The following is a 57671-nucleotide window of genomic DNA, read 5'->3' on the forward strand; positions in this document are numbered from 1 at the left end:
GTCGCGTCGCTCAATACCAAACGGTCCATCACACCCAAGGCGGCCTCCCCAAAAGCAGCCTTGAATCTGATTTGCGCCTAAAAGGGAATCCTTAGAGTCCACACCACCTAGGGCCTGCTTCCGCGATGGTCCAATCGCGTCATTCCAGGCATGCCACTTCCAGACGAGCTCAGTTAGACAACCTCGGAGGCGGTGGGGAGTTGGTATTCGGCCATCTCTGAAGCGAACGTAATCATTCGATCGCTCGTCAGCGCCAGCTGGCAGGGAATGGCGGAATAGCGAGCCCTGGGCCGCGCGTCACCGGCCTCGATGCGACCGAGCATCTCAGGACCCAGGACGGTCCAAACAGTGCAGATCACGTCCACTGTGGAATCGTTATGAGCGGTGAACCGGCTTATACTGGGAGTATCCGGACTGGACATCCATGAAATCAGTCCAACCGCGAAGGAGGGTCCGATGAAAGCGCTTTTGCTGCTAACGGCGAGCGGTCCTCTGCTCATTCTCACGTCGCACGAGTCCGTACACGATCAGGAGCTTCTCGAGAAGCTCAAGCACAAGGGAATTGGCAAGTTCGTCGCATTTGAGGTTCCCGTGCCACTCGCCAGGGAGCGCTACGGCGGGCATTTCCAAGCCGTTGAGAGCGATCTTCACGAGACTGATGATTTGAGAGTGCTCGACTTCAACGGTCAGCGGGCGTTTCAGCTCTTTCGTTTCGATGAACTCGGAGTACCGATTCTTCAAGAACAGCGGTGATCCCGCCCAAACTGCGGAGCGGGTTCATGAGCAAACGCGCTAGCCGAGGTGGATGGTCTAGTGTGCTCGTTGATGATCGGCGCTACGAAGTTCGAATCGGGACGAGGATTATAGTAGCCTGGGCGGCCGTCATATCCTTAACGGATCCCTCGGACGCTTAAACCACTCTGGAAGCGTTCAACCCAGAAAGCAGTCGAACGGCCAAGCGTTGAAAAAGGGACGGATATTGGGTCGGTAGATCCTACTGATCGATGCAACAGCACCACTGCTTCCTCTCAATTATTGTTCAACGAAGGCCTTCCATCTGTTCAACTGGAGGGGCCTCAGGGCGGTCAGTTCATCGTCCGGCTCGGCAATGCGTTTTGCGGCAGCGATCATTGCTGCCGCTGCACGATTGTAGTTGTCTGCAGTCATTTGAAACGGGAACACGAACTGACCGTCTTTCACTTTGTAGATGCCAAATTCCCTCAGCAGGAGCGTTACACACTTGTCATAGGTCTTGTAATATTCGGCGTATGCGGTCGACAATTCGGCCGCTACGGCAATTGTTTCGGTGTGCTGCGCATCGATCATGCTCATGAATTTGCGAATTGCGTCGTTTCCAACAAGGAGTGAGCGGGCCTCGTCTTCCAGTTTGTCGCGCTCGAATTTTGCGAGAGCGATATAGCGGGACTCAAAGGTGGCGATACGACCCTCGGCGGCCTTCAGATCGCGAAGAATTGCGTCTAGATCACTGCGGCTGGAAGTCGGATCGATTGCTTTCGGGAGTTCCTTTTGCTCGGCGCCGGTTAACAGCCTTCGAGCGGCAGCATTCATCTCGATCGCATCCAGGTTTGCGAGTGCGATCATTTTCAGAATCACGTTCGAGGGATGTCGCTTTAGAGCTTGATCCAGTTGTTCAGGATTGCTCACGTCGCGCACGGCAACATAGGCGTCACTTTTTGAGATAGCTTCCTGATATCTCGACAAATCGCCCACAAAGTACAGCCCGCTGAAGCCAAGAATCGTGAACGCAAACAGCAACAATAGGCCGAGTGCCAGCCGTCTCGGCGTCTTCGCGCTTTGATGTACCGGCGATCCCACTCCTCAGACTCCCGTCCGGGCAACGTTCGTTCATTTCATCGGTCGACTCCGAGGAGGTCAAGGTGACCAATGAAGTGAACCCCAGTCAACATCATCGACTTCACCGGGAAAATACGGTCACCGCAGTGAGCTCGTGACGCAGCGCTCTATTGAGGTATTCGATAGCCGTCTTGTCGCCCTTCATGCTCAGCTCCTTTCGCGGGTGTCGAACCACCTGGTGGTGCGGGCGGCTGGAACTTAATGCCTGATTAGGACGATGGAGAGTTTAGCGCGTCTGTGCTTGCGGTTCGAGCAGTGTGGGGCACCTACCGTTCGCCGTCGGTGGAGTCCCGCCACGGTTCGCTACCTTGCAGGACCTAATGTGAAGCTGAACACCGATAGCAAGAGCGCGCTTGCGCAACTCTCTTCCGTGGGCTGGCTATGACGCCATCGACGGCTCGACTCGAGCTGTGTCACCACCGTCTGCTTGGCGTAGAAAACTGCCTGGAGCGCAAACGGCGTCACTCGCGCACCCAATATCGACCAATCTCCGACGTAGCGCCAGGCGCGGCGGCGGGAGCCAGTTTGGTCCTGATTTGATCGGTAAGCACCCTTATTTGATCAACCGCCCGCTTTCGTAAACAAGTAGTCTCGCTCCGCTAGCATCCCCCACGTTCCCAACGTGGTGGTCCCGTCTGATGTGCTGCTCAGGCCTAATAGCCCCGGCTGGCGCACGTCAGGCGGGTTCTGCTGTTAATGGTCAGGCTCCACAGATGGCGGCCCCGACTGCCGGACGCCGGCGATCGCCCCGTGCCCCTGGCTTGGGTTATGTGCGGGCCTTGCGTCCGCTGAAGTCTTCGGCTTGCCAGCTCTTTCTCGCTTCAATACGGGGCGCGTCGTCGCAGCCTTTGCCGGGCAATTACCTGACCGAGGCGAACTCTCGTAGACTCGGTCATGTGTGTCTCTCTCTCTCTCTCTCTCTCTCTCTATGCGTTGACGCGGCGCACGCAAGATCCTCGCGATGACGCCTGCGGGAGTTCAGGGGCAAGAGCTTGCTTCGGCGCCGGCAAAGCTGAGGGGTATCCGGTGGTGCGCAACGCGGTTGCAGCCTGCCGCGATCGCCCGACCTACGTCGATCAGGTTGTGTCTCCGCGCCAATGCGTCCGGCCGATTGGAGTGCATGGTCCCGTCTCTGATCGACCTCATGGCTTCCGCAGGGTTTTCTTTTTCCACGCTACGCTACGATCGTCGCGAGCGCCTTGTTGCACGAAGGGAGTGGTGGCTCTTCTATCCATCCCCATCTGAGGGCGCGGTCTAATCCGTCCTCGATAGATGGGTGTGGCAGTGACATTCCAGTCCTTTCAGTCGGAGGCGGTTTCGCGCGGCGCACGCATGCTCCGCAGCGCGCTGGGGCCCGCGATCGCGCGCTATCTCGACGACACTGCGGTCATCGAGGTGATGTTGAACCCGGATGGTCGGCTATGGATCGACCGGCTGGCGAGCGGACTGTCGGAAACCGGCGAGCAGCTCTCGGCCGCCGATGGCGAGCGCATCATTCGCCTGGTGGCGCACCATGTCGGCAGCGAGGTCCACGCCGCATCGCCGCGCATTTCTGCAGAATTGCCTGAAACTGGAGAACGGTTTGAAGGTCTGTTGCCGCCTGTCGTGGCTGCGCCCGCCTTCGCAATTCGCAAACCTGCAGTCGCCGTATTTACACTCGATGACTATGCGGCCTCGCGCATCATGACCTCAGACCAGGCCGAAGCACTGCGGCGGGCGGTGGCCGCGCGGAGGAACATCCTGGTCGCGGGCGGCACCTCAACGGGCAAAACGACGCTCACCAATGCGCTTCTTGCGGAAGTCGCCAAGACCAGCGATCGCGTGGTGCTGATCGAGGATACTCGGGAACTGCAGTGCAAGGCGCCGAATTTGGTTGCGCTGCGCACCAAGGACGGGGTGGTCTCGCTCTCGGATCTCGTGCGGTCGTCGCTCCGCTTGCGGCCGGATCGCATTCCGATAGGCGAGGTCCGCGGCGCCGAAGCGCTCGACCTACTCAAGGCCTGGGGCACTGGTCACCCCGGCGGCATTGGCACCATTCACGCCGGTACCGCGCTCGGCGCGCTGCGGCGACTGGAGCAGCTGATCCAGGAAGCTGTCATCACGGTACCGCGCGCCCTGATTGCCGAGACCATCAACATCATTGCCGTGCTTTCCGGCCGCGGCGCCGACCGTCGCCTCGCCGAGCTCGCGCGCGTCGACGGGCTCGGAGCAACCGGCGACTACAGCCTCTCACCAGCAGGAGATCTCATATGAGCTTTCGAATCTCGCTTCCACCGCGTGCGCTCCCGGTGGCTGTAACGGCAACGGTCCTGTTCGCGACTGCGCCAGCCTGGGCAGTCGGCTCCAACATGCCCTGGGAGCAGCCGCTTAATCAGATCCTGCAATCGGTGGAGGGACCGGTCGCGAAGATCATCGCCGTGATCATCATCATCGTCACGGGGCTGACGCTTGCTTTTGGCGATACGTCCGGCGGTTTTCGCAGGATGATCCAGATCGTATTCGGGCTGTCGATCGCCTTTGCGGCATCGAGCTTCTTCCTCTCGTTCTTCTCCTTTGGCGGCGGGCTGGTGGTCTGATGGATCAACTCGTCGCAGGCTTTGTCGCGCCCGTGCATCGCTCGCTGACCGAACCGATCCTGATGGGCGGTGCACCGCGGTCGGTTGCGATCGTGAATGGAACGCTTGCCGTCGCAGTTGGGCTTGGCCTGCGGCTCTGGATTGCCGGCCTTCTCCTCTGGTTCATCGGCCACTTGGCAGCGGTCTGGGCCGCCAAACGCGATCCGGCCTTCGTTGAGGTCGTGCGCCGCCACCTTCGTGTTCCCGGACATCTTTGCGTTTGAGCTCGCTCCATGATGAATCTTTCCGAGTATCGCCGGTCCAGCACCCGTCTTGCCGATTTCCTGCCCTGGGCAGCTCTGGTCGGCGAGAGCGTCATCCTGAACAAGGACGGCTCGTTGCAGCGGACCGCCGGATTCCGCGGGCCGGATCTCGAAAGCGCCGTACCCGCCGAACTCGTGGCTATCGCCGGCCGCCTCAACAACGCCTTGCGCCGCCTGGGCTCGGGCTGGGCCGTCTTCGTCGAGGCGCAGCGCCATGCGGCCGGAGCCTATCCCTCATGCTCCTTTCCGGATGTGGCATCCGCGCTGGTTGATGCCGAGCGCCGGGCACAGTTCGAGGAGGAGGGCGTTCACTACGAATCCGGCTACTTCCTGACGTTCGTGTATCTGCCCCCGCCAGAGGATGCGGCGCGTGCCGAGCGATTTCTGTATGAGGGGCGCGATCCCGCCGAAACAGCTGACGCGCGCGAGGTGCTGCGGGCTTTTGTCGATCGCACCGACCGGGTGCTGCAACTCCTCGAAGGATTTATGCCGGACTGCGCCTGGCTCGATGATGCCGGGACGTTGACCTACCTCCATTCAACCATCTCGACCAATCGGCATCGGGTCCGCGTGCCCGAAATCCCGATGTATCTCGACGCGTTGCTCGCAGACCAGCCGCTGACCGCAGGTCTCGAGCTGACGCTGGGGGAAGCCAGCTTGCGCGTTCTGACCGTGGTTGGATTTCCGACAGCGACCACGCCCGGGATTCTCGACGACCTGAACCGCCTCGCGTTCCCGTATCGCTGGTCGACCCGGGCCATCATGCTCGACAGGCTGGAGGCCACAAGGCTCCTGACCAGAATCCGGCGTCAGTGGTTCGCCAAACGGAAATCGATTGCCGCAATCCTGAACGAGGTGATGACCAACGAGGCGTCATCGCTGCTCGACACCGATGCCCACAACAAGGCAATGGATGCCGACGCCGCGCTTCAGGATCTGGGGTCAGATCAGATCGGCCAGGCCTTTGTCACGGCGTCGGTGACGGTCTGGGACACCGATCCGCGCGCGGCCGACGAGAAACTTCGTTTGGTCGAAAAGATCATCCAGGGCCGCGATTTCACCTGCATGACCGAGACGGTCAATGCGGCCGAAGCGTGGCTCGGCAGCCTGCCTGGACATGTCTACGCCAACGTCCGGCAGCCGCCGGTCTCGACGCTCAACCTCGCGCACATGATTCCGCTATCGGCAGTATGGGCGGGAGAGGCGAGGGATCATCACCTCGATGCGCCACCGCTGCTCCATGGCAAGACCGAAGGCGCGACCCCGTTCCGGTTCTCGCTTCATGTCGGGGACGTCGGCCATACGCTTGTGGTCGGGCCGACCGGCGCCGGCAAGTCGGTGCTGCTGGCACTGATGGCATTGCAATTTCGCCGTTACCGCAATTCCCGGGTGTTCGCGTTTGATTTCGGCGGCTCCATTCGCGCGGCCGCGATCGCAATGGGCGGCGACTGGCACGATCTGGGCGGAGCCCTGTCTCATGATGCGGCCGAGCGTGTCGCCCTGCAGCCGCTGCTCTGGATCGACGACTCATCGGAGAGGGCCTGGGCTACGGAATGGGTAGCGGCCATCCTGGCGCGGGAAAAGGTCGAGATCACACCGGATGTGAAGGACTATCTGTGGTCGGCGCTGACGTCCCTTGCGTCGGCGCCTGTCCAGGAGCGGACGCTGACGGGCCTGTCGGTTCTGCTCCAGTCGACGGCTCTCAAGCGCGCCCTGCAACCCTATTGTCTGGGCGGACCTTATGGCGGCCTGCTCGATGCCGAGTTCGAGCGCCCTGGCGAAGCTTCTGTCCAGGCATTCGAGACCGAAGGATTGATCGGCACCGGTGCCGCGCCAGCTGTGCTGACGTATCTCTTTCACCGGATTGGTGATCGTCTCGACGGCCGGCCCACGCTCATCATTGTCGATGAAGGCTGGCTTGCGCTGGATGATGCGGATTTCGCCGGTCAGCTTCGCGAATGGCTGAAGACGCTGCGGAAGAAGAATGCCTCCGTTGTGTTCGCCACCCAGTCGCTGTCGGACATCGACGGCTCGGCAATCGCGCCCGCCATCATCGAGAGCTGCCCGACGCGCCTGCTGCTGCCAAATGAACGGGCGCTCGAGCCCCAGATCACGGCGATCTATCGCCGCTTCGGGCTCAATGATCGGCAGATCGAGCTCTTGAGCCGCGCCACCCCGAAGCGCGACTACTACTGCCAGTCCCGCCGGGGCAACCGGATGTTCGAGCTCGGCCTTGGCGAGGTCGCGCTCGCCTTCGCCGCTGTCTCCACCAGGTCCGACCAGGCCGCAATCGACCGGGTGCTCGCCGAGCATGGTCGCGAGGATTTTGTGTTGGCCTGGCTGCACCACCGCGGCGTGGGTTGGGCCGCGGATCTCGTTCCCAACCTCAAGAATCTGGAGAAGTCGCAATGAGCCGTTGTCGCCCGTTCCTGGCCGCCAGTATCGTTGCCTTGTCACTGGTGGCCAGCAGGCCAGCGCTGGCACTGATCGTCTTCGATCCCAACAACTACGTTCAGAATGTTCTGACCGCTGCGCGCGAGCTGCAGCAGATCAACAATCAGATCACCTCGTTGCAGAACGAGGCGCAGATGCTGGTCAATCAGACAAGGAACCTGGCGAGCTTGCCATACTCCTCGCTCCAGCAGCTTCAGTCATCGATCCAGCGCACCCAGCAGCTCCTGGCTCAGGCCCAGCGCATCGCCTATGACGTGCAGCAGATCGATCGGGCCTTCGCCACCAGCTATGCGCCGGCAACAGGGAGCCAGGCCAATGCTGCGCTGATCGCCGGTGCGCAAGGACGTTGGCAGAACTCGGTGGCAGCCCTTCAGGACGCCCTTCGCGTGCAAGCCGGCGTCGTCGGTAATCTCGATACCAACCGGATCCAGAGCGCGGCCCTGGTGACCTCAAGCCAGAGTGCGAGCGGCGCCCTTCAGGCAACCCAGGCCGGCAATCAGATCCTTGCGCTTCAGGCACAGCAGCTTGCCGATCTCACTGCAACTATCGCATCGCAGGGCAGGGCCCAGGCTCTGGAGTCCGCCCAACGCGCCGCCGCGCAGGACCAGGGACGTGAGCAGCTCCGGCGCTTCCTGACGCCGGGCCAGGGTTATCAATCCTCCAATGTGCAGATGTTTCACTGATGGGCATCCGTGTCACCAAGTGGCTTCCGGCCGCCATGGCACTGGGAGCAACGCTCGTCGCTGCCGCCTGTGCGATTCAATTGCGCGGAGCCGACAAGGACGCAGCGCAGACGCAGGCGGATGCGCAGATGACAGGAGCCTTCTCTCCTGATCTCGCCCGTTGCCGTACCGTGACGCCAGAGCAAGCGACGGAGTTTGAGCGTTGCCGAAGACTTTGGGCTGAAAACCGCCGGCGGTTCTTCGGTCAAAAGGCCGGGCCGGTGCGTGGCGCGGGTGGGGATCCGGGCGGTTCGTCACAGCAATTGGCGCCCAAGGACCAGGGCCGGATTCCACAAGCCTTTCCCTCCATCGGGATATCGGGAGAGGGCGATCAATGACGGGCACCGGAGTTATCGACCAGTTCCTCGAAACCTTCACCCGCTATATCGACAACGGCTTTGGCCTTGTCGGCGGCGAGGTCGGATATCTTGCGACCACGCTGGCTGCGATCGACATTACGATTGCAGCCCTGTTCTGGAGCTGGGGCGCGGAGGACGATGTCATCGCGCGGCTGGTCAAGAAGACGCTGTTCGTCGGTGTCTTCGCCTATCTGATCGGCAACTGGAACAATCTTGCGCGCATCGTTTTCGAAAGCTTCGCCGGCCTTGGGCTGAAGGTCTCAGGCACGAGCCTTTCCGCAGGCGATTTCGTCCGTCCCGGAAAGATTGCGCAGGTGGGTCTCGATGCGGGCCGGCCGATCCTCGAGTCGATCTCGAATCTGATGGGCTACATCAGCTTCTTCGAGAATTTCGTCCAGATCGTCGTTCTGCTGTTCGCCTGGGCGGTCGTCCTGCTCGCTTTCTTCATTCTGGCAATCCAGCTGTTTGTCACCTTGATCGAGTTCAAGCTGACGACGCTGGCTGGCTTTGTGCTGATCCCGTTCGGCCTATTCGGCAAGACCGCGTTTGCCGCCGAACGGGTTCTCGGCAATATCGTCTCATCAGGCATCAAGGTCCTGGTACTGGCCGTCATTGTCGGCATCGGCTCGACCCTGTTCGCGCAGTTCACCTCCGGCTTCAACGGCGGGCAGCCGACCATCGAAGATGCCATGACGCTGGTGCTGGCGGCGTTGTCGCTCCTGGGTCTTGGCATCTTTGGACCCGGTATTGCCAACGGGCTCGTATCTGGCGGGCCGCAACTCGGAGCCGGCGCTGCGGTTGGGACTGGTCTTGCTGCCGGCGGCATCGCTGCCGCTGGAGCGGGCCTCGCCGCGGGCGGAGCCGGGCTTGCCGGGGGAGCGGTCGCAGGTGCTGTGCGCGGTGGGAGCGCGATCGCAAGCGGCGCAGCTGCGGCCTACCGCAGCGGCGGCGTGGCCGGCGTTGCCGAGGCTGGCCTATCGGCCGCCGCGAGTCCGCTGCGTCGGGTCGCGGGCGCAGCTGGCGGCGGCGCTCAGTCCGGCTCTCAGGCATCGCAGGGCTTGACCGAGCATCCGCCCGCATGGGCACAGCGCATGAAGCGGGCGCAAACCATCAGCCACGGCGTATCCGCCGCGAGCCACGCTGTTCGATCCGGCGATCACGGCGGTGCCGGGAGCTCGGTCGATGTCTCCGAGGGAGGGCGGTGAACGACCGCCGACTTCGGTTCAGCAGGGGGCCGGAATCTGAATTCTGTTTCTTTCGGGGAAAGTGGTGATGTTCAAACGATCTTCCGTTCATTACGGGCGCACACCCGAGCCGGTGACACCGTATCAGAAGGCGGCGCAGGTCTGGGACGAGCGAATCGGGACGGCGCGCGTCCAGGCCAGGAACTGGAGGATGATGGCCTTTGGCTGTCTCATTCTGTCGTGTGGCCTTGGCGGAGGCCTGATCTGGCAGTCGACGCAGGGCACAATTACGCCCTGGATCGTAGAGGTCGATCAACTCGGTCAGGCCCAGAGAGTTGCTCCGGCCAATTCGGAGTACGACCCGACCGATCCGCAGATCGCCTATCATCTGGCACGCTTCATCGAGGACGTTCGTGGCCTGCCATCCGACGCAATCGTCCTGCGGCAGAATTGGCTCCGCGCCTATGACTTCACGACTGATCGCGGCGCCGTGGCACTCAACGAATATGCGCGGAGCAACAATCCCTTCGCGAAGCTCGGCAAGGCGCAGGTCTCAATCGAGGTCTCAAGCGTCATCCGCGCATCACCGGACAGTTTTCGGGTGGCGTGGGTGCAGCGCGCTTACGACAACGGATCGCTAGCCTCGACCGAGCGGTGGACCGCCATTCTGTCGGTGGTCATCCGGACGCCGCACGATGCCGATCGGCTGCGCAAAAACCCGCTCGGTATCTACGTGAATTCGATCAACTGGTCGAAGGAGCTGGGGCAATGAGCTGGAAAATCGTCGATACTCAGGCAACCGGTTTCAGAGCCGCATTGCAAACAAGCGGTCTCGTCTCCGTGATAGTTATTCTCAGCTGCATGCTGGGTGGTTGCTCGACATTCATCCCGCCCGAAATCACCTACGACGCCGATGTGCCGCCTTTACCTGCAGCGCCAGCACCGAACAGTGAGCGGCCTTGGCCGCTCCACGGTCCGCCATCCTGGAAGCCGGCGCTTGGCGGCAAGTCAGGGGCGAAGGAAGAGGCCGAGCCGGTCAGCAGAATCGAGACGGCGAACAGCGCGGCCCGGGTTGAACCCCGCAGGACGGGGTATTTCAATGCGGCGCAGATTTACAGCTTTAGTCCCGGGGCGCTCTACCAGGTCTACGCAGCACCGGGACAGATTACCGACATCGCGCTGGAGGAGGGGGAGCTGCTGACAGGCAGCGGGCCAATCGCCGCAGGCGACACGGTGCGCTGGGTGGTCGGCGACACGGAGAGCGGCAGCGGGGAAACGCGACGTGTTCACGTCCTCGTCAAACCGACGCGCGCCTCGATCGAAACGAACCTCGTCATCAATACCGACCGGCGGACGTATTTGATCGAACTCCGCTCCCGAGAAAAACCCTATATGCCCTCGGTTGCCTGGTACTATCCGGAAGACAGGCAAGGCAAGGCGCGATCGGCACCGCCGACGCCGGTTCTGCCCGACGCGTCGCAACGCCGCTTTCGCTACGCCATCGAAGGTGACAGCCCGCCCTGGCGTCCCCTTGTGGCTTACGACGACGGCCGGAAAGTCTATGTCGAGTTCCCGCGGGGGATCGTTCAGGGCGAGATGCCGCCGCTGTTTGTGCTCGGTGCCGACGGCAACACCGAAATCGTCAACTACCGCGCTTACAATAACGTGTTGATCGTCGATCGGCTGTTCGCGGCTGCTGAATTGCGTTTGGGAGGCGAGCACCAGCAGAAGGTCAGAATTGTCCGGACTGAGGGGAGGCCGTCGTCATGATGACCCAGAATCAGGACGGTGCATCATCCGCCGGGGAACGAACGTCAGATGAACTGGTGAGGGGTTTCCGACTGAGGCCCGAATACCCGCGCGTCACGCGGCTTTCGCGAAAAGTCCTGGCGGCAGCAAGTGCGCTCGGGCTGGCCATCATTGGCGGGGCTACAGTGTGGGCACTGCAGAAGAACAGATCCGTTAGCCCAACATCCGATGAGCCTTATGGCACCGAGCACCACAACGTTGCCGAAGGTCTTGGGACGCTGCCGCGCGATTATTCGGCCGTTCAGCGCCAGGTGCCGCAACTCGGCCCGCCTCTCCCCGGCGATCTCGGCAGGCCAATCCTTTCCGCTCAGGGACAATTGCCAGTAACCGCGGCGGCCGTGCCTGACCAGGAGCAGCAGCGCCGGGAGCAGGAGACCGAGGCGGCGCGCGTCAGCCGTCTGTTTGCGTCAACCAATATCCAGCCAGCCGCAACTTCGGTACAGGCAGACGGCCGCGGCACCGCACCGACGACGACAGCATTCAACAATGACGAGGCAGGCCCGCGAAACGAGCAGGAGCGAAAGCTTACCTTCGTCAATGCTCCAGTCGATCGCCGCACCACGAGCCCGGATCGGGTCACGAGGGCAGCGTCACCCTACGTGGTCCAGGCCGGGACAGTCATTCCCGGCGCCCTCATCACGGGTATTCGCTCGGATCTGCCAGGCCAGATCACGGCACAGGTGACCGAAAATGTCTTTGATACGCCGACCGGGCGCTTCCTGCTGATCCCCCAGGGAGCAAAGCTTGTCGGGATCTATGATAGCCAGGTTACCTTCGGACAGTCGCGCGTCCTGCTTGTGTGGACACGACTCATCATGCCGACTGGTCGGTCCATCGTTCTTGAGCGGCAACCCGGTGCGGATACCGCCGGCTATGCAGGCTTGGAAGATCAGGTCGACAATCATTGGGGCGCGCTGTTCAAGGCCGCCGCACTTTCGACGTTGCTGGCTGTCGGCACGGAGGTGGGGGCCGGCTCCGACACAAACGGCAGTAACAGTGCGATCATCCAGGCATTGCGGCATGGCGCGGCGGACTCGCTAAGCCACGCTGGCCAGCAAGTCGTTCGGCGTAGTCTGAACATTCAGCCGACTTTGACCGCCCGGCCAGGCTTTCCCGTGCGCGTGATCGTAAATCGTGATCTTGTTCTCGAGCCTTATGGAAGGTGATCGCCAAATGGCCAGGCTCAAGATTTCAGCGCTTCCCGATGAAAAGCCGGTAAAGCTTAGTACCGAACTTCCTGCGTCCGTGCATCGAAATCTCACTGCGTACGCCGAAGCACTCGCGCGTCAGTCCGGGCAGCCCGTTGATCCAGTCAAACTGATCGCTCCCATGCTGGCACGGTTTATGGCGACTGACCGCGAATTTGCAAAGCTGCGGCGTTCAGCTCATTCGCCGAGAGGCGAGACTGAAGGATAGCGCTCCCTCAAGAGATTGAGGAAATGTCTCAGAGCTGGATTTCCATTGTCAGGACGCCAATGAGCGCAGAAACCGACCTCCATCTGACCCCGATCGTCGTGCAACTCACGGCTCACGACGTCATTTCCAATAGCCCCAATATCAGAATCCAGCGCAAAGCTTATGCCAAGTCCAATGCTTGTGAGGCCATAAATCAGATGCCGGCTTGCGTGATGCCGCCGAATATTTTCGGTGATCCCCTGCATCAGGAGCTTTGCTTCAACCATGTCCTCCAGACCGCCTGCTTTCACAGGCGCTGCAAGCAAAATGCTCTGATCGAGCAAATCTGTCCAGCAGATCGTTTGGCGCGCCGCCAGAACATGATCGGTCGGCAGCAAGACTGAAATGCGCTCGTGCCAGAGCGCCCGGGCTTCAAGGTCCGTCGAACTGGCTCTTCCGGGCAGAATGATGATATCTGCAGCCCCACTCCTGAGTGCTTTGTTCAACTCTGTCGGCGACCGCTCAATTGCGGCCACCTCGATGCGCTGGAAACGGTGCACAAACTCGCTCAAGATCGAACGCAGATTGCCCCCTGAGACTGAGGTGCATAGGCCAACGGAAAGGGCGCCGGAGCAGCCACGCGCAACATCGCCTGCTGCTTCGACCAGGGCGTCAATTTCCTCCAGGATCGTGTTAACACGACGCAGGAAATTGTGGCCCGCGCGAGTAGGCCGAATTCCTGCCGGTGATCGCTCGAACAAGGGAGTGCCGACAAGGTGCTCCAGTTGGGCCACGGATCTACTCAATGCCGAATGCCGAACACAAAGTAGATCCGCTGCCTTCCGCAGGCTGCCTGAGGAACATGCAAGCACGGCACATCGGAGCTGCTTCAGCTCGATCGTGCGCGCCGAGGAGGGGCGGTTCGATTTGGTTGAGAGCTGCGCATCCATTTCCGGGACCCTGGCAATGAAGCCGATGCGCGAAGCGTATGGTGGCTCGACTGTGAGCACACCCTGTAGGATTCAACAGGCTCCCTAAACCTCTTCAGAGCGCTACGAACGCCAGACGTTTGCTCGATTCGTCAGCGTAGGAACCGGACGCGTTGGCAGCGCGCCCGTTACGTTGAAGGGCAGGGTCACGGGATAGAGCTCGACCACTAGGCTGGAACCCTGGCGCAAAAGTTTCAGGTCGGTGAATACTCCTTTAATCGGATCGTGGATCATGCACGATATTGTCCGCTATTAGACACGCTATTTCAGTCGCTTACGTAAAATTGACAAACGCAGTAGGATAAGATAAATCATGCACGATCCACGATTATTAGGAGCTTTGCCGGCCTTGGGGCGCAAGATTGAGCGGGTCGTGCTGCTGGACCAGGTCTACGAGGTTCTGAAGGAGCGGATTCTCGACCGTGCCTATGAGCCGGACGCGCGGCTGAACATTGATGCTCTGAAGCGAGAGCTCAACGTTAGTTCAACGCCGCTGCGTGAGGCGTTGGCTCGTCTCACCGCCGAAGGACTCGTTTCGTCCACGCCGTTTGTCGGCTTTGCGGTCGCTCCCGTACCATCGCCCGAGTACTTCAAGCAATTGTACGCCTTCCGTCTCGTCATTGAGCCCTGGGCCGCGGGTGAGACTGCGCGGCGCCGCCCCTTGGAGAATTTGCAAGAACTCGCTGATGCCGTGGCGGCGATGGGGGCAGCATCGCTGTCGCGACGCTATCGGCGCTATCGCGATTTCTCTCAGGCCGACGGCGCCTTTCATCAGGCCATTATGGATGGGTCCGGAAATGAGCCTGCGTCCAAGATATTCGCGGACCTGCGGGTACATCTTCACCTGTCAAGGCTCTACATCCACCACGAGCAGGATACCGAGGCCGTCCGCGCGCATCATCTCGCCATTCTCGATGCGATTCGCGCTGGAAATGCTGCGGAAGCGGCCGAGCGAATGCGCGAGCATTTGATGATCTCCGAGCGGGAGCTGCTGGGCTGACGCCCTTATACCCGCGTACCCAATTCGCCCGACGAGAGCAGGTAAATCCTCAAGCCATAAGACGCCTAAATGAGGTGGGTTGACAGGGGCAAGAGAACGAAAGGCAAGCTGCTCACTGCTGGACTGACATGGCGGAGGAACGGAGGGCCCGCACCAGTACGATGATCGCGAGATGGCGAGTTTATTTTGGACCCTGATATCGCTGGTACCGTTCTCGAACATTTCGTGGCTGCGGGTCCGTAGGCTCTTTGATGTGTCGTTTCATAGGGAAGGACGCAAACGTGCTGTCGGGAGACCAGTCTGATCGCAACGCTCCCTACAATCTATCGCGATTGTCAGGTGAGTTGTTATCAGCCGCCGCCGAGACCAGCAGGAACCCCCGCTTCAGGGAGGCGGTTAGGGTATTCGCGCGCCATTACGTTGATACGTTCAGAGGCAATCGTCTTCTCAACAAGATCGCGACGGGAGAAGCGCGCCATCTGCTGTGCGGGCACATGGTTGCTCTTCATTATAGGCGGGACAAGGACGATCCCCAGTGCGGAATTGTCCTCCATCGACTGCAGGAGTTCGCCAGAGCGCATGATCTCTGCAGCAAGAACGGCGTTGCTGCGCTCGTATGCCTTCTGAAACACACGCGATATTTGCAACCCGTTCGTAGCGATGGCGATAGACGCGTGATGAGGCTCGAGCCGTCCGACCTCGCCAGTGACGCATTGCGGAGGTTTATTGTCGCGTTTCTGAAAGCATTGGACATTCTGAATGGCGATGACAGCCTTCAGTCGCGATTCGAACGTGATAAAGGTCTTCCGCAAGCGATCGTCGCTAACGCGATCGAATTGTACTTTGATGATTGTCAGCTTCTCGATGCTGTACCGCAAATGCGTATCTTCAGCGGGCGAGAGGCGGGGTACGAGATTCTGCTCCGGCTCTGGTCGATGTATGATGCGACGCGGTCATTGCCCGATCGAAAGATATCATTTCCTTACGGGACCGTCGCGAAGTTGTTCGGTGTGTCAAGAGCGCACGTGCGCCGCCTGATCGGGAGTGCGGCGCGAGAGGGGTATCTCGAGCTGCGGGCGGAGGGTGGACGCTCCATTGAGATTTGTCCTTCCCTGGTTGATGTCGTTGAGACGTTCCTGTCGCTAAAGTTTTCCCTTTATCAGATTGCAGTCAATCGCGTGAATGCGGAGAAGCGGGGCGATTCTCCGGGCAATTCTGGCGGGTCCCCCTCGGCCATCAGCGGAGGGCAGGCTCGAGCGAGCCCGATGCCGGAAATACCCGAGTTGCTGAAAGCGCCTGGAAGGACGCTCATGAGAGGGACGAAGGATCTCGCGTTCTGTCTCTCCGTTCCCTTTACTGGTCAGGATTCGTTTAGCCGGATCATCGCCGCCTATAAGGATGTGGTGTCGGAAATGGGCGGCACGCTTACGATTGTCGACGCGAACTGGGATCCTGGTAGACAGTGTGACCAGATCGCATCACTTGTCGCATCGAGGCCGGACGCCTTGTTCGTCCTGCCAACCGACCCGGCGACGATCTCGAAGGCGGTTCAAGCAGCCAAGGCAGCAGGTATTCCGACCCTTATGTGCGATAGTTCAGCTCCAGGGACGATCGTACATTCCACCTCCATGCACAACCATTTTGGCATGGGTGCGGCCTCTGCGGACTACATCTGCAAGCGACTCAAGGGGAAAGGAAAAATCGCTGCAATCCACCTCTATTCCAACGAAGCGTGGAGCGCGCGGTCGGATGGAATGAGGTTCGTGCTCTCCGGCTATCCCGAGATTCGGATCATTGCGGAGACAGCATATTCACTGACAGGTTCAGCGACGCCTCAACAGGTGGTCGAGAAAATGCTGAGGGAGCACCCGGACATCGATGCGATCTGGAGCGCGTGGGACGGCGGAGCGATCGGCGCTGCAGGTGCGATCCGGGCACTTGGTCGGAGCAGCATTTTCGCAACGGGTATTGATGGCGGCAACGAAGCCTTCGAATACATCAAAGGTGGCTCTGCATTCTGTTTCACAGTCGCGCAATGTTTTCACGAGCAAGTCTATTGGAACGTCTACTACGCGCACGAAGTGCTCGCTGGCCGGCGCTCGCCACGCATGATCATCAATCCCGCATACGCTATCGGTGAGAGAGACTTGTCACGAAATGTTCCGGACAACTATGACCATCGTGGCGTGGCCGATCGTCTTGGATGGCGACGCATCCCCTAGGAATCGCGCGGAGTGGTTCGGCCGGTCGGCCAATTTGCACCTGAATTGATCGGAAAGAGCACCAATTTGATCAATGCGTCGTGCCGACATCCGGATATTCTGGCCTCTTGAGGTTGGTCCGGATCGGAAGAAATCAGGGCTCCCTCATCCCCCAAAGCATGGCGAAAACTCACACACCCCGCCTGACGCGCTCCGTCAGGCGGGTTTTTCTTTCTGCTGTGTCACATCCACGTCGATTGCTTCTGCTGCCCGTGAGCGGTTTCTCTGCGCGGTGCAGGATGCGTTCCTCCTGGAGACCGGTGAGCTTCATTGTTGCCATTTGGAAGCGCATCTGCCTGCCGGTTTGACGTTTGATGCATCCGAAAATGATCAATTCGCACCCGGAAATGATCAGCGGTGCAAATCGCGATTGCTGTTACAGCTGGTTCTACGCAGGGGCACGCTCGCGCCACATCAGGCCGCCGGCGCAGCGAAAATTGACTTCGACGTTTGCTTTTGAAGATGCGAGGCGGGAAACGAGATGGGGCTGAACAATCGGGGCGGAGTCGCATTGCGAAGTCCTCAAGGAGGCCGGCGGCTCGTTGCTTGCGATCGGAGACGCTCCATCGCGAGATCTCCCGATGGTGCGCCTGCTCCGCGTCGAGCCGTAGGGGAGGGCGCGGATGCGTGAGTGTTCGATCGCCGCCAATCGCGACGGCCCGCAAGATCGCGCGGCGGACAGTGTTTTCCTTCTCGTCGTAATCAATAATTTTGACAAGCTTGCCGCGGCCTATGATCAATCGCTGGCATCGGTGGTCAGCGACGTCTTGCACAGGCGTGCTCTGTCCTTCTGCGGCGAAAGTGCCGGGATTGTACGCCTTGCAGCCGGTCGATTTGTGATCGTGATGAGGTGGGCGTCGCGTTTTGCAAACGTCGCGAGCCTCGCAGACGGCGCGACCGCTGCGATTGGTGGCGAGCCAATTCGTTTTGCCGGTGCGGCCGTGCTTGCCGCCGTTTCAATCCGCGTCCTGCCGCCCAATCTGGGTCGCCCTGATGTGTTCGGGAAAGCTGCGTCCTCCGGTAGAATTGTGGAACCGGTGCGAGAAGATGCCGCCTGGAGCTTGCAGTATCGGACCGACATGGCGGCGGCGGTTGCGACTGTCGATGCGCTTCGTGAGGGATGTTTGTCGCTGGCCTGGCAGCCCATTTGTCATGCGAGCCAGCCGGAACGTGTTCTCTACCGGGAGCGGCTGCTGCGGGTCAGCATCCACGATGGTCCCGCCCAGTCGGCCGGCGCGTCCATCCTGGCTATGGAACGGCTAGGTCTGATCCGTCGAATGGATCACTGGGTCGTCAACCGCGTCATCAGCGAGCTGCGCTCTACGCCGGAGATCTGTGTAGGCTGCAATATCTCCGCGCGAAGCGCTGTTCTCGACCATGGCTGGGTGTCTGTGATCGCCAGGCTTCGGCAGAATCCGGATGTTGCATCGCGCCTGATCGTGGAAGTCACCGAGACGGCGCGGTTGCCACCCAGGATGATAGTTCGCGAGTTTGTCGACGCACTGCGTTCGGTCGGATGCCGGATCGCCGTCGACGATTTCGGTGCTGGTAACGGCTGCCGCAAGGCGCTGACCTCGTTGAGGCCGGATTTTGTGAAGATTGACGCCACCTTCTTACATCGCGCGCGCAACGATCGGATCGGGCGATCGCGCCTGTTGCAGTTGGTTCGCTTCGCGGCGCGTCTCGGCGGCATCGTCGTTGTCGAAGGGGTGGAGACGTTGCCTGACGCGCATCTTGCTCAGGAGGTCGGAGCCACATGGCTCCAGGGCTATCTGTTCGGTGAGCCGTCTCGCGAGCTGCCGCGATCGGCTTGTCCCGACGATGACAAGGGTTGCGCGGCGCCGGCGTCGGCAGATCAGGACGTGGTGGTCGGGATGGAGGACCGGTGTACGTCGGCGCTGGGAAGCTCGATCGGGCTCAGAAGCATCTGGGGCAGGACAGTTGGCTCCAGCGTCATGAGCCTCATGCAGGCGCTTCTCTCCGGGTACCTCGTCAGTGGTCTAATGCAGCCGGTTCTTGATTTGCCGCGCACGCTGCTGGCCCGCGGCGTTGGCTGCTGGTTCGCTTAGCGGGGGAGGAGGACGCATGCGAGAATCGACGCGCTCCTCGGCTTCGGCTCTCAGCGCACTCTGCCAGGGAATGCATTTGGCTAACGATCAGGCGCAGCTCCTTCGCCGAACCCTTGGACGTATCGCCTCTCCAAAGACTCTCGATCTGGCGGAGACGCGACCGATCCTGCCGTTGCTGCTGGGAGGGACGACGCTCGTCTTCTCCAGCAGCATGATGGTGATGTTTGATGCCCCGACCGCAGTTGCGGCGACCGCATGCGGATTATCGGTGCTCGGGTCGGTTGCGTATGAACTCCGGTTCAGCTCCACCCGGCGCGCGCGCAGGCCATCTTCCCGCGCCATGGATCTGCGGGCGCATCCAGTTCCCAATGACCAGGCCTTGCCCGCGCTCCTGGAAGCGGTGGCGCGGTTTGCGCCTCGACTGCACCGGCTGAAGCGCCTGGTTCATGGGCGGTTCTCCGAGGTAGGCGAGGCCGGACGCTGGCAGTCGGACGTCATGTTGACGGCCTATGTGATGGGGCTCGTCGACCGGCGCGACGATCGTGGCCGTTCGTCCGAGGCGCCACACTACCTGCTTGCGCATTTGATCGGCGCTAGCCGTGCCGAGGCGGCCATTGCGCGCCTTTGCAGCGGCGCTGCGCCCTGGACGAACGGTCTGTTCGAAGTGATCGAGGCGATCGGGCACATGGATCGCCTCAGGCTTCGGGCCGAGCAACTGTCGACCCGCATCGGAGCGACTGGGCCGCACCGAAGGCCTGTGGATGCAGTCCGTGAACTGTGATGAACAAGAGCCGCCGGCGCATCGATCGCTGGCCAGTGAGGCGTAACAGATGGAGAGGGTGACCACTCGTCATCACCCCGCTTCGATCCTCTTTCTTACCAAAGGGGCAGATCATGTCTGAACTCAATCGTTGCTCTCCGGTTTCATCGTCGGCTCCGCCGACCGCCAAGCGCGTCATCGCTCGGCCGTCGCGCGGCTTTGTCGAGAGCTGGCTCGGCTGCGGTCACACCAGCCGGTCGTTGCGCAAGCGCCTGATTGCGGTTTTGCGTTGCGCGCATCGTGTGCTCGGCATCAACCGGAAGGCACTCGGACTCGGGTCGTTCGGGCTGGGGCGCGTCACTGCGACGGGTATGGTGTTTGCGACGGTGCTTTCATCCGTCACCGGCGTGCAGCCGGCTCTTGCCGGTGTTACCGGCAGCAACGGCGGCGGTGTACAAGGACTGGATGGCGTTGCGGGAGGCGTGTGGAATAATGGTCGCGTTGGATCTTCATTCAACGGTGTTGCGTTTGAGGGAGCGACCGATTGCGGGATGCTCAGTGGTTCTGGTGGAACATCGTTTACCCCACTCAGCTCCTCCCAGATCTATGGAAGCGGACCCAATCATACGGGTGGAATCTATGGTCTTGGCGCGCAGGGAGCTCCAATTAGCTTTGGGGCTACATCCAACGCTGGCGCAACGACGCCTGGCATAAATAACTGGACCTGGGCGCAGACCATTGGAAATTTCTTTGTAACCTGGGCAGGTGCAGATGGTGCAAGCAACCCCACCACGGGCATCGCGAACACTTATAACGTCGCCTATGGCATGAACTCATTTGCAACCGGATGCGGGTCGCAAGCTCTCGGTATTGGCAGCACGGCGATGGGCTGGGGGGCGGTGGCCACCGGGTCGGGGGCTGCGGCTTTTGGCATCAATGCCTACGCAACAAAGGCAGGTACGCTTGCAATCGGCACACAAGCGGCGGCCTCGGCGGTCGATTCCACTGCGATCGGGACTCTTGCGAATGCTGCGGGCGTAAGCGGCATTGCGATTGGTGCCGGTGCAACGGCGGTCACCGACGAATCCGTTGCCATTGGCAGGAACGCCAGCGCCGATGGAGGGAAAGCGGTTTCGATCGGCTCCGGGAACAAGGCCTTCGGGAATGGTGCGACTGCGATCGGCGACCCGAACAACGCCAGTGGCACGGGTGCGCTTGCCCTAGGCGCCAACAACATTGCCAACAGCGATGGCACGGCAACGGCAACGACCGCCAACCAGGCCAACGGCGCGGTCGCCCTAGGCAACAGCAACGTGGCGGTTGGCCCAGGTGCAGTCGCCATCGGCAACACCTCGCAGGCCAACAACGCTGGTTCCGTTGCCGTCGGTGATGCGGCGCAAGTCAGTGCGGGCGCCACCCGAGGCGTGGCCCTGGGCTCCGGCTCGACCGTCACGCATGCCAACAGCGTCGCGCTGGGAGCCGGGTCGGCCACGACCGTCGGTGCACAGGTTGGCTATATAGCCTATGGAGTCGCTGCGCCCCAGACGTCAGCCGGCGAGGTGAACACCGGCAACCGAAAGCTCACCGGGGTCGCTGCGGGAAGTGCCGCGACCGATGCCGTGAATGTCGGTCAGTTGAACCAGATCGCACAGAACACGGCCACGTCGCTTGGCGGCGGCGCTGCTTACAATGCTGCTACGGGCGCCTATACCCCGCCGGGCTACTCCATTGCCAGCATCAGCGCGACAGGTGCGAACACGGGACCAGCGACGCAGACCAGCGTGGGCGTGGCGTTGGGGGCACTGAACACCAATGTGGGCAATGTTGCCGGGATCGCGGTGAAATACGATGCCGCTGGTGGTAACACCGTCACGCTCGGTGGGACGGGTGGCCTTGGAGCTCCGGCAGGCGGTGTCAAGATCACGAACTTGACGCCCGGCACCCTGTCGGCGACGTCGACCGATGCAATCAACGGTTTGCAGCTGTTCACGACGAACCAGAACGTCGCCACCAACACGGCGAATATCGCAACGCTGGGACAGAAGGGGTTGCAGTGGGACTCCACACTGGGGGCCTTCAGCGCTGTCCATGGCAGCACGACGCCGCAGAAGATCACCAATGTGGCGGCTGGCTCGCTGTCGACGACCTCCACTGATGCAGTCAACGGCACGCAGCTCAACGCGACCAATGAGAACCTTGCCAATCTAGGAACGCAGATCAACAACGGGTCCGTCGGTCTGGTGCAGCAGCCTGGCGGGGCGGGCAACAATCTGACGGTTGGCGCGGACACGAACGGCGGGGCGGTCGACTTCAAGGGCACGGCGGGGAATCGCAGGCTTATCGATGTCGCGGCCGGTACCCTGTCGGCGACGTCGACCGACGCAGTCAACGGCTCGCAACTCTTCGCGACGAATTCGTCGACGGCGGCCGCGCTCGGCGGCGGAGCGGCCATCGACGGGGCCGGCGGCCTGACGGCGCCGAGCTATGTGCTGTCGACCGGGACGGTGACCAATGTCGGCGCGGCGCTGAGCAACGTCGACGCGATCGGAACGAAGTATTTCCGGGCCAACTCCAGCGGTGCCAGCAGCAATTCGACGGGTCTCGATGCGGTCGCCATCGGTCCGGCAAGCATTGCGGCAGGCAATTCCTCGATCGCTGTCGGAAACGGAGCTCAAGGGCTGTCCGGCGACTCGATCGCCATTGGCAGAGGCAGCACCGCCGGAGGTGGTCAGTCCATCTCGATTGGCGCCGGTAACAGCGCTTTCGGCAACGGTGCGCTCTCCCTTGGCGACCCGAACTACGCCAGCGGCACCGGCGCGCTTGCCCTGGGCGCCAACAACGTCGCCAACAACGATGGCACCAATTCGGCGACGGCGGCCAATCTGGCGCAAGGTGCCGTCGCTCTCGGAAATCAGAATGTGGCGGTTGGTCAGGGCTCCGTTGCGATTGGCAACACGTCAAAGGCCAACAATGCCGGATCTGTTGCCATCGGTGACTCTGCCGCGGTCAGCAATGCGGCTAGCCAAGGTGTGGCCTTGGGTTCCGGCGCGGCCGTCACGCATGCCAGAAGCGTCGCGTTGGGAGCGGGGTCGGCGACGACGGTGGGGGCAGAGGCGGGATATGTCGCATACGGAATTGCTGCGCCCCAGACGTCGACCGGCGAGGTGAATATCGGGAACCGCAAGCTCACAGGGCTCGCTGCGGGAAGTACCGCGACCGATGCCGTCAATGTCAGCCAGTTGAACCAGATCGCGCAGAACACGGCGACATCGCTTGGCGGCGGCGCAGCCTATAATACTGCGACGGGCGCCTATACCGCGCCCAGCTACTCCATTGCCAGTATCAGCGCGACAGGTGCGAGCACGGGATCAACGACGCAGACCAACGTCGGTGGGGCGCTCACAGCGCTGGGCACCAATGTGGGCAACGTAGCCGGGATCGCCGTGAAATACGATTCCGCTGGTGGCAGCATCATCACGCTCGGTGCGACAGGCGGCACCGGTGCCCCGGCAAGCGGTGTTAGGATCACCAACCTGACGGCGGGGGCGTTGTCGACTGCCTCAACGGACGCGGTCAACGGCGCGCAGCTCTTCACCGTCAATCAGAACCTCACCAGCCTGAGCAATCAGATCAACAGCGGGTCCGTCGGTCTGGTGCAGCAGCCTGGTGGGACAGGCAGCAATCTGACGGTTGGTGCGGGCACGGCCGGCGAGGCGGTCGACTTCAAGGGCACGGCGGTCAATCGCAAGCTCATCAATGTCGCGGCCGGCACCCTGTCGGCGACGTCGACTGACGCGGTCATCGGCTCGCAGCTCTTTGCGACCAATCAGAACGTCGCCACCAACGCGGCTAGCATTGCGACGCAGGGGCGGAATGCGCTGCAGTGGGATCCTGCGTTGGGGGCCTTCAGCGCGGTCCATGGCAACACCACGCCACAGAAGATCACGAATGTAGCCGCTGGTACTCTCTCCGTGTCCGCAACCGATGCAGTCAACGGATCACAGCTCTTCACGACCAATCAGAACGTCATCAACTTGAGCAATCAGATCAACAGCGGGGCCGTCGGTCTGGTCCAGCAGCCAGGTGGGCCGGGTAACAATCTAACGGTCGGGGCGGGCACGGACGGCGGGGCTGTTGACTTCAAAGGCACGGCGGGAAACCGCAAGCTGATCGATGTCGCGGTTGGCACCCTGTCAGCGACCTCGACCGACGCGGTCAATGGCTCGCAGCTCTTCGCGACCAATCAGAGCATTGCGGCTGTTGGCCAGAATGCACTGCAGTGGGATCCGACGCTGGGGGCCTTCAGCGCGGTCCACGGTAGTGCTGTGCCCCGCAAGATCACCAATCTGGCAGCAGGAGCGCTTTCGGCCACGTCGGCGGACGCGGTGAATGGCTCGCAGCTTTTCACAACCAACCAGACGGTTACCACGCTCGGGTCGAGTGCCGTTAGCGCGCTCGGCGGGACGACTTCCTACAATCCAGTCACCGGCCAATTGACCGGCGGTTTCGCCTATAGCGGATCATCGTTTGGCTCCGTCCAATCAGTTTTCGATGCCATCAACATCTCCATCAATGGTGGTGCAGGTATCAAATATGTTCACGTGGCCTCGACGAAAGCAGACAGTCAGGCAACCGGGACCGACTCAATCGGAATCGGGCCGGCGAGCGTTGCCTCCGGTGGGGCGTCGATTGCGATCGGCAATGGCGCCCAGGGACAGTCGACCAACGCGATCGCCATTGGCACTTCCGCAACTGCAGGGGGTGGCGCTGCGGTTTCGATCGGGGCGGGCAATTCTGCCTTCGGAAACGGAGCTGTCGCTTTGGGTGACCCGAACTTTGCGAGCGGCACCGGCGCATTTGTGGCGGGTGCCAATAGTATCGCCAACAGTGATGGCTCGAATTCAGCGACGGCTGCCAATCAGGCAAACGGCGCCGTGGCCATTGGCAACGCCAATAGGGCGATCGGCCAGGGTTCAGTTGCCCTGGGCAACACGTCAGCCGCCAACAATGCTGGATCGGTCGCCATCGGCGATAGCGCCAATGTTGGCGCCGCAGCAAGTAAGGGCGTGGCACTTGGCTCCGCTTCAAGTGTGACCGGCGCGAACTCGGTGGCGATCGGCGCCGGATCCACCGATGGCGGTCAGGCAAATGTTGTGTCGCTCGGTGCCGCGGGGGCGGAACGCAAGATCATCAATGTCGCGGATGGCACGTTGTCAGCCAATTCGACAGAGGTGGTGAACGGTCGGCAGCTCTTTCAGACCAATCGGAGCGTTGCGAGCCTCGCGACCCAGATCAACAACGGCTCGGTGGGCCTTGTGCGACAGGCAGCACCAGGTGCGGACCTGACGGTCGGAGCCGTGACTGACGGCGGAGCCGTCAATTTCCAGGGCTCGGCCGGTGATCGCAAGCTCACCCATGTTGCAGCAGGAGCGGTCTCGGCAGCTTCCACCGATGCCGTCAACGGTGCGCAGCTCAATGCGACCAATCAGGCAGTGGCGGCGGTGAACAAGCTGTCCGTGAAATATGTCGCGGACAGCAACGGCAATCCAACCAACACCGTCACCCTGGTTGGCGCCGGCAATGGCCAGGCGGTCAAGATCACCAACGTGGCGAATGGCGTCGCGCCGACCGATGCCGTCAACGTGCGACAGCTGCAAGCGCTGGGGGCGAGTCAGATCAGTTACGATACCAATCCAGACGGGACACAAAATCACACCAGCCTGACGTTCAATCGTGGCGGAGGTGCTGCCGTCCTGCACAATGTCGGGCCCGCTGTTTTGGGTACTGATGCGGTCAATCTGAATCAGCTGGCCGCGACCGCGGCGGCAGACCGCAGCTACACCGACACCCAGGTTGGTGGCCTGCGCAATGATATGTCGCGCGGATTTGCGATGCTCGACAATCGTATCAGCGGGGTCCAAAAGGAAGAACGGCAAGGCATTGCTGCGGCAATGGCCATGACGTCTTCCCCCATGCCCTCGGCAGCAGGCAAAACGACCTGGGCCGCGAACACGGCCCTCTTCAAGAGAGAGGTTGGGCTCGGAGCGAGCTTTGCACATCGCTTCGCCACCGCCATTCCGATCGCGTTCACGGGAGGCGTGTCCTGGGCCGGTAACGATAATCTCGGCGCGCGGGTCGGTTTGATGGGCGAGTTCTAGTTCGAAGGCCGAGCGGGGCGGACCGCCCCGCTCGGGCAGAATTCATCAAGTTTGCTTTCACGAAGGTCGCCTGTTCATGTGCTGGCACATTAAGCGAGATCCCTTGTTGGCGAAGTCTTGCCACCTGTTGTCAAGGCTGGGTTTCGTGCTTGTCGCTGCCATATGGGTCAGCGCGTCGGCGATCGCCCAGACAAGCTTGACCTCCGGCGCCGCGACGACCCGACTTGCGACAGTCGCCGAGCCAAACGAGAGTATCGCGGCGGGCGACCTCGTCCGGGTCATTTCCTATTTCGGCGCCTGGACACTTGTCTGTGACAACCGCCTTTCGACGCGCAGGCGGGTCTGTGCAATCGAGCAGAACCTCACAGAAGGGGACGTCTCTCTGTCGTGGCGCATTGGGCTGACAAATGATGGCAAGCCGGCTCTTGCCATCGATGTGTCCAAGACAGTCGATCAGATGGCGGGCCTTACATTCAGGGTTGGCAAGTTCGTCACCACCATCCCTTTTGAAAGCTGCGTTACGACCTGTCGAGCGGTCATTCCGTTTGACGGCTTCATTCAACAGGGTGTGCTCGACAGCGAGCTCGTGGGGTTTGCTTTCACTCTGGCCGGAAACGCGACTGCGATTGTCGCCGACATGAACGGATTTAAGCAGGTAATGGCGGCGGCGCAGCGTCCGCTCGACCTGACCTCCGCAAACCCGGCAAGTCCGTCACGGCCAGCGCGAGCCGCACCAAAATCCAAGGCCAAGGCCGCGATCGCTGAGGTCAATCCATGAGTTCAAAAATGGCGCCAACTGTCCGGAAAGGTCTGCACACATCGTCGATCCTGCGTCACCTGTTCTCAAAACATGGGACCGTAGACATGAGAGGCGGCTCAATTCTCCACCGCATCATGACTAACGATGTCCGAGATGATCCGACGGATCTGCCAATGGTGGCGCCCTTCAGGGACGCCACCCGACACAATCTCATCCCACGGTAGGAGCTCGTTCATAGACATGGCAAGGTCCGAATTCTTCTATCCCGTGTTGGCGGGCGTTGTTGTTTGCAGTCTCGCCGGTGGTGTGGCCATGGTGCTTGCACAAGGAAGCACCCCGCTCGCGATGCAGAGACCGAAGGCGCGCTCGGCCTTGGCGAAGTCTCCGCTTGCTGCACAAAAGCCGGCTCAGCCTGCCCTGCAGGGAGCTGCTCAGGCTGCGCCGGCGGGTTCGGATCCACAGGGCGCACCAAAGCCTTCAGCCTTCGACGAGAATATCAGTCGGTCCGGAATTAAGACCTGCGCGAAGGGATATGTGGGGCTTGGGCAGGGCGTGATCCCTGCACAGTCCGAGTTTGCGGCGCTGTTTCAGTGGAACAAGGAGAATGCAGACACGCATTCCGTGCAATCACTCGTCGGCATCCGATCGTCGGACCAGAGCGTTGCCGGCGTGATCTTTGCTGCGCCGGTCGGTGGCGCTTGCGAGGGGCAGTTCGTGCGCGTGACGCCGGTTGCCAGCAGCTGCAGTGCGTTTGCGCGAGAGATGAACCCCAAGAGTACGGTTCAGGCGAACCTTGGCCAAATCCCCGTCATCGCGACAACCGATGGGCCTCAGGTTTTGCTTGTGCCCGCAGGGGAGACGGCCTGCACCGTCGTTTTGGTCGGACGTGTGACTCTGTGACGATGAAGATGAGGCCGGGCGCGAAGTGTTTTGGAAAAGTCAGTGACGGGTCAGCAAAAGAAGAACAGAACATAACGGGAGGACGGTGGATGTTCCCACCATCGGGGTTGCGCAAGCTGGCCGTCGATATGGCGGTCGACTCCATTCGGTCTGGCGCGCTTCAGGACGCGATCGACCGTCGTGTTCGGCTGCGAACTGAAAGCCAGTCTGACGATGGCGCGGAAGCACTCCGGGATTATCTGACCGGGGAAATGTCCACGACATTGAAACGGCTGGGCTTCACCTGCCGAATTGTTGAAAACACCCTCCACGCCTGCGCCCCCTTTCTGATCGCAGAACGACACGAGGATGATCTGTTGCCGACAGTACTGCTGTATGGCCATGGCGATGTGGTTCACGGCAAGGAGGAGGCATGGCGAACGGGTCTCAGTCCATGGCGTCTGACGATTGATGGTGATCGTTGGTACGGGCGGGGGACGGCGGACAATAAGGGGCAGCACTCGATCAATCTGGCGGCCCTGGAGTCTGTGCTCGATGTCCGCGCGGGCCGGCTGGGATGCAATGTGAAATGGCTCTTTGAGACCGGCGAAGAGATCGGCTCTCCGGGATTGCGCGAGCTCTGTCGGGCCGAAAAAGGGACGCTTGCGGCCGACGTGTTCATCGCGTCCGATGGCCCCCGTCTCACGGACGATCGACCGACGATCTTCCTTGGATCTCGAGGCAGCGTCTCGTTCAGCTTGAGCGTGACGCTGCGCGAGACGGGCTTGCACTCAGGAAACTGGGGCGGTCTGAAGCGGAATCCGGCGACGCTCCTCGCCGCTGCTCTCGCGACCATGGTGGATCAGCGGGGCCGGATACAGCTGGACGGCTTGAAGCCGTCGGGGATTCCGGAGCAGATCCGTCAGGCGATCATTCGCTTGCGGATCGATGAAGATGTCCTTGGCGAGCCTATCGATACCAGGTGGGGCGAAGAGGGAATGAGCGCGGCGGAGCGGCTCCTCGGCTGGAATGCGCTCGAAGTGCTCACGTTGAGCGCCGGCGATCCACAGAAACCGGTCAATGCCATCCCGCCATCCGCAACCGCCCGATGCCAGCTGCGCTTTGTCGTGGGTACGCCGTGGCGCGAGGTAACGGCAGCGCTGCGCAATCATTTCGACAGGAACGGTTTCGAGGATGTCAAAATCACGTTGCACCGGTGCACGCCCGCGACCCGCGGAGATCCAGGCGCGCCCTGGGTAAAATGGGCCGAGGCTTCGTTGCGGGCCACGACCGGCAAGGATATCGCCGTGATGCCGAATCTCGGCGGGACCCTTCCCAATGACATCTTCGTCGATGTGCTGGAGTTGCCGACGATCTGGATTCCGCACTCCCATCCCGGCTGTCACCAGCACGCGAGCGATGAACATCTGTTGGCCTCGGTTGCGGCAGAGGGGCTTCAGGTCATGGCTGGCATTTTCTGGGACCTCGGCGATGGACAGCGTGCCAGCTAGAGCACTGCGTCGGGAGAAAAGCATGCAGTCGCAAGCAGAAGGGCCCGCCTCGATTGCGGACTCGAGCAGGCGCCACACGCAGACGCCTCGATGGCGCGAACCGGTCGCCGCGCTCATCGGCAACACGCTCGAGTGGTTCGACGTCGGCGTGTATGCCCTGTTCGCCGCCACGATTGGACGGGTGTTCTTTCCGTCCAGCGACCCGAACGTCTCGCTCATGCTGGCGTTCGGCACGTTCGGTGCGACTTACCTGATCCGGCCCGTCGGTGCAGTCGTCCTCGGAGCCTATGCCGACCGGGCCGGGCGCAAGAAGTCGATGACGCTGTCGCTGAGCTTGATGGCGATCGGTACACTCATGATGGCAGCGATGCCGTCATATGCTGCGGTCGGCGTTCTGGCGCCGGTCGGGGTCGTCGTAGCGCGGCTGATCCAGGGGTTCTCCGCTGGTGGCGAGTTTGGAAGCGCCACGGCCTTTCTCACAGAGCACGCGCCGCGCAGGATGCGCGCGCTGTTTGGCAGCCTGCAGTTTGCCAGCCAGGGGCTCGGCACAATCCTTGGCTCGCTGTTCGGCTACTACCTGACGGTCTCGCTGTCGGCCAGCGAGATGCAGGCCTGGGGCTGGCGGATCCCCTTTCTGTTCGGTCTTCTGATCGTGCCGGCCGGGCTTTACGTCCGACATGCCGTGGATGAGACACCGGAGTTCGAGCAATTCCGCGCAAGTCGTGAAGGTCCGCAAGTCAATCCGTTCATTGAATTGCTCAGGACACAGAAAACACTCGTGTTGATTGCGGTCGGCAGTATCGTCGTTTCTACTGCGTCGACCTTCATCATCAAGTATATGCCGTCCTATGCGGCCGGCAGGCTCGGGCTTGCGGAATCGGACGGCTTTGTTGCCACCTTGCTTGCCGGTTGCATCCTGACCTTCGCCACGCCGATCGCGGGCTATCTCGCAGACCGCGTTGGGCGCATCAGGTTGATGACGGTTGCGGCGGCTTTCTATCTCATTGCCAGCTACCCGTTGTTCTATCTGCTCGCCGCCCGACCGAGCGTGACTGTGCTGCTGGTGATCGTCGGCGCAATTGCGATCATCAAGGTCGTCTATTATGCGCCGCTGCCTTCGATCATGGCCGACATCTTTCCGGTGACGACGCGTGGGACCGGGCTCAACCTCAGCTACAATGTCGGCGTGACGGCTTTTGGTGGCTTTGCGCCACTGATCTCAACAGCTCTCATTGGTTTGACGGGATCGTCCGCCGCGCCCGGCCTCTATCTCGTGTTCGTGTCCGCCATCAGCATAGCGGCGCTGGCGGCCGTGACGTTCTCTCTCAAGCTCAGGTAGGCAAGCGGTCGCGCCATCGAAGACTTTGGCAGCGGCGGATCACGGAGGTTGGCAAATGACTGTGCTGGAGACACTCGCGAACTGGTGCCACGATCGCGATGCAGTCTGGACGGAGACGGAACTTTCGCGCGCGGAGCACGCGATTGCCGACACCATCGCGTGCATCGTTGCAGGTAGCCAGGATGCAGTTAGCAAACGCGTAATCGGGAGCCTTTTAGGATGGGACGGCGCCGGCACATCGACGGTGATCGGGACATCGCGATGTTCGGCCGCGCCCTGGGCCGCCCTGATCAATGGCACAGCCGCCCACGTGCTCGAAATCGACGACAACTACTATCCGGGCCTGACCCACGCCTCTGCGATTCTGGTGCCGGCCCTGCTTGCGGTCGCCGAGGAGATCGATGCGAGCGGAGCCAGTCTCGTTGACGCTTATATTGTCGGTCTCGAGCTTCATGCCGCGCTGGGGCGGGGCGTCAATCGGTCCCATTATTTTGCCGGCTGGCATCCTACAGCGACGGTCGGTTGCATTGGCACCGCGGGGGCCTGTGCGCGCCTTATGGGGCTGTCGCGCGAGGCGACGCTTCATGCGATGAGTCTTGCGACGAGCATGGCGGCCGGCAACAAGGCGCAATTCGGGACGCAGGCCAAGTCGGTTCAATGCGGACTAGGAGCGCAACACGCCGTGATGGCTGCCCGGCTCGGCGCCGCCGGGGTGCAGGGTAATCCGGCCGTGCTGGAGCACCCCCAGGGATTCCTTGCACTTTACGGCGGGCCCGATCCGCGGGGATGGGAGATGCCCCTGAGGATTCTCGACAATCCACTGGCCATCGAGGAGTTCGGCCTCGCGCCGAAGCGACATGCGTGTTGCGGATCGGCGCACAACACGCTGGACTGCATTCTCGATCTTCGGGCCCAGCATCCGTTCAATGCAGATGAGGTCAGGAGCATTGAGGTTTTGATCGGGGCAAGCAATCGCCGCAACTTGCAATACGACAATCCGGAAGACGCTTTCCAGGCGCGCTTTTCCATGCATTACAATGTCGCGCTGATCCTGTTGTATGGCCGCGTAAGCGTATCGGATTTCACGGACGAGGCGGTTCGGCGGCCGGAGGTGCGCGCGCTGCTTGACCTGACGCACATATCGGCGCGTCGTTTTGACGACGAACCGAAGGATCCGGACATCCGTCTGCCACATCTCGTCAAGCTCACCCTTAAGGATGGACGGGTGTTGCGGACAGAGCGTGCTTATGCGCGGGGACTACTCCAGGATCCATTCACCGATGCGGAGCGTGCAGACAAGATAGCCGACTGCTGTCGTCCCGTCTTGCCGGGCAATCGACTGCCGGCTTTGTTCGATCAACTGCGTTCAGTCCGAACCGTCGCGAAGGTTCGCTCGTTGATGGACCTGCTTGCTTTTCGGTCGGACCGGCGGATCTGATTTGGGCTCGAGCGCAAGGAATGCAGATAGGGGGCTGACCCACGGTGCGCAGCCATTTACGCCGGGCGCAGAAAGAAACAGGCCGGCAGGTCTTTGGGGTGGCGATCTGGGTGCGCGGAATTGACTCGTGGACGATCCACGACGCACGAAATTGAGGGAGATGTCATGTTGCTGACTTCCAAGCGAAAGGTCGAACGCCTTGTTCTCTTCGACCGGGTCTACAGTCCAAGGAGCGCATTTTTCGACGTGCAGCATGGCAGGCACCGGCAAATGAACCGGTTCGCAAGGCCTTCGAGGCATGTGGGGCCATCTTCATACGTCACGGCTCGAGCGGGACGCCAACGTTTGTACGCGCAGCAGTTCGCCATCCTCGAGGCAATTAACGCCGGCGCCGCCGAGCGCGTGCGGGAGGACTCGGTTCTGTCGGAGGAAAAGCCGCCGGGCTGACACCATGACGAAAGTTCCAGCTCTGCTCTGCTCAAAAGAACCACGGCGCTCATCCTGTCAGGGGCGCAGGCTGGCCATAACGACAGGACAGACGAGGAGGAGCCGTTCTTGACCTTTTCTCTCGCAGCCGATCATGCACCCGCCGAACGTGCCAAGATCCAGCGCGCGATCATTGCGGCGACGATCGGTACGATCATTGAGTGGTTCGACTATGCACTCTACGGCGCGGCGTCGGGTTTGGTCATAAACCGGCTTTTCTTTCCGCAGTTTTCCACCTCTGCAGGAATCCTGGCGGCGTTTGCGACATTTGCCGTCGGCTTTTTCAGCCGGCCGCTCGGCGGAATTCTGATTTCGCATTTCGGTGATCGCTTTGGTCGCAAACCTGCTCTCATTTTCACGATCTCGCTGATGGGAGTGTCCACAGTCGCCATGGGCCTGCTGCCGACCTATGCCCAGGTCGGGATTCTCGCACCCGTTCTCCTCATCATCTGCCGCCTTCTCCAGGGGTTCGGTGCCGGCGCAGAATATGCGGGCGCCGTCACGCTTGTGGCTGAATATGTCCCTTCCTCTCGGAAGGCATATTTCACGGCCTACCTGCAGGCCGCGGCCGTCGCTGGCATCATGCTCGCCACGCTGCTCTTTCTCTTTGTCGCCTATCTTCCGGAAGACGTCTTGTTCGCCTGGGCGTGGCGAATTCCCTTCCTCGTCTCGGCTTTGCTGCTCGGCATAGCGCTCTATATTCGCAAAAGACTTGATGAGACGTCGGAATATGTCGAAGCAATGGAGCGGGCCGTAGCTCAACGAGAGGAGGCGCGAGCGCCAATTGTTGAGCTCTTTCGCAACAGTCCGCGTGAAGTCGTATGCGGCTTCCTCACGCTTACGGGGCACAATGCGAACGTCTACATCCTGAACACATTCAGCCTGAGCTATATGACGAATACTCTCGGTATGGCTCGGACTGACGCATTGACCGCCGTCATCATTGCGACTTCGACGGGCATCGTGCTGACGCCGCCGATGGGCGCGCTGGCTGACCGGGTGGGTCACGCGCGCGTCTATCTCTTTGGCGCGATCTTCATCCTGTTGTTTGCCTTTCCGATGTTCGCGATGCTCGATTCGAAGAGCCTGGTCCTTGCGTCCCTGGCGCTGAGCATCGCTTTCGGTATCGGCTTTGGCGGGCTTGCGAGCGCGCAAGGCGCATTTCTCGCAAATCTGTTCCCGACGCGATGTCGCTTCTCTGGCATTGCATTGGCGCGCGAAATGAGCGCGCTGCTGATTGCAGGGCCGACACCATTCATCGCTTCGGCGCTGGTGGATGCGGGCGGTGGCAAGCCAACATGGGTGGTCGTCTATCTGATGTCGGCTTGTGCCATCAGCGTCGTATCGATCCTCGTCATTCGGTCGCGGTCCCATGAGCGCGGCAGCGCCTGACTCGTGTCAGCGGGGCAGTAGCATGCGGAGAGGACGGACATTCTTGATCGCACCTCCGGGGCTGGAAGGTTTCGCGCTCCTGTTGACCATTGACCGACTGAAAGTCCCGATCTGAGGCCGACGATGTATTCGCGCGGTTTACGTTATTTCCGTAGGAGGATCATGGCATATGAGCAAGATATGCAAGGTTGAGATCATCGACTTCGTGTTTGACGTCCGCAATCTGCAGCGCACCGGTTTCGGTCTGCACGTTGGCTTCAAACGCGGCGCGACGTTACAGGTCGTGAAGAACGCCATTGCCATCGAGACGAAGGATGGGCTGCGCGGCGAGTATGTTACCAACTGGTGTGCCAGCCCTGCCACGCGGGGCGAGATGGAGATGCTCGCTCCATTTCTGCTCAGCCGCGACGCGCTGCAACGGGAAGCGCTGTTCGACGATCTCAAACGAGAGATACGGCAATGGTCGGGCATGGGACATGGACCGCTCGACATCTGCCTGTGGGATCTCGCTGGCAAGAAATACGGTGTATCGGTCTCCGAACTCATCGGCGGCTATCGTCACCGCCTTCCGGTATATGCCTCGACCTATCTGGGTGATGCGGAAGGTGGCCTTGATTGCAAGGAAGCCTACGCGGCATTCGCCGAACAGTGCTATGCGCTTGGCTTTCGCGCCTACAAGATCCACGGCTGGAATGATGGCGATGCACGCCGGGAGGCTGAGAACGTCCTGCACGTAGCGAAGGTGGTCGGTGACCACATGGTCCTGATGCTCGATCCGGCCAACCAGTTGCGTACATTCTCTGACGCGCTCTATGTCGGCAGGGCCTGCGATGAAGCCAGCTACTTCTGGTACGAAGATCCGTTCCGGGACAACGGGAAATCCGCCTTCGTTCATAGGAAGTTGCGCGAGATGCTGACAACGCCGCTACTCCTCACGGAATATGTGAGAGGTATCGAACCCAAGGCAGACTTCATCGTTGCGGGAGGGACGGACTTTCTGCGTGTCGATCCGGAGTACGATCACGGGATCACGGGGGCGCTGCGCGTAGCCCGTCTCGGCGAAGCGTTTGGCCTCGATGTCGAAATACATGCATGTGGCCCAGCACACCGCCACCTGATGTCGGCGATGCGCAACAGCAACTATTATGAGCTCGCCCTCGTCGGACCGGAATGCCCCAACGTGATCGCTCCGGTCTTTACCTGCGGCTATAGCGATCAGCTCGATTGCGTGGGCCAGGACGGATGCGTGCCGGTACCGACCGGACCGGGCCTCGGCGTGTCCTACGACTGGGATTTCATCAGGAAGAACGCCGTGGCGAACCGGGTGTTCGTATAAAAGAGTTGGTCGCTCAACCCGGCGATCGCTGTCGTGTAGTCGAAGTCCGGAGAGACGTGCGCGTTCTGACGCCTGGAACGCCACCGCTCGAGAGATGGAAGGAGGAAGACCGTGCCACACAAGCCGTCCGAATCGGCGCCACAAGCGTCTGTGACCAAAGGTGATCGTCGAACTGACTCAAGCGGTGGAGCCGGGCAAGCGACGTTCGCCCCGAATCCGACGATGGCTGTCGAGGTGATCGCCTACAATCGAGCTTCTCGCGCGCTGCGGAAGGAATTTGACTTGCTGCAGTGTCGCGTCTACGCGGAACCGGAGCAGGACGCAGATCCAGCGCCTCTTCACGATCCGGCTCTCGATGCACTCTCGTTCTACATCTGCGCGGACGACGGCAGGGTCATCAGCTATGCGGCCGTGGTCAGCAAGACAATCCGGCATGGTGTGCACACATTCAGCATCACCGGCTTGAGCCACGTGATGACAGACCCCGCCTATCGGGGGCGACATCTGGGTTTGCGCACCGTTGCTGCAGCAACCCGATGTATTGAGCGAAGCAGTGCAGATATCGGCCTCTTCACATGCGATCCACCATTGGCGCAGTTCTACGAACGGGCGGGCGCCTGGCCCGTCGTTCCGGATGTCGTGTTGATTGGTAGCCGGGATGAGGAAGCACTCTCCAGCGCGACCTTGAAAAAAGTTGTCCTCATGCGGCTCCTTTCGACGAAGGCCCGCGGTCTAGGGTCGATTTTCACGAATGCGACCATCGACCTCGATCTGCCCGTCGGTCAATTTCTATGAAGCTCCCATGATTGACGGATGAAGCAACCGCTTGCTGTCTTTACTGGGCATGATGCAGCTCCGCTGAAGCGGGCGTCCAACTCTGCCGGTTGCGGTATTGCCGGCTTGGGCCCATGGCTTTGGACGCTTATCGAGCCCCGCGAAGCTGGCGCGCGCGGCGCCGTTGCAGGTTGCAGGCGGTGCCCACGCAATCCTGCAGGAACGGCGCTCGGCCGCGCGGCCCTTGTCGGTACGGGTCCACACTGCGCGGTCAACTCTGCGCCACATACGAGCCGCAAACCATGAGGCGGATAGAGCATTGGTTTCAGGAGTTCGTCGACGCCATCCAGATGGCCAATGGCGCGGCCGACTTCGAGTGTGTCGCGAGGCGGATCACGGAGCGGTTGGGTTTCGAATGGTTCGCCTATCTGCGCTTGACCGACAATGTACCGACGCTGATCTCCTCTTATCCGAAATCCTGGACCGGGCGGTATTTCGATCTTCGTTATCAGGATCTGGATCCGGTGGTGCGGCGGGCGCGCCGCGAGCATGATGTCTTTAACTGGGGAGGCGGGAGCCCGCAGGCAATGGGTACGCCCGAGCAGCGCCGGTTCTTCGATGAAGCCATGACGTTTGGCATCAACTCTGGCGTCACGGTGCCGATCAGAGGCGGCTTCGGACGAATGGCCGCATTTACGCTCGCAACCGGCGAATCGGCTGCCCAAAGCGAGCAATTGATTGCGGAAGTCCGGGACGTCATTCAGCTCGTTGGGCTCTATTTCGATACCCACGTGACGGCGAAGCTCACTGTTGGCGCCGAGGCACCGCTCATCAAGACGGTTTTGACGCTGCGCGAGCGGCAGTGTCTCGCATGGGCGTCGCGGGGAAAGACCGTCGCCGACATAGCGTTGCTGGTCGGGACGGCGCCGCGCACCGTGGTCTTCCATCTCGAAAACGCGCGCCGCAAACTTGACGCAGCATCGATCGCGCAATGCGTGGCGGAAGCGCTGCGCCGGGGCCTGTTGCCCTGATCGAGCTCGCCGGCTACCACCGCTCGGTGGTGACCGAGGTTATTGATGTACCTGTTCGCAGTCAGGACCCATGTTTGCTGGCCGTTGCACCCATGCTCCGGTTCGCCGCGACGTCATTTCCATGGCCTCGACCCGCAAAATTCGACAGGCGAAGCCGCTGCGACGCTTTGATTTGGTGACCGCTCCCGTCAAGCAGGAGGTCACCCATGTACGTTATTGCGCTAAGTTGTTCCCGGTTTGGCCAGCATCTCGATCTTCTGAAGGCGATGTTCCGGTTGCGTCGGCGTGTGTTCAAAGATCGCCTTGATTGGAATGTCTCCGTGTCAGGCGAGTTTGAGCTCGATATTTACGATGTGCTCAAGCCCGTCTATCTGCTGTGCATATCGGAAGAGCGTAACGTTGTGGGAAGTGTTCGGCTGCTTCCGACCACCGGCCCGACAATGCTCGCAGACACGTTTCCTGATCTGCTCGGTGGTCGGCCGGCGCCGCGCAACGAGAAGGTGCTCGAGAGCTCTCGGTATTGCATTGACGCCAATCAGGCGGGCGAGCTTGCGCGGAACGGTCTCAATCGTGCGACCCTCATGCTGTTCGCCGCGATGATCGAGTACCTGCAAATCGCGAATGCCGAGGCTATTGTAACCGTCACGGACACCAGGCTGGAGCGTATCTTGCGGCGTGCCGGATGGCCACTTGAGCGCATCGCGGCTCCGCATCCGCTGGGGAGCAGCATGGCGCTTGCAGGCTTCTTGCATCGTTGCGACGAGGCGCTGGCCGCGATGCGTCGGAGCGCTGGTGTCGAGGGGCCGGTTCTGGTAGACCCGGATTGGCTGGGGCGCGTGCGGTGACCCGCAGCCGCTCCGCGAATTTCTGCCACTGAGCTAATTCGGCTGTAACGATTTTCCGTCGACGGAACCGGTGCCGAAATCCGTGTGGCTGCACATGCGGGCGTTCAGCCTATCATCTTGCTAGCCGTGGGCGTTAATGCCCGAAAGGTGGTTAGGGGAAGGGACGGATCCCGAAGAGGAATCATGGGTGAGGCGAACCTCAGTGGGCGGACGTTTGCGGAGATGCTGGCCAACAGACAGGGCCGCATCTACCGCGCCGGTCAGAATGCGGCCACGAGCATGCAAGCAGCGACATTCCCTTAAGATTCCGGGCCGACGCAAAGAGCGCGCTGAGTGTTAACCCGGCGATCAGGGAATCACCACGCTCGGTCGGGGCGGCAGCGACACCGCGGCCGTTGCGATGGCGGCGGCACTGAAAGCCGAGCGCTGCGAAATCATCAAAGTGGTCGACGAGCATTTGCTCGGCCGATCCGCGTATCGTACCGGATGCAAAGCCATTGCGGCGAGCGGCACGAAACGCTTGCCCGGGATCATTGGTGAGGCCGAGGCGGTCGAGATGATTCTTCTGAGGTTGACCGTGACGGGACCGTGTGCCCACGAAATCGGGACCGTGCATGAAGTCGTCGTCGACCCGCTCGCTCGCGCCGAGGAGATTGGTGCTGAGCTATAACTATCAGCTTGAGCAAACCTACGGCATGCGGCGTCCGACGATGACTGATACGAGGTCCTCGAGGGGTGCTTACGTTTGCTCTTGAGTTCGGACGGCCAATGCTCGGCCTAAAAGCGGTATTGCCGATATTGAATCGACCGGCCTGCCAATCGCTTCTCTTTCTACGCCAATCTACGACCGACATCGGCGTCTCGTTGCAATCAGTAAAATTCTGCTCTCTCTAATCATCCCCATCGAAGGGCATTCCTTGCCCTTTTCAGTGAGGATGGCGATGAGTTCTATTCACTTAGCTTGGAAGCGATCTCGCGCGGCGCGCGGACGATGTGTCCCGCGCTCAATCCTGCGATTTCTCTCAATCGCGCACGCGTCAATCGTCGAGGCGACGCTCAAACCGAATGGTCGATCGCCGGATCGTTCAAATGCGCTGCGGTTCGACGGATAACCCCAAACGTTTCGCAGTTGCTTATGGCGCACGAGCTGCTTGGCGAACTGCCCATCACATGAGCGGTCAAGGCCGCGCCGCGCTGTAGAGCGCGAGCGCTCGGCGACGTGACTTCGCGGCCATGTGCGCCGAGCTCAGCCGCATTTGTAATTCTTCACGCGAAAGGAGATCGTGACATGTTGAGACCGGTATTGGGATCCGCCCTGTTCCTGTCGGGGGTGGCTATTTGGCTTTCTGCAGCGGCAATGGCGCAGGTCCAACACGGCGTGGTAACACCGGTAGTGCAGAAATTTCGGCCGCCCGGCGGCTGCACAGACCAGCTCAGGCAGCAGTGGAAGGCGATGGGCGGCGAACTGGACTGCGCCGAACAGAAGCCGGTGCCGGTGCCGGCCCCACCCGCGACTGCACAATCGATCCCGGCCCCGCAGCCGGTGTCGACGCCGCAGCCGGTGATCCAACCTCCAAGCCCGAAGGACATTGTCATGTCCAATAATGATAATCTCGGCAGATCGACAGCTTCGACCTTCGGAGGAGGGGCCATCTTTGACCCCACGACCGGGCAGGTTACTCACTTTTCGACACTCGTGAATGGAATGCCCTCCACCAATGTCGGCGGCGCGCTCGAAGCGATCGAGCAGCAGATTGCCACGATGAGCTCCTCCATGATCAACGACATCGGAAGCGGCGCGGTCGGGCTGGTCCGGCAGAGGGACCCAACAGCGGCCGTGACCATAGCTGCCAAGACGGGTGGCAAGCTCGTCGATCTGACCGGCAGCGACGGCCGTCGGACCTTGACGGGCATCACAAATGGCATCGTCTCAGCGCAATCGTCTGATGCGCTCACGGGGCAGCAGCTGTACCGGTCGGCCGATTCGGTCGCGACCTGGCTTGGCGGGGGCTCGCACGTCAATTCCGACGGAACCGTGTCGCAGCCCTCGTATACGATCCTCGGGAGCACCTATCATGACGTCGCCTCTGCCTTGAATGCTGCGTCTGTGAACAGCATTCGATATGACGTCGCAGCAGACGGTCATCGCCTGAATTCGGTAACTCTGCAGGGCGGCTCTCCCGGCGCTGTAGCGCTGCACAATGTGGCCGCGGGTACTGCGGCGAACGATGCGACCAACCTGAAGCAACTGAATGATGGTCTCGCCGCGCTGGGCATTGAAGACCGGATGTATACAGATCGAAAGGTGGCGGCGGTGGACCGGCGCGCGCGAGCGGCTGGTTCGGCAGCGATGGCGGCGGCGGGACTCGCCTTCTCGGATGAGGCCAAAGGCGACCGCTCCGTAGCAATCGCGGTCGGCACGTTCCGGCACTCGGTCTCGTTGGCGGGAGGCCTTGCCTACCGCGCGAGCGATGCGGTGCGCCTCAAGGCAAGTGTGTCCTACACGTCGGACACGGGCGACGTTGGAGCCTCCGGTTCAATCGGCGTCAGATTCTGACTTCCTCCGCGCAGCGCCATTGTCGCTTGAATCCGCCGCCATCAATCCGGAAACAAGCCATGCCCAGATCACGCTTGCCTCGTGTTGCTGCTTGGCTCTTGCCATTGGCCTTGGCCGGCTTGTCGGCGGCGATCGCGTCCGACCCTGCACCCCGGCCTTCGAGCCTGACTGGAGCGGCCCCTGCCAGCATTGTATCCGAGCCGACAAAGGCAACTTCGCTTGGATTCGAGTGGGCGAGCGTCTTCGCGCCAGGAAAATCGGCCGCGGCGGGCGACTACACCCGCACGATCAGGCCTTTCCTCGATTGGATCCAGGTTTGCGATGAGGTCCGCAACGCGCGGCGCATCTGTTATCTGGAAACGATCTCGCACGGTGATGCCGCGCGATTGAACTGGCGTATCGCGCTCACCAAGGATGGACGATCGATGGCGCTGATCATGCTGCCACGCGACAGCAGTGTGGAGGTCGGTGTCACGGTCTCCTTTGGCGGCTTCACGCGCGTCGTCAAGCCGCTGATCTGCGACCAGGCGCTATGTGCCGCAACGTTTCCTGCGGACGCCGCTTTGATCTCGTTGCTGGGACGTGAGGACCGCGCCACGATCGTGTTCGAGCGAGTTGGCAAGCCCATCACGATAATGGCGAGCTTGCGGGGCCTTATGTTGGCACTGACGGATCTTTCGCAGTCGGTGGCTCCTGCCACCCCGGCACGCCCTCCAGCAGCGAAGCCCGTTGCGCGCCGGACATCGACCGAAGCCGTTGCTGCCACCCAAGGCGACGGCGGCCCCTGGAAGGGCATCCGATAGCGCTTCGCCTGATAACTCCCACATGGTCAACGTTCGGGCTGGAGCGTTTTCTTTGAGCTCGAAAGCGCCCTATGCCCTCGCCGAAAAGCGGTCGAATGCGGTGAGTGTCTGGATCCGCACCTCAATTTCCCTTTGATAGATCGTGCTCTGCAGATATTCGATCTCGGCTGTCTGATTGGGCTCATCGACGTCAATGTACCAGGACCGCGGCCGGCCATCGGCGCCGTCGCTCCAGCGATAGCCGCGGCGCTTGAGCTCGTCCTTGAGCTCGAACGGCGACTGCTCAGCCCAGATCCGGATCGTCTTACGGCGGGCTCGCTCGAGCAGCACGGAGAGCACGGTGCGATCGAGCTGGGGCAGGGTCATGGCGAGGATTTCGAGCAGCGCCAGGCAATCGTCGACCGCCCGGTGCGCCTCGTGAAACAGCCCGGCTTTCATCAGGAGATAGGACAGGCGCGATCCCTCGAAGCCAAGGCCGCGCCATTCGACCTCGCTCACCGAGCAGGCCCAGGCCTTGTGCGTGAACAGGGGTGCATAGCGCTCCATGAACTTGCGGTCGAAGCCGGCATTATGGGCGATGACCACGACCGCATCGGAGACGAAGGCGCTGATGCGCTCCTTATCGAGGCCGTGGTCCTTGACCATCTCGTCGGTGATACCGGTCAGCGCCGTGATCTCGATGGGAATTGCGATCGACGGCTGATTGAAGCAACTGAAAGTATCGATGACCCGGCCGATCCTTCCGTCGGAAAGATAGGTGAACTTGACCATCCCGAGCTCGATGATCTCGTCTTTGGCCGTATCTAGTCCGGTGGTTTCGACATCGAGCAGGATTGCGATCTTGGTCGATTGCCCGTCGCTTGGAGCAAATTCGGAGCGGGGAACCAGCCGCCGCAGCACCCGGTAATCGGGTGACTGCTCCAGCATGCCGGCGATCTCGGCAAGAGTCGGTTGAACGGTCATATTGGGCCGTCTGAGAAGATTGAGCTTGTTTGGTAGCTCGCAAGTCTATCCGATCGGATTGGGCCCGGCATCGCAGCCCCTGTGGATAGGTCATTGGCGCGCGGAGAGTTCCCGGCGGCAGGGAGGACTTCTCCCGTGGAACCGGATTGACGATCCGGTCGGTCATCGTCCTGTAATTGAAGCTGTACTTGTTTGAACCAAGCGGCGAGAGCGGCGAAGACCAAACAGTTGTTGTCATCCGATGTTGGCCTTCAGGCCGGCAGCTTCGATGCCGGCCACGGCGCAGATCTCGTCGTTGTCCGAGGTGTCGCCGCTGACGCCGACGGCGCCGAGCAGGGAAGAGCCGTCCATGATCAGCACGCCGCCGGGGACCGGGACCATCCGGCCCTGCGCCAACGTGTTCACGGCGTCGACGAAATAGGCCTGCTCCTGGGCGCGCTGAAACAGCGCCCGCGATCCCATCCCGAGCGCCAGCGCGCCATAGGCCTTGCCATGGGCGATCTCGGCTCGCATCAGGCTGGTGCCGTCCTGTGCCGCCGTCACCTTCACCGCGCCGCGCGCGTCGAGGATGGTGACGACCAGCGGCTTGAACTTCTTCTCGACCCCCTTGGCCAGCGCGGCATCCAGAATCTTGCGGGCAGTTTCGAGAGTGAGCTCAGCCATGGGCCTTTTCCTTTGTCGGCAATGATTGATCGGATTGCGATTTCGCACGTTTCAGGCTCATCGCCAATACGCTGGCGACATGCAGCGGCGTGCGCCCGCTGCCGTCCTTGATCTGGTGCCGACATGAGGTGCCGTCGGCCACGATCAGGGTGTCCGGATCGGCGCTGCGAACCGTTGGCAGTAGCGACAGCTCGGCCATCTCGATCGAGGCCTGATAGGTGTCTGCGCCGTAGCCGAACGCGCCGGCCATGCCGCAGCAGCTCGACTCGATGGTCTTGACGTCGAGGCCCGGTACCAGGCGCAGCACCTTCTCCACCGGCTTGAACGCGCCGAAGGATTTTTGGTGGCAATGACCGTGCACCACGGCCTTGCCTGCGACCGCGCCGAGCGGCAAAGCGAGCCGCCCGGCCTCGGCCTCGCGCACCAGAAATTCCTCGAACAGCAGCGCGTGCGCGCTGACGGTCTTGGCGGCCTCATCCGAACGCAGCGACAGCAGCTCGTCGCGCAGGGTCAGCAGGCAGCTTGGCTCGAGACCAATGATCGGCACGCCGCGGGCCGCGAACGGGACATAGGTCGCAACCAGCCGGTCAAGCTCGGCGCGAGCCTGCTCAACCAGTCCGGCCGACAGGAACGTTCGCCCGCAGCACGGCGGCCGCCCGCCGTCCGATGGCCTCGGCAGATGCACGCGATAGCCGCCGGCGACAAGCACTTCGATCGCGGCGTCGAGATTTTCCCGCTCATAGCCGCGGTTGAACGTATCGGCGAACAGCACCACTTCGCGGCCGTCGGCTGGACCCAGCACCTCGGCGTCCGGCCGGAAGGTGTCGCGGCGAAACGCCGGCAGCGCGCGCTTGGCGCTGATCCCGGCGAGCCTCTCGAACAGGCTGCGCAACAGTGGGCTGCGGTTGCGCCAGTTCGCGATCGGCGCAAAGCGCGAGGCGAGATCGACGTAGCGCGGCAGATAGCCGACCAGCCGGTCGCGCAGCGTTAGACCATGGGTCGCCGCGCGCGCCGCCAGCACCTCGATCTTCATCTTGGCCATGTCGACGCCGGTCGGGCATTCATGGCGGCACGCCTTGCAGGAAACGCAGAGTTTTAGCGTCTCCATCATCTCGTCGGAGGCGAGCGCGTCCGCACCCAGCTGGCCTGAGATCGCGAGCCGCAACGTATTGGCGCGGCCGCGGGTGACGTCCTTCTCATTGCGCGTGGCACGATACGACGGGCACATCACGCCGCCTTCGAGCTTCCGGCAGGCGCCGTTGTTGTTGCACATCTCGACGGCACCCTGGAAGCCGCCGCCGGCGCCGGGATAGGCCGACCAGTCCAGCACCGTCTTCAATTCGCCGACGCGATAATCCGGCGAAAAACGAAACAGCGAACGGTCGTCCATGGCAGGCGGATCGACGATCTTGCCCGGGTTGAGCGTGTTGGTCGGATCGAAGCGCTGCTTGACCTCGCGGAAATCGGCCACGATGCGCTGCCCGAACATCGCTTCGTGGAATTCCGAGCGCACCAGGCCGTCGCCGTGCTCGCCGGAATGCGAGCCCTTGTATTCGCGCACCATCGCGAAGGCCTCTTCGGCAATGGCGCGCATGGCCTTGACGTCCTCCTCGAGCTTGAGATTGAGCACCGGGCGCACATGCAGGCAGCCTTCGGAGGCATGCGCATACATCGTGCCGCGGGTGCCGTGCCTGGCGAACACGGCATTGAGCCGCTCGGTGTAATCGGCGAGATGCGGCAGCGGCACCGCGCAGTCCTCGACGAACGAGACCGGCTTGCCCTCCTGCTTCATCGACATCATGACGTTGAGGCCGGCTGCGCGGAAATCGGCGATGCCGGTCTGCAGCGCGGGCTCGACGATCTCGACCACGCCGCCCCATTTGCGCTGCGGCTTGTCCCAGCCGAAGCCGAGGTCGGCCATCAGCTCGCCGAGCTGCCTGAGGCGGGCGAGATTGTCGGCTTGGTCCTCTTCGGCGAACTCGACCACCAGGATGGCGTCCGGATCGCCGCGCACGGCCGCCGAGATGATCGGCTGGAACATCGCGATCTCGCGGCCGAGCGCTATCATGGTGCGGTCGACCAGCTCCACGGCAATGGGCAGCAGCTTGACCAGATGCTGGGCGGCGTCCATCGCCTCGTAGAAGCTGCCGAAATGGCAGACGCCGAGTGCCTTGTTGCGGATCACCGGCCACAGCTTCAGCTCGACCTGCGTGGTGAAGGCGAGGGTGCCTTCCGAGCCAACCAACAGATGCGCCAGATTGTTCGGCGCGTTGCGTGGCACCAGCGCGTCGAGGTTATAGCCACCGACGCGGCGCTGCACCTTGGGGAATTTGTCGGCGATTTCGAGCGCCTCGCGCTCGCCGAGATCGAGCATGTCGCGAAATAGCTTCAATCCGCTGTCGGAGCCGTTGATCCGCGTCAGGTCGCGCGGCACCTCGCCGAAATGCAGCAGCGTGCCGTCGGCGAGCGCGGCATCCATCGACAGCGTGTTGTCGCGCATCGTGCCGTAGCGCAGCGAGCGACCGCCGCAGGAATTGTTGCCGGCCATGCCGCCGATCGTGGCGCGCGACGCGGTCGAGACGTCGACCGGAAACCACAGCCCGTGCTTCCTGAGTTGCCGGTTGAGATCGTCGAGCACGATGCCGGGCTCGACCACGCAGGTCCGATGCTCGACGTCGAGCGAGAGGACCCGGTTCAGGTGCTTGGACAGGTCGACCACGATGCCGTCATTGACGGTCTGGCCGCATTGCGAGGTGCCGCCGCCGCGCGGGGTGACGATCCGCCCGGCGTCGCGGACGATCGCGAGCGTCCGCAGCGCCTCGTCGACGGTTCGCGGCACCACCACGCCGGCCGGCACGATCTGGTAGAACGAGGCGTCGGTCGCGTAGCGGCCGCGGTTGAAGGCGTCGAAAAACACGTCGCCGGTCAGTTCGGACCGCAGGCGCTGTTCGAGCGAGGAGGCGTTCTTCATCCCAGATCCGATGTGATCCATGACGCAACAAAGGGTTTGCTCATGGATTATGCATTCTCTCGACGTGAGAATTACATTATGAATTCATAATGGCAAGGATAGCTACCCTCCAGCCGTCCTTGTGCCGACCCCTTTAGTCGTTCTGGAGTGTCGTCTCCAGGCCGCTGTCCGGCCCCTCCGCGAGGTGATCGATGGCGGCTGCGCGCTTGTTGCGCAGGTGCTGGAACAGGATGTCGCTGAGCTCGCTTGCCGCGCGCCGGCGCAGCGCATCGAGGATCGCCTCGTGTTCGCGCATCGCCTCGGCCCAGCGCTGCCGCTTGCGGGCGAAATTGGCGGAATAGCGCACGCGGCGGATCCGGCCGGCGAAGTTGGCGTAGGTGGCCTTCAGCGTCTCGTTGCGCGCGGCCGCAACGATGCTCTCGTGGATTTGCTGGTTGGTCTGGAAATAGCCGTGCATGTTGCGGTGCAGATAATGGCCGTACATCTCGTAATGCAGGCGCTCGATCGCGGCGATTTCCTCGTCGGTGATGATCTCGCATGCCAGCCGTCCGGCGAGGCTCTCGAGCCCGGCCATGACGTCGAACAGTTCCTCGAGGTCGCGCCGGCTGAGCCGGCGCACCCGCGCGCCGCGGTTGGGCAAGAGCTCGATCAGGCCCTCGGCGGCCAGCACCTTGAGCGCCTCGCGCAGCGGCGTCCTTGAGATCCCCAGCATCTCGCAGAGCTGCCGCTCGGGAACGCGGGCGCCCTCGGGAATGTTGCCCTCCACCACATAGTCGCGGAGCCGCAGCAGGATTTCGCCGTGAAGCGAGGCCTCCTGGCGGTCGCTGCCATTGCCGGCGGCGGGCGGGGTGATTGGAACCCCGGCTTCGGGAATCGCGGATTTCATATTCTGAACAATAATTTGCCGGCGCGGTCGCGTCGATACTCTCGATCGAATACCAAAATTGGATTGAAAAGACAAAAAATGAATGCAAAATAGCTCGCTGAGGAGCCGAAATCCGGCGATTGGGAGGTTCTCATGCATCAAGGGCGTCATTTTCTGCAGATTCCAGGGCCGAGCCCAGTCCCGGATCGCATTCTTCGCGCGATGGATATGCCGGTCATCGACCACCGCAGCGCCGAATTCGCCGCGCTCGGCCGTGCCGTCCTCGAGGGCAGCCAGAAGGTGTTTCAGACCAGGGGTCCGGTGGTGATCTTCCCGTCGTCCGGGACCGGCGCCTGGGAGGCCGCGATCGTCAACACCCTGTCGCCGGGCGACACGGTCCTGATGGTCGAGACCGGCCACTTCGCCACACTGTGGCGGCAGATGGCCGGCCGGTTCGGCATCGAGGTGGATTTCATACCCGGCGACTGGCGCCGCGGCGCGGACCCCGCCCAGATCGAAGCAAGGCTTGCCGCCGACACCGCGCACAGCATCAAGGCGGTGATGGTCGTCCACAACGAGACCTCGACCGGTGCGACCAGCCGGATCGCGGACATCCGTACTGCCATCGACCGCACCGCGCATCCGGCGCTCCTGATGGTCGACACCATTTCCTCACTCGGCTCGGTCGATTACCGGCACGACGAGTGGAAGGTCGACGTCAGCGTCAGCTGCTCGCAGAAGGGCTTCATGCTGCCGCCCGGCCTTGGCTTCAACGCCATCTCGGAGAAGGCGCGCGCCGCGTCGCGCACCAATAAGATGCCGCGCTCTTATTTCGACTGGGAGGAAATGCTGAAGCCGAACGCCAAGGGCTTCTTCCCCTATACGCCGGCGACGAATCTGCTCTACGGGCTGCGCGAGGCGATCGCGATGTTGCTGGAGGAGGGGCTCGACAACGTGTTCGCCCGCCATCTGCGGCTGGCCGCCGCCACGCGCGCCGCCGTCAATCAGTGGGGGCTCGAGGTGCTGTGCCAGGAGCCCTCGGAATTCTCGCCGGTGCTGACCGCGGTGATGATGCCGCCCGGACATGATGCCGATCAGTTCCGCAAGGTCGTGCTCGACAATTTCAACATGTCGCTCGGTGCCGGCCTGTCGAAGGTCGCAGGCAAGGTGTTCCGCATCGGTCATCTCGGCGAGTGCAACGAGCTGACGCTGCTTGGCGCGCTGACCGGAGTCGAGATGGGATTGTCGGTCGCCGGTGTGCCGCACCGCTCGGGCGGCGTCGAGGCGGCGATGAAGCTTCTCGAACAGCGCGACCAGCGCAATACACCGCCGCATCTGAAAGTCGTCGGCACCTAGCAGCCAGCGCCTCAACAAACTCAAAAAAAACGTGGGGGAGGGGATATGAGGCTTCGGTTCAAGGCCACCCATGTCGTGTTGGCCATGCTCTGCGTGATGTATTTCATCACCTATGTGGACCGGGTGAACATCGGCACCGCGGCCGGCGAGATCCAGAAGGAGCTCGGCCTGTCCAACACCGAACTCGGCCTGGTGTTCTCGGCCTTTGCCTATCCATACCTGCTGTTCCAGGTGATCGGCGGCTGGGTCGGCGATCGCTTCGGGCCGCGACAGACCTTGTTCTGGTGCGGCATGATCTGGGCCGCGGCGACCATCATGACCGGCTTTGTCCATGGCCTTGCCGCGCTGTTCGTCGCGCGTTTCGCGCTGGGGTTCGGCGAAGGCGCGACGTTTCCGACCGCGACGCGCGCGATGCAGTACTGGACGCCGGCGAACCGCCGCGGTTTCGCGCAAGGCCTGACGCATTCATTCGCGCGGCTCGGCAATGCCATCACTCCGCCGGTGGTCGCGCTGCTGATCCTCTGGCTGACCTGGCGCGGCGCGTTCGTCGTGCTTGGCTTTGTCAGTCTGATCTGGGGCGTTGCGTGGGTCTGGTACTTTCGCAACGAGCCGCGGGACCATGGCTCGATCACCGCGGCCGAGCTTGCGACCTTGCCGCCGCGGCCGAAAGGCGAGCGGCCGAAGGTGCCGTGGGGACCGCTGCTGCAGCGGATGTGGCCGGTGACGCTGACCTATTTCTGCTACGGCTGGTGCCTGTGGCTCTATCTCAACTGGCTGCCGCTGTTCTTCAAAAACAACTACAGCCTTGATCTGAAGAACTCGGCGCTGTTCGCATCCGGTGTGTTCTTTGCCGGCGTCGTCGGGGACAGCATCGGCGGCGTCATCTCCGATCGCATTCTCGAGGGCACCGGCAATGTACGGCTGGCGCGACTCAGCGTGACGGTCGTGGGCTTCGCCGGCGCGCTGCTGTCGCTGATGCCGATCCTGTTCGTCCACGACATCACGGTGGTGGCGCTCTGCCTGTCGGCCGGCTTCTTCTGCGCCGAACTCGTGATCGGGCCGATGTGGTCGATCCCGATGGACATCGCGGCGAAATATTCCGGCACCGCCGCCGGGATCATGAACACCGGCTCGGCTTTCGCGGCCATCGTCTCGCCGCTGGTCGCCGGCTTCGTCATCGACGCCACTGGAAACTGGTACCTGCCGTTCCTGATGTCGATGGGCCTGCTGCTGGTCGGCGGCTTCTCGGCGTTTCTGATGCATCCCGAGCGGCCGTTCGAGAAGACGAACGAATCGGTGGTGCCGGGCAAGGTGGTGGCCGCCGAATGAGGCGCTGCCGGCCCGGCGGAGCGCCGTCAGATATGCATGACGGACCCCCGCCGGGCCTAGGACAAACCCGGCGAATAGTGATATGCGAGCGGCTCACCACGACCAAGACGAGACCGGGAAAGACGCTCATGACCGTGCATACTGGAAGGCATTTTCTGCAGATTCCGGGACCGACCAACGTGCCGGACCGGGTGCTGCGGGCCATGGATATGCCGACCATGGACCATCGCGGTTCCGAGTTTGCCGAGATCGGTTTCGCCGTGCTTTCTGCGATGCAGCGAGTGTTCCGCACCAAGCAGCCCGTGATCATCTACCCGTCGTCGGGGACCGGCGCCTGGGAGGCTGCGATCGTCAACACGCTGCAGCCCGGCGACAAGGTCCTGATGTGCGAGACCGGCCAGTTCGCGGTGCTGTGGCATGGCATTGCCGACAAGTTCAAGCTCGACGTCGATTTCATCTCGGGCGACTGGCGCCACGGCGCCGACCTCGAGCAGATCGAGGCCAGGCTGTCCGCCGACAAGGCGCACAAGATCAAGGCGGTCTGCGTGGTCCATAACGAGACCTCGACCGCCTGCGTTACCTATCCGCGCGACGTCCGCAAGATCCTCGACACGCTGAAGCATCCGGCACTCTTGATGGTCGACACCATCTCCGGCCTCGGCTCGCTGGAATATGAGCATGATGCCTGGGGCATCGATGTCTCCATCGCCGGCTCCCAGAAGGGCCTGATGCTGCCGCCCGGCCTCGGCTTCAACGCCGTGTCGGAGAAGGCGCTCGCCGTGGCCAAGGCCAATCCGGGCATGCGCTCCTATTGGGATTGGCAGGAAGTCATCAACATCAACAAGGCCGGCACCTGGCCCTATACGCCCGCCACCAACCTCCTGTTCGGCCTGCGCGAGGCCGTGAATATGCTGGAGGAAGAGGGCCTCGAGAACGTCTTCGCCCGCCACAGGCGCCACAGCGAGGCGACGCGCGCGGCGATCAAGGTCTGGGGTCTCGAGACACAGTGCCAGGAGCAGGGCGCACACTCGCCGGCGCTGACCGCGGTGCGGGTGCCTGACGGCCACGACGCCGACCACTTCCGCAAGGTCGTGCTGGAGAATTTTGACATGTCGCTCGGCACCGGCCTCAACAAGGTCAAGGGCAAGGTGTTCCGGATCGGCCATATCGGCCACTTCAACGATTTGATGCTGATGGGCACGCTGTCCGGCGTCGAGATGGGGCTTGATCTGGCCAAGGTGCCGCATCGCGGCGGCGGCGTGCTGGCGGCGATGGAGGTCCTGAAGGGCCACGACGCCGCGCAGTCGAAGGCTGTCGCTTAAAAAGGCTGTCGCCTGAAACCGAATCGCAAACAACAGAAAGAGCGAGACATGAACGCGCCCGTCACTTCGACCGAAGACCTGATCTACTCCGTCGAGGACGGGATCGCGCGCATCACGTTCAACCGGCCGCAGGCGCGCAATGCGCTGACCTTTGCGATGTACGAGCAGATGGCCGCGATCTGTGAGAACATCAATCAGGATCACTCCATCAAGGCGCTGATCATGACCGGCACGGGCGACAAGGCGTTCGCCTCGGGCACCGACATCTCGCAGTTCCGCGCGTTCAAGACGGCGCAGGATGCGCTCGACTATGAGGCGCGGATCGATCGTGTGTTGGGAACGCTCGAGCAGTGCCGTGTGCCTGTGATCGCGGCGATCGCCGGCGCCTGCACCGGCGGTGGCGCCGGCATCGCCGCCTGCTGCGATATCCGGATCGGCACTGAGGCGACGCGGATCGGCTTCCCGATCGCGCGCACGCTCGGCAACTGCCTCTCGATGTCCAACATCTCGCGGCTGGTGTCGCTGATCGGTCCGGCGCGGACCAAGGATCTGATCTTCAAGGCGCGCCTCGTCGAGGCGCCGGAAGCGCTGGCGCTCGGGCTGTTGAATGAAGTCGTCCCCGATGTGGAGACGTTGCAGCGCCGCGCCACCGAGACGGCGAAGCTCGTCGCGGGCCATGCGCCGATCACGCTCGAAGTGACCAAGGAAGCGGTGCGCCGCATCCGCCGCACGCTGTCGCGCGAGGAGGGCGAGGACCTGATCCTGCGCGCCTATATGAGCGAGGATTTCCGCGAGGGCATGGACGCCTTCCTCAACAAGCGCGCGCCCAACTTCAAGGGCAAGTGACAGCGGCTTCAGGTGCCGTCGCTACCACAGTTATCCATTGTTGAGCGATGCTGGAGCGACGGTTCTCGTTCACAACTTCCGCCGCGGAGTATGGGTCCCTGCTTTCGCAGGGACGACAGCGAACAAGCTGTTTGAAAGTTGAATCAAAACTCACCCCGTCATCCTGAGGTGCGAGCGGAGCGAGCCTCGAAGGATGCACGGCCCGGCTGGTGGCCGTCGATCCTTCGAGACGCGCGTTCCGCCCTCTCAGGATGACGGACTGTTGCAAAGCGGTTATGCGAAACGACGCACGCACCTCATTCCAAAGTCATAGGCCATGCGGCAGTTCGCGGCTTGAACTCACCTTCATTCTCGGCACAATGACGCGAGCCCGCCACCTCGCAGGTTTTGCCAAGCCGAACAAATAGATAGGGAAGAAACACGTGGGACAGATTGTAAAAACCACGGCTGCAATCGCGGCCCTCTTGCTGAGCACGCCGGCCTTTGCCGGCTGGGAGCCGAGCAAGCCGGTCGAAATCGTGGTCGCGGCCGGTGCCGGCGGCGCGTCAGACCAGATGGCGCGCATGATGCAGGCGGCGATCCAGAAGAACAATCTGATGAAGCAGCCGATGGTGGTGTCGCTGAAGGGCGGCGCGTCGGGTGCGGAAGCGCTGATGTACATGAAGTCCAGCGAAGGTGATCCCAACAAGGTGCTGATCGCCTATTCGCTGATCTACATGCTGCCGCTGTCGGCCAAGATTCCGTTCAACTGGCGCGACCTCACCCCGGTGTCGGTGATCGCGCTCGACCAGTTCGTGTTGTGGGATAACGCCTCCGGTCCGAAGACCGTGAAGGAGTTCATCGCTGCCGCGAAAGCGGCGAGCGCGCCGTTCAAGATGGGCGGCACGGGCTCCAAGCGCGAAGATCACGTGCTGACCGTCTTCATGGAGCAGAAGACCGGCGCGAAATTCTCGTATCTGCCGTACAAGTCCGGCGGCGAGGCCGCGACCCAGCTGGTCGGCGGCCACACCGAGTCCAACGTCAACAATCCCAGCGAGAACCTCGAAGTCTGGCGCGCCGGACAGGTTCGCGCGCTCTGCGTGTTCGACAAGGAGCGCATCTCCTACAAGACCAAGGTCACCGACACGCAATCCTGGAACGACATCCCGACCTGCAAGGAGGAGGGACTCGACGTGCAGTATCTGATGCTGCGCGCGATGTTCCTGCCGGGCAAGGTCACGCAGGAGCAGCAGGCGTTCTATGTCGACCTGTTTCAGAAGGTGACGCAGACGGCTGAATACAAGGACTACATGGAGAAGCAGGCGCTGAAGCCGATCTTCCTCACCGGCAAGGACATGGTCGAGTTCCTCGAGGATGACGACAAGCAGAATGCCTCGCTGATGAACGCGGCAGGGTTCGTCGCGAAGTAGCGGATCCGCCGTCCTTCCGGGGCGATGCGAAGCAGCGAACCTCAGATGCGCAATTGCGCATCGGGGAATCTCGAGATTCCGGGTTCACCCTTCGGGTGCCCCGGAATGACTGGGCCGGCGGCTTTCCTCTTAACTTGGAATTGCCTTGCAAGCGGCTGCGGGGCAGTGATTACTGCGCCGCAGTATGGCCGAACGTCCGGCGAGCCCGATCGGGCTGGGTCACCCCTCCGGCGCCGTTGCGGGACCGTGAGGAGCGATCATGACCAAAGCCGTGTTGGGGATCATCGGTGGATCCGGCATCTACGATCTGCCGGGCCTGGAAAATGTCCGCGAGGAGGCGATCACAAGCCCCTGGGGCGAACCGTCCGCGCCGCTCCGACGCGGCGAGATGGCGGGACTGCCGATCGTGTTCCTGCCGCGCCACGGCCATGGACACGCGCTGTCGCCGTCCGACATCAACTATCGCGCCAATATCGATGTGCTGAAGCGGGCGGGGGTCACCGACCTCGTCGCGCTGTCCGCATGCGGCTCGTTCAAGGAAGAGCTGCCGCCGGGCACGTTTGTATTGGTCGACCAGTTCGTCGATCGCACCCACAAGCGCGAGAGCTCGTTCTTCGGCAAGGGCTGCGTCGCGCATGTCTCGATGGCGCATCCGGTGTCCCCGTTGTTGGCGAGGCATCTCGCCGCCGCTGCCGAGGCCGAAGACATCGTGTTCGCCCGCGGCGGCACCTACCTCTGCATGGAGGGGCCGCAGTTCTCCTCGCTCGCCGAAAGCCTGACCTACAAGGCGCAGGGCTATTCGGTGATCGGCATGACCAACATGCCGGAAGCCAAGCTCGCCCGCGAGGCCGAGATCTGCTACGCCAGCGTGGCGATGGTCACCGATTTCGATTGCTGGCATCCGGCGCATGATGCCGTGACGGTGCAGGATATCATCCGTGTGCTGAATTCGAACGCCGAGAAGGCAAAGGCGCTGGTCGCGCGGCTGGCGCGGGATTTCCCGCGCGAGCACGAGCCGTGTCCGGTCGGTTCGGATCGGGCGCTTGATACCGCGCTGATCACGGCGCCCGCGGCCCGCGATCCGCAACTGCTGGCCAAGCTCGATGTCGTCGCCGGACGGGTGCTACGGTCGTGAAGAAGTCCTCTAGCGAGCGCGCGACGCGAAGGGCGTAAGACATGAAAGTCGATGGACGACATTTTCGCAGCATCTGGCTCGAGCCCGACGGCTGGTCCGTCGGCGCGATCGATCAGCGCCGGTTGCCGCATGAATTCATCGTCGCCAAACTTACGACTGCCGACGAGGCCGGCGAGGCGATCCGCTCGATGCTGGTCCGCGGCGCGCCGCTGATCGGCGCGACCGCAGCCTATGGCATGGCGCTCGCGATGCGCGCCGATGCCTCCGATGCGGCGCTCGAGCGCGCCGGCAGGATGTTGCTGGCGACCCGGCCGACCGCGATCAATCTGAAATGGGCCGTTGACGAGATGCAGCGCGCGCTGGCGCCGCTTGCGGCTTCGGCCCGCGCCGAGGCGGCCTATGCCCGCGCGCGCGAGATCGCCGATGAGGATGTCGAGATCAACCGCGAGATCGGCCGTCACGGGCTCGGCCTGATCGAGACGATCGCCGCGACCAAGAAGCCGGGCGAGGTGGTGAACGTCCTGACGCATTGCAACGCCGGCTGGCTTGCAACCGTGGATTGGGGAACGGCGACATCGCCGATCTACCAGGCGCACGATCGCGGCATTCCGGTCCATGTCTGGGTCGACGAGACGCGTCCGCGCAATCAGGGCGCTTCGCTCACCGCCTGGGAACTCGGTCACCACGGCGTGCCGCACACCGTGATCCCCGACAACACCGGCGGCCATCTGATGCAGCATCGCATGGTCGATCTCGCGATCGTCGGGACCGATCGCGTCGCCGGCAATGGCGACGTCTGCAACAAGATCGGCACCTATCTGAAAGCGCTCGCGGCCCACGACAACAGCGTGCCGTTCTATGTTGCGCTGCCGTCGCCGACCATCGACTTTGGTATCGATGACGGTGTCAGGCAGATTCCGATCGAGCAGCGCGCTGCCGACGAGGTGACGCACCTCACGGGACGCACGGCGGATGGCCGGATCGAGACCGTGCGCGTGGTTCCGGACGGCTCGTCGGTGGCCAATTTCGGCTTCGACGTCACGCCGGCGCGGCTGGTGACCGGATTGATCACCGAGCGCGGCGTTCTCAAGCCGGAGCGTGCTGCACTTGCGAGCGCCTTTCCCGAACGTTCCACTGTTTAACTGAAGGCTGCATTGACGGTGGTTGCATCAGCGCGCTATCCCAATCGTTGCCCTCGCAACCCAGACCGTCTCATCCATGTCCAATACCGAACTTGAGATCGTCGTCGACGATCCGACCGCACCTGAAGATAACTCGCCGGCGGTCGTCAGCACCGGCGTCATCGACGTCGTTGTGTCGCTGCTTCTGCTTGCGCTCGCCGTGGTGCTCGGCTGGGACAATTGGCGCACCGGTGCGTCGTGGGACTCGACCGGGCCGCAGCCGGGCTATTTTCCGTTCTACCTCTCGGTGATCCTCGGCGGTGCCAGCCTCTATGGCCTGGGTGCCGCCTTTGTCTCGCGCCAGGAGGCTGCCGAGACCTTTGTCAGCCGCGCCCAGCTTCGCCGGGTGATGGCGGTGTTCGTGCCGACATTGCTGTTCTGCTTCGCCACCCAATATCTCGGCCTCTACGTTGCGAGCTTTCTCCTGATCGCAGGCTTCATGCGCCTCGTCGGCAAGATCGCGCTGTGGAAGTCGCTGCTGACCGCCTTCGTCTTCACCGCCGCAATGTTCGTGACCTTCGACATCGCATTCGACGTCATCATGCCGAAGGGGCCGCTCGAAGCGGCTCTCGGCCGCTAGCGAACCGGGTCGAACCATGGAAGCTTTCGGTCTCCTGCTGCACGGCTTTGCCGTCCTTTTGACGTGGAAGACGCTGCTGTTGATGATGGTCGGCCTTGTGCTCGGCATCTTCGTCGGCGTGCTGCCCGGGCTTGGCGGCCCCAACGGCGTCGCGATCCTGCTGCCGCTGACCTTCACGATGGATCCGACGTCCGCCATCGTGATGCTGTCGTGCATCTACTGGGGCGCGCTGTTCGGCGGCGCCATCACCTCGATCCTGTTCAACATCCCGGGCGAAGCCTGGTCGGTCGCGACCACCTTCGACGGCTATCCGATGGCGCAGCAGGGCAGGGCGGCCGAAGCGCTCACCGCGGCGTTCACCTCCTCCTTCGTCGGTTCGCTGGTCGCGGTGCTGCTGATCACCTTCCTGGCGCCGATGATCTCGTCGTTTGCGCTGAGGTTCGGCCCACCGGAATTCTTCGCCGTCTATCTCCTGACCTTCTGTTCCTTCGTCGGCCTCGGCCGCGAGGCCAAGCACAAGACTGTCATCTCGATGTCGCTCGGGCTGCTGCTCGCCGGCGTCGGCATGGATACGGTGTCCGGGCAGCTGCGCATGACGTTCGGCTCCGCCGAGCTCTTGCGCGGCATCAACTTCCTCGTCGCGGTCATCGGCCTGTTCGGCATCAGCGAGATCCTGCTCACGATGGAGGAGCGCCTCGCGCTGCGCGGACACGCCGCCGGCATCAGCCTGCGCGTCGTGCTCTCGGTGTGGAAGGACCTGCCGAAATACTGGGTGACGCTGCTGCGCTCGTCGGTGATCGGCTGCTGGCTCGGCATCACGCCGGGCGGCGCGATCGCGGCCTCCTTCATGGGCTATAACCTCGCCAAGCGCTTCTCCAAGGATCAGGAGAGCTTTGGCAAGGGCCGTATCGAGGGCGTGTTCGCGCCCGAGACCGCCGCTCATGCCTCGGGCACCTCGGCGCTGTTGCCGATGCTGGCGCTCGGCATTCCCGGCTCGGGGACCGCTGCGATCCTGCTCGGCGGCTTGATGGTGTGGGGCCTCAACCCGGGGCCGCTGCTGTTCGTCGAGCACAAGGATTTCGTCTGGGGCCTGATCGCCTCGATGTATCTCGGCAATGTCGTCGGCCTGGTGCTGGTGCTGACCACGGTGCCGATCTTCGCCTCGATCCTGCGCGTGCCGTTCGCGGCCGTAGCCCCGATGATCGTGGTGTCCTGCGCGATCGGCGCCTATGCGATCCAGAACGCGATGTTCGATATCTGGCTGATGCTGGGCTTCGGCGTCGTCGGCTATGTCTTCAAGAAGATCGGGATCCCGCTCGCGCCTTTCACCCTCGCATTGGTGCTCGGCAACCGCGCCGAGGATGCGTTCCGCCTCTCGATGATCGGCTCCGGCGGCGACATGAAGGTGTTCTGGTCGAACGGACTGGTCGGCTCGATCACGACGTTGGCAATCGTGCTGCTTTTTTGGCCCTTGATCGATGGTTTGGTCGGCCGCGTCAGTTGGAGGCAGCGGAGCAAAACGGAGACACCACGAGAACTGAATTAGATCAGTGTCCCAGTTCTCTTATGTCGCGATGGTCTTATCCAGGCGCGTCGTCTTGGTTCCAAATGTTGCCGCTGCGCGATGCCGGCCAGACAAGCTCTGGATGCGTGTAGTCCTTCCTGCTCAGATGGTTGGTGATGACGCAGCCTGGGCCACCACTAAACCGAACCACCTTCTGCCCCATACGAAACATAGTTCATCTCCTGTATGAATTATTGGACAAGCTGGCGTGCGTTACCCCATGTGTGCGGATACGAGAGCGTCGGCGCATCACGAGCCAAACGACGAACTCAATCACGCCGTAAACCGAAACCAGCGCGGCGAACGTCACTGCAAAGCCGGACCGAACGCGATGAAAATCTCGGACAGCTCCGTTTAACGTCAACAGCGCCTGTATTAACCGCAATTTCAAATTCGAAAATGTGTACGCGGAAGGTCCCCCGG

47 protein-coding genes are annotated in these 57671 nt (G+C 62.1%); 40 read left to right on the forward strand and 7 right to left on the reverse strand.

Features of this window, described 5'->3' with window-relative positions:
• Positions 1–456: 456 nt before the first annotated feature.
• The gene (locus tag ACZBJS_RS30655) at positions 457–753 is read left to right on the forward strand and encodes a cytosolic protein (protein WP_069275481.1); all 297 of its coding nucleotides are present in this window, start codon (positions 457–459) and stop codon (positions 751–753) included.
• Between the two features lie 279 nt (positions 754–1032).
• Here ACZBJS_RS30655 and ACZBJS_RS30660 read toward each other — a convergent pair whose 3' ends face one another.
• Positions 1033–1836, reverse strand: a complete 804-nt coding sequence (locus ACZBJS_RS30660) for a hypothetical protein (protein ID WP_463439658.1) — start codon at positions 1834–1836, stop codon at positions 1033–1035.
• A 1371-nt stretch (positions 1837–3207) separates the two neighbouring features.
• On the opposite strand from ACZBJS_RS30660, the gene trbB reads away from it, so the two are divergent.
• From trbB to ACZBJS_RS30715, 11 genes are all read left to right on the forward strand, one after another.
• Positions 3208–4128, forward strand: a complete 921-nt coding sequence (gene trbB / locus ACZBJS_RS30665) for a P-type conjugative transfer ATPase TrbB (protein WP_210263076.1) — start codon at positions 3208–3210, stop codon at positions 4126–4128.
• A complete protein-coding gene (locus ACZBJS_RS30670) occupies positions 4125–4451 on the forward strand; it encodes a TrbC/VirB2 family type IV secretion system protein (RefSeq protein WP_463439659.1) in 327 nt (108 codons plus the stop codon). Before trbB ends, ACZBJS_RS30670 begins: the two co-directional genes overlap by 4 nt.
• Positions 4451–4714 carry a VirB3 family type IV secretion system protein gene (locus tag ACZBJS_RS30675; protein ID WP_168859221.1) on the forward strand — a complete coding sequence of 88 codons (264 nt, stop codon included), beginning with the start codon at positions 4451–4453 and terminating at the stop codon, positions 4712–4714. Before ACZBJS_RS30670 ends, ACZBJS_RS30675 begins: the two co-directional genes overlap by 1 nt.
• A 9-nt stretch (positions 4715–4723) precedes the next feature.
• The gene (gene trbE / locus ACZBJS_RS30680; protein WP_463439660.1) at positions 4724–7165 is read left to right on the forward strand and encodes a conjugal transfer protein TrbE; all 2442 of its coding nucleotides are present in this window, start codon (positions 4724–4726) and stop codon (positions 7163–7165) included.
• Positions 7162–7890, forward strand: coding sequence for a P-type conjugative transfer protein TrbJ (gene trbJ / locus ACZBJS_RS30685; RefSeq protein WP_463439661.1), 729 nt, complete (start codon positions 7162–7164; stop codon positions 7888–7890). The genes trbE and trbJ overlap by 4 nt, the downstream gene beginning before the upstream one ends.
• Positions 7890–8267 (forward strand): putative entry exclusion protein TrbK-alt, encoded by a 378-nt coding sequence (gene trbK-alt, locus ACZBJS_RS30690; RefSeq protein WP_463439662.1) that lies wholly within the window; start codon positions 7890–7892, stop codon positions 8265–8267. The genes trbJ and trbK-alt overlap by 1 nt, the downstream gene beginning before the upstream one ends.
• On the forward strand, positions 8264–9493 hold the full coding sequence (gene trbL / locus ACZBJS_RS30695; RefSeq protein ID WP_141341213.1) for a P-type conjugative transfer protein TrbL: 1230 nt from the start codon (positions 8264–8266) through the stop codon (positions 9491–9493). The genes trbK-alt and trbL overlap by 4 nt, the downstream gene beginning before the upstream one ends.
• 67 nt (positions 9494–9560) lie before the next feature.
• On the forward strand, positions 9561–10244 hold the full coding sequence (trbF, locus tag ACZBJS_RS30700) for a conjugal transfer protein TrbF (RefSeq protein ID WP_316396868.1): 684 nt from the start codon (positions 9561–9563) through the stop codon (positions 10242–10244).
• Positions 10245–10333: 89 nt separating this feature from the next.
• On the forward strand, positions 10334–11242 hold the full coding sequence (gene trbG / locus ACZBJS_RS30705; RefSeq protein ID WP_463439683.1) for a P-type conjugative transfer protein TrbG: 909 nt from the start codon (positions 10334–10336) through the stop codon (positions 11240–11242).
• Positions 11242–12447, forward strand: coding sequence for a TraB/TrbI/VirB10 family type IV secretion system protein (locus tag ACZBJS_RS30710; protein WP_463439684.1), 1206 nt, complete (start codon positions 11242–11244; stop codon positions 12445–12447). The genes trbG and ACZBJS_RS30710 overlap by 1 nt, the downstream gene beginning before the upstream one ends.
• Positions 12448–12454: 7 nt before the next feature.
• Positions 12455–12697 carry a DUF2274 domain-containing protein gene (locus ACZBJS_RS30715; RefSeq protein ID WP_081334616.1) on the forward strand — a complete coding sequence of 81 codons (243 nt, stop codon included), beginning with the start codon at positions 12455–12457 and terminating at the stop codon, positions 12695–12697.
• Here ACZBJS_RS30715 and ACZBJS_RS30720 read toward each other — a convergent pair.
• A complete protein-coding gene (locus ACZBJS_RS30720) occupies positions 12667–13626 on the reverse strand; it encodes a LysR family transcriptional regulator (RefSeq protein WP_316396870.1) in 960 nt (319 codons plus the stop codon). The two genes, ACZBJS_RS30715 and ACZBJS_RS30720, sit on opposite strands and share 31 nt — an antisense overlap.
• Before the next feature lie 352 nt (positions 13627–13978).
• On the opposite strand from ACZBJS_RS30720, the gene ACZBJS_RS30725 reads away from it, so the two are divergent.
• The gene (locus ACZBJS_RS30725) at positions 13979–14665 is read left to right on the forward strand and encodes a GntR family transcriptional regulator (RefSeq protein WP_463439663.1); all 687 of its coding nucleotides are present in this window, start codon (positions 13979–13981) and stop codon (positions 14663–14665) included.
• Positions 14666–15015: 350 nt separating this feature from the next.
• On the opposite strand, the gene ACZBJS_RS30730 is transcribed toward ACZBJS_RS30725, so the two are convergent.
• Positions 15016–15543 (reverse strand): hypothetical protein, encoded by a 528-nt coding sequence (locus ACZBJS_RS30730; RefSeq protein ID WP_463439664.1) that lies wholly within the window; start codon positions 15541–15543, stop codon positions 15016–15018.
• Between the two features lie 147 nt (positions 15544–15690).
• On the opposite strand from ACZBJS_RS30730, the gene ACZBJS_RS30735 reads away from it, so the two are divergent.
• From ACZBJS_RS30735 to ACZBJS_RS30820, 18 genes are all read left to right on the forward strand, one after another.
• Positions 15691–16887, forward strand: coding sequence for a sugar ABC transporter substrate-binding protein (locus ACZBJS_RS30735; protein WP_463439665.1), 1197 nt, complete (start codon positions 15691–15693; stop codon positions 16885–16887).
• A gap of 662 nt (positions 16888–17549) precedes the next feature.
• A complete protein-coding gene (locus ACZBJS_RS30740; protein WP_463439666.1) occupies positions 17550–18995 on the forward strand; it encodes an EAL domain-containing protein in 1446 nt (481 codons plus the stop codon).
• 16 nt (positions 18996–19011) lie between these two features.
• Positions 19012–19776 (forward strand): hypothetical protein, encoded by a 765-nt coding sequence (locus tag ACZBJS_RS30745; RefSeq protein ID WP_316396876.1) that lies wholly within the window; start codon positions 19012–19014, stop codon positions 19774–19776.
• Positions 19777–19889: 113 nt separating this feature from the next.
• Positions 19890–25913 carry a hypothetical protein gene (locus tag ACZBJS_RS30750; RefSeq protein WP_463439667.1) on the forward strand — a complete coding sequence of 2008 codons (6024 nt, stop codon included), beginning with the start codon at positions 19890–19892 and terminating at the stop codon, positions 25911–25913.
• Positions 25914–26058: 145 nt separating this feature from the next.
• Entirely contained in the window at positions 26059–26691 is a 633-nt protein-coding gene (locus ACZBJS_RS30755; RefSeq protein WP_316396878.1) for an invasion associated locus B family protein, read from the forward strand.
• Positions 26692–26913: 222 nt separating this feature from the next.
• Positions 26914–27573, forward strand: a complete 660-nt coding sequence (locus tag ACZBJS_RS30760) for a hypothetical protein (RefSeq protein WP_316396879.1) — start codon at positions 26914–26916, stop codon at positions 27571–27573.
• Between the two features lie 89 nt (positions 27574–27662).
• On the forward strand, positions 27663–29063 hold the full coding sequence (locus ACZBJS_RS30765; protein WP_463439668.1) for a M20 family metallopeptidase: 1401 nt from the start codon (positions 27663–27665) through the stop codon (positions 29061–29063).
• A gap of 22 nt (positions 29064–29085) precedes the next feature.
• On the forward strand, positions 29086–30402 hold the full coding sequence (locus ACZBJS_RS30770; RefSeq protein ID WP_316396881.1) for an MFS transporter: 1317 nt from the start codon (positions 29086–29088) through the stop codon (positions 30400–30402).
• A gap of 55 nt (positions 30403–30457) precedes the next feature.
• Positions 30458–31840, forward strand: a complete 1383-nt coding sequence (locus ACZBJS_RS30775; RefSeq protein WP_463439669.1) for an MmgE/PrpD family protein — start codon at positions 30458–30460, stop codon at positions 31838–31840.
• Between the two features lie 165 nt (positions 31841–32005).
• Entirely contained in the window at positions 32006–32287 is a 282-nt protein-coding gene (locus ACZBJS_RS30780) for a hypothetical protein (RefSeq protein ID WP_463439670.1), read from the forward strand.
• A 108-nt stretch (positions 32288–32395) separates the two neighbouring features.
• Positions 32396–33718: an MFS transporter gene (locus ACZBJS_RS30785; protein WP_463439671.1), complete on the forward strand. Its 1323-nt coding sequence runs from the start codon at positions 32396–32398 to the stop codon at positions 33716–33718.
• A gap of 169 nt (positions 33719–33887) precedes the next feature.
• Positions 33888–35054 (forward strand): enolase C-terminal domain-like protein, encoded by a 1167-nt coding sequence (locus ACZBJS_RS30790; protein ID WP_316396884.1) that lies wholly within the window; start codon positions 33888–33890, stop codon positions 35052–35054.
• A gap of 222 nt (positions 35055–35276) precedes the next feature.
• Positions 35277–35849, forward strand: a complete 573-nt coding sequence (locus ACZBJS_RS30795) for a GNAT family N-acetyltransferase (RefSeq protein ID WP_253639368.1) — start codon at positions 35277–35279, stop codon at positions 35847–35849.
• A 281-nt stretch (positions 35850–36130) separates the two neighbouring features.
• The gene (locus ACZBJS_RS30800; RefSeq protein ID WP_316396885.1) at positions 36131–36859 is read left to right on the forward strand and encodes an autoinducer binding domain-containing protein; all 729 of its coding nucleotides are present in this window, start codon (positions 36131–36133) and stop codon (positions 36857–36859) included.
• A gap of 206 nt (positions 36860–37065) precedes the next feature.
• The gene (locus ACZBJS_RS30805; protein ID WP_463439672.1) at positions 37066–37704 is read left to right on the forward strand and encodes an acyl-homoserine-lactone synthase; all 639 of its coding nucleotides are present in this window, start codon (positions 37066–37068) and stop codon (positions 37702–37704) included.
• A gap of 355 nt (positions 37705–38059) precedes the next feature.
• Positions 38060–38374: a Clp protease/crotonase-like domain-containing protein gene (locus ACZBJS_RS30810; protein ID WP_463439685.1), complete on the forward strand. Its 315-nt coding sequence runs from the start codon at positions 38060–38062 to the stop codon at positions 38372–38374.
• 618 nt (positions 38375–38992) lie between these two features.
• Positions 38993–40261, forward strand: coding sequence for a YadA-like family protein (locus tag ACZBJS_RS30815; RefSeq protein ID WP_463439673.1), 1269 nt, complete (start codon positions 38993–38995; stop codon positions 40259–40261).
• A 59-nt stretch (positions 40262–40320) separates the two neighbouring features.
• Positions 40321–41064, forward strand: a complete 744-nt coding sequence (locus ACZBJS_RS30820) for an invasion associated locus B family protein (RefSeq protein ID WP_456849113.1) — start codon at positions 40321–40323, stop codon at positions 41062–41064.
• A 69-nt stretch (positions 41065–41133) separates the two neighbouring features.
• On the opposite strand, the gene ACZBJS_RS30825 is transcribed toward ACZBJS_RS30820, so the two are convergent.
• The 4 genes from ACZBJS_RS30825 to ACZBJS_RS30840 form a co-directional block, all read right to left on the reverse strand.
• Positions 41134–42027 carry a 3'-5' exonuclease gene (locus ACZBJS_RS30825; RefSeq protein ID WP_456855676.1) on the reverse strand — a complete coding sequence of 298 codons (894 nt, stop codon included), beginning with the start codon at positions 42025–42027 and terminating at the stop codon, positions 41134–41136.
• 234 nt (positions 42028–42261) lie between these two features.
• On the reverse strand, positions 42262–42690 hold the full coding sequence (locus ACZBJS_RS30830) for a GlcG/HbpS family heme-binding protein (RefSeq protein ID WP_253589773.1): 429 nt from the start codon (positions 42688–42690) through the stop codon (positions 42262–42264).
• Positions 42683–45661, reverse strand: a complete 2979-nt coding sequence (locus ACZBJS_RS30835) for an FAD-binding and (Fe-S)-binding domain-containing protein (RefSeq protein WP_463439674.1) — start codon at positions 45659–45661, stop codon at positions 42683–42685. Before ACZBJS_RS30835 ends, ACZBJS_RS30830 begins: the two co-directional genes overlap by 8 nt.
• Positions 45662–45794: 133 nt before the next feature.
• A complete protein-coding gene (locus ACZBJS_RS30840) occupies positions 45795–46547 on the reverse strand; it encodes a GntR family transcriptional regulator (protein ID WP_456834882.1) in 753 nt (250 codons plus the stop codon).
• Positions 46548–46679: 132 nt separating this feature from the next.
• Between ACZBJS_RS30840 and ACZBJS_RS30845 the strand changes: the two genes are divergently transcribed.
• From ACZBJS_RS30845 to ACZBJS_RS30885, 9 genes are all read left to right on the forward strand, one after another.
• Positions 46680–47882, forward strand: coding sequence for a pyridoxal-phosphate-dependent aminotransferase family protein (locus tag ACZBJS_RS30845; protein ID WP_456849109.1), 1203 nt, complete (start codon positions 46680–46682; stop codon positions 47880–47882).
• 45 nt (positions 47883–47927) lie between these two features.
• On the forward strand, positions 47928–49211 hold the full coding sequence (locus tag ACZBJS_RS30850) for an MFS transporter (protein ID WP_463439675.1): 1284 nt from the start codon (positions 47928–47930) through the stop codon (positions 49209–49211).
• A 128-nt stretch (positions 49212–49339) separates the two neighbouring features.
• Positions 49340–50533 (forward strand): pyridoxal-phosphate-dependent aminotransferase family protein, encoded by a 1194-nt coding sequence (locus ACZBJS_RS30855; protein WP_463439676.1) that lies wholly within the window; start codon positions 49340–49342, stop codon positions 50531–50533.
• Between the two features lie 48 nt (positions 50534–50581).
• A complete protein-coding gene (locus tag ACZBJS_RS30860) occupies positions 50582–51379 on the forward strand; it encodes an enoyl-CoA hydratase/isomerase family protein (RefSeq protein ID WP_168858734.1) in 798 nt (265 codons plus the stop codon).
• A gap of 431 nt (positions 51380–51810) precedes the next feature.
• Positions 51811–52788 (forward strand): Bug family tripartite tricarboxylate transporter substrate binding protein, encoded by a 978-nt coding sequence (locus ACZBJS_RS30865; protein ID WP_370144256.1) that lies wholly within the window; start codon positions 51811–51813, stop codon positions 52786–52788.
• Positions 52789–53047: 259 nt separating this feature from the next.
• A complete protein-coding gene (locus ACZBJS_RS30870; RefSeq protein WP_456849102.1) occupies positions 53048–53923 on the forward strand; it encodes an S-methyl-5'-thioadenosine phosphorylase in 876 nt (291 codons plus the stop codon).
• Between the two features lie 41 nt (positions 53924–53964).
• Positions 53965–55065 carry an S-methyl-5-thioribose-1-phosphate isomerase gene (gene mtnA / locus ACZBJS_RS30875; protein ID WP_463439677.1) on the forward strand — a complete coding sequence of 367 codons (1101 nt, stop codon included), beginning with the start codon at positions 53965–53967 and terminating at the stop codon, positions 55063–55065.
• A 76-nt stretch (positions 55066–55141) separates the two neighbouring features.
• On the forward strand, positions 55142–55684 hold the full coding sequence (locus ACZBJS_RS30880; protein ID WP_463439678.1) for a tripartite tricarboxylate transporter TctB family protein: 543 nt from the start codon (positions 55142–55144) through the stop codon (positions 55682–55684).
• A gap of 16 nt (positions 55685–55700) precedes the next feature.
• Positions 55701–57230, forward strand: coding sequence for a tripartite tricarboxylate transporter permease (locus ACZBJS_RS30885; protein ID WP_463439679.1), 1530 nt, complete (start codon positions 55701–55703; stop codon positions 57228–57230).
• Positions 57231–57671 lie beyond the last annotated feature (441 nt).

This window comes from Bradyrhizobium sp. KZN70725 (assembly GCF_055264925.1).

Coding starts and splice junctions, on each gene's coding strand:
- ACZBJS_RS30655 (WP_069275481.1), top strand. CDS start 457: ATGAAAGCGCTTTTGCTGCTAACGGCGAGCGGTCCTCTGCTCATTCTC.
- trbB (WP_210263076.1), top strand. CDS start 3,208: ATGCTCCGCAGCGCGCTGGGGCCCGCGATCGCGCGCTATCTCGACGAC.
- ACZBJS_RS30670 (WP_463439659.1), top strand. CDS start 4,125: ATGAGCTTTCGAATCTCGCTTCCACCGCGTGCGCTCCCGGTGGCTGTA.
- ACZBJS_RS30675 (WP_168859221.1), top strand. CDS start 4,451: ATGGATCAACTCGTCGCAGGCTTTGTCGCGCCCGTGCATCGCTCGCTG.
- trbE (WP_463439660.1), top strand. CDS start 4,724: ATGATGAATCTTTCCGAGTATCGCCGGTCCAGCACCCGTCTTGCCGAT.
- trbJ (WP_463439661.1), top strand. CDS start 7,162: ATGAGCCGTTGTCGCCCGTTCCTGGCCGCCAGTATCGTTGCCTTGTCA.
- trbK-alt (WP_463439662.1), top strand. CDS start 7,890: ATGGGCATCCGTGTCACCAAGTGGCTTCCGGCCGCCATGGCACTGGGA.
- trbL (WP_141341213.1), top strand. CDS start 8,264: ATGACGGGCACCGGAGTTATCGACCAGTTCCTCGAAACCTTCACCCGC.
- trbF (WP_316396868.1), top strand. CDS start 9,561: ATGTTCAAACGATCTTCCGTTCATTACGGGCGCACACCCGAGCCGGTG.
- trbG (WP_463439683.1), top strand. CDS start 10,334: ATGCTGGGTGGTTGCTCGACATTCATCCCGCCCGAAATCACCTACGAC.
- ACZBJS_RS30710 (WP_463439684.1), top strand. CDS start 11,242: ATGACCCAGAATCAGGACGGTGCATCATCCGCCGGGGAACGAACGTCA.
- ACZBJS_RS30715 (WP_081334616.1), top strand. CDS start 12,455: ATGGCCAGGCTCAAGATTTCAGCGCTTCCCGATGAAAAGCCGGTAAAG.
- ACZBJS_RS30720 (WP_316396870.1), bottom strand. CDS start 13,626: ATGGATGCGCAGCTCTCAACCAAATCGAACCGCCCCTCCTCGGCGCGC.
- ACZBJS_RS30725 (WP_463439663.1), top strand. CDS start 13,979: ATGCACGATCCACGATTATTAGGAGCTTTGCCGGCCTTGGGGCGCAAG.
- ACZBJS_RS30740 (WP_463439666.1), top strand. CDS start 17,550: ATGCGTGAGTGTTCGATCGCCGCCAATCGCGACGGCCCGCAAGATCGC.
- ACZBJS_RS30745 (WP_316396876.1), top strand. CDS start 19,012: ATGCGAGAATCGACGCGCTCCTCGGCTTCGGCTCTCAGCGCACTCTGC.
- ACZBJS_RS30750 (WP_463439667.1), top strand. CDS start 19,890: ATGTCTGAACTCAATCGTTGCTCTCCGGTTTCATCGTCGGCTCCGCCG.
- ACZBJS_RS30760 (WP_316396879.1), top strand. CDS start 26,914: ATGGCAAGGTCCGAATTCTTCTATCCCGTGTTGGCGGGCGTTGTTGTT.
- ACZBJS_RS30765 (WP_463439668.1), top strand. CDS start 27,663: ATGTTCCCACCATCGGGGTTGCGCAAGCTGGCCGTCGATATGGCGGTC.
- ACZBJS_RS30770 (WP_316396881.1), top strand. CDS start 29,086: ATGCAGTCGCAAGCAGAAGGGCCCGCCTCGATTGCGGACTCGAGCAGG.
- ACZBJS_RS30775 (WP_463439669.1), top strand. CDS start 30,458: ATGACTGTGCTGGAGACACTCGCGAACTGGTGCCACGATCGCGATGCA.
- ACZBJS_RS30780 (WP_463439670.1), top strand. CDS start 32,006: ATGTTGCTGACTTCCAAGCGAAAGGTCGAACGCCTTGTTCTCTTCGAC.
- ACZBJS_RS30790 (WP_316396884.1), top strand. CDS start 33,888: ATGAGCAAGATATGCAAGGTTGAGATCATCGACTTCGTGTTTGACGTC.
- ACZBJS_RS30795 (WP_253639368.1), top strand. CDS start 35,277: ATGGCTGTCGAGGTGATCGCCTACAATCGAGCTTCTCGCGCGCTGCGG.
- ACZBJS_RS30800 (WP_316396885.1), top strand. CDS start 36,131: ATGAGGCGGATAGAGCATTGGTTTCAGGAGTTCGTCGACGCCATCCAG.
- ACZBJS_RS30805 (WP_463439672.1), top strand. CDS start 37,066: ATGTACGTTATTGCGCTAAGTTGTTCCCGGTTTGGCCAGCATCTCGAT.
- ACZBJS_RS30815 (WP_463439673.1), top strand. CDS start 38,993: ATGTTGAGACCGGTATTGGGATCCGCCCTGTTCCTGTCGGGGGTGGCT.
- ACZBJS_RS30820 (WP_456849113.1), top strand. CDS start 40,321: ATGCCCAGATCACGCTTGCCTCGTGTTGCTGCTTGGCTCTTGCCATTG.
- ACZBJS_RS30825 (WP_456855676.1), bottom strand. CDS start 42,027: ATGACCGTTCAACCGACTCTTGCCGAGATCGCCGGCATGCTGGAGCAG.
- ACZBJS_RS30830 (WP_253589773.1), bottom strand. CDS start 42,690: ATGGCTGAGCTCACTCTCGAAACTGCCCGCAAGATTCTGGATGCCGCG.
- ACZBJS_RS30835 (WP_463439674.1), bottom strand. CDS start 45,661: ATGAAGAACGCCTCCTCGCTCGAACAGCGCCTGCGGTCCGAACTGACC.
- ACZBJS_RS30840 (WP_456834882.1), bottom strand. CDS start 46,547: ATGAAATCCGCGATTCCCGAAGCCGGGGTTCCAATCACCCCGCCCGCC.
- ACZBJS_RS30845 (WP_456849109.1), top strand. CDS start 46,680: ATGCATCAAGGGCGTCATTTTCTGCAGATTCCAGGGCCGAGCCCAGTC.
- ACZBJS_RS30850 (WP_463439675.1), top strand. CDS start 47,928: ATGAGGCTTCGGTTCAAGGCCACCCATGTCGTGTTGGCCATGCTCTGC.
- ACZBJS_RS30855 (WP_463439676.1), top strand. CDS start 49,340: ATGACCGTGCATACTGGAAGGCATTTTCTGCAGATTCCGGGACCGACC.
- ACZBJS_RS30860 (WP_168858734.1), top strand. CDS start 50,582: ATGAACGCGCCCGTCACTTCGACCGAAGACCTGATCTACTCCGTCGAG.
- ACZBJS_RS30870 (WP_456849102.1), top strand. CDS start 53,048: ATGACCAAAGCCGTGTTGGGGATCATCGGTGGATCCGGCATCTACGAT.
- mtnA (WP_463439677.1), top strand. CDS start 53,965: ATGAAAGTCGATGGACGACATTTTCGCAGCATCTGGCTCGAGCCCGAC.
- ACZBJS_RS30880 (WP_463439678.1), top strand. CDS start 55,142: ATGTCCAATACCGAACTTGAGATCGTCGTCGACGATCCGACCGCACCT.
- ACZBJS_RS30885 (WP_463439679.1), top strand. CDS start 55,701: ATGGAAGCTTTCGGTCTCCTGCTGCACGGCTTTGCCGTCCTTTTGACG.